Annotated in this window: 62 protein-coding genes, 1 tRNA gene and 3 pseudogenes (1 of these 66 running past the window's edge); 43 read left to right on the forward strand and 23 right to left on the reverse strand. The window is 54.2% G+C overall.

The features are described 5' to 3' along the window. From CRO08_RS17330 to CRO08_RS07590, 3 genes and pseudogenes are all read right to left on the reverse strand, one after another. Positions 1-204: pseudogene (locus CRO08_RS17330) on the reverse strand (hypothetical protein); the annotation flags it as partial. 89 nt (positions 205-293) lie between these two features. After that, positions 294-497: pseudogene (locus tag CRO08_RS17605) on the reverse strand (DUF2190 domain-containing protein); the annotation flags it as partial. 10 nt (positions 498-507) lie between these two features. After that, positions 508-1,809, reverse strand: a complete 1,302-nt coding sequence (locus CRO08_RS07590; protein WP_097035757.1) for a hypothetical protein — start codon at positions 1,807-1,809, stop codon at positions 508-510. A 96-nt stretch (positions 1,810-1,905) separates the two neighbouring features. Here CRO08_RS07590 and CRO08_RS07595 point away from each other — a divergent pair, with 96 nt between their 5' ends. From CRO08_RS07595 to CRO08_RS07620, 6 genes are all read left to right on the forward strand, one after another. After that, positions 1,906-2,139, forward strand: a complete 234-nt coding sequence (locus CRO08_RS07595; protein ID WP_097035758.1) for a hypothetical protein — start codon at positions 1,906-1,908, stop codon at positions 2,137-2,139. Beyond that, on the forward strand, positions 2,136-2,543 hold the full coding sequence (locus tag CRO08_RS07600; protein WP_073323780.1) for a phage terminase small subunit-related protein: 408 nt from the start codon (positions 2,136-2,138) through the stop codon (positions 2,541-2,543). Before CRO08_RS07595 ends, CRO08_RS07600 begins: the two co-directional genes overlap by 4 nt. Further along, a complete protein-coding gene (locus CRO08_RS07605; RefSeq protein WP_097035759.1) occupies positions 2,543-3,949 on the forward strand; it encodes a terminase family protein in 1,407 nt (468 codons plus the stop codon). The genes CRO08_RS07600 and CRO08_RS07605 overlap by 1 nt, the downstream gene beginning before the upstream one ends. A 131-nt stretch (positions 3,950-4,080) precedes the next feature. After that, positions 4,081-5,562, forward strand: coding sequence for a DUF935 domain-containing protein (locus CRO08_RS07610; RefSeq protein WP_097035760.1), 1,482 nt, complete (start codon positions 4,081-4,083; stop codon positions 5,560-5,562). Then, positions 5,555-6,898, forward strand: coding sequence for a phage minor head protein (locus CRO08_RS07615; protein ID WP_097035761.1), 1,344 nt, complete (start codon positions 5,555-5,557; stop codon positions 6,896-6,898). Before CRO08_RS07610 ends, CRO08_RS07615 begins: the two co-directional genes overlap by 8 nt. A 141-nt stretch (positions 6,899-7,039) precedes the next feature. Continuing rightward, on the forward strand, positions 7,040-7,558 hold the full coding sequence (locus tag CRO08_RS07620) for a phage virion morphogenesis protein (RefSeq protein ID WP_097035762.1): 519 nt from the start codon (positions 7,040-7,042) through the stop codon (positions 7,556-7,558). 2 nt (positions 7,559-7,560) lie between these two features. Here CRO08_RS07620 and CRO08_RS07625 read toward each other — a convergent pair whose 3' ends face one another. Continuing rightward, a complete protein-coding gene (locus tag CRO08_RS07625; RefSeq protein WP_097035763.1) occupies positions 7,561-7,857 on the reverse strand; it encodes a Mor transcription activator family protein in 297 nt (98 codons plus the stop codon). Between the two features lie 216 nt (positions 7,858-8,073). Between CRO08_RS07625 and CRO08_RS07630 the strand changes: the two genes are divergently transcribed. Beyond that, positions 8,074-8,469, forward strand: a complete 396-nt coding sequence (locus CRO08_RS07630; protein ID WP_141398279.1) for a hypothetical protein — start codon at positions 8,074-8,076, stop codon at positions 8,467-8,469. A gap of 41 nt (positions 8,470-8,510) precedes the next feature. After that, positions 8,511-8,777: a hypothetical protein gene (locus CRO08_RS07635; RefSeq protein ID WP_097035765.1), complete on the forward strand. Its 267-nt coding sequence runs from the start codon at positions 8,511-8,513 to the stop codon at positions 8,775-8,777. Here the strand turns inward: CRO08_RS07635 and CRO08_RS07640 are convergent. After that, complete coding sequence (locus CRO08_RS07640) at positions 8,746-9,111, reverse strand: DUF2513 domain-containing protein (protein WP_097035766.1); 366 nt, start codon at positions 9,109-9,111, stop codon at positions 8,746-8,748. The two genes, CRO08_RS07635 and CRO08_RS07640, sit on opposite strands and share 32 nt — an antisense overlap. Positions 9,112-9,141: 30 nt before the next feature. Further along, the gene (locus tag CRO08_RS07645) at positions 9,142-9,663 is read right to left on the reverse strand and encodes a helix-turn-helix transcriptional regulator (RefSeq protein ID WP_176495094.1); all 522 of its coding nucleotides are present in this window, start codon (positions 9,661-9,663) and stop codon (positions 9,142-9,144) included. Positions 9,664-9,737: 74 nt separating this feature from the next. Here CRO08_RS07645 and CRO08_RS16980 point away from each other — a divergent pair, with 74 nt between their 5' ends. From CRO08_RS16980 to CRO08_RS07710, 17 genes are all read left to right on the forward strand, one after another. Beyond that, entirely contained in the window at positions 9,738-9,920 is a 183-nt protein-coding gene (locus CRO08_RS16980; protein WP_173345742.1) for a hypothetical protein, read from the forward strand. Next, on the forward strand, positions 9,920-10,726 hold the full coding sequence (locus CRO08_RS07650) for a BRO family protein (RefSeq protein WP_176495095.1): 807 nt from the start codon (positions 9,920-9,922) through the stop codon (positions 10,724-10,726). The genes CRO08_RS16980 and CRO08_RS07650 overlap by 1 nt, the downstream gene beginning before the upstream one ends. Positions 10,727-10,759: 33 nt before the next feature. Then, complete coding sequence (locus tag CRO08_RS16985) at positions 10,760-10,933, forward strand: hypothetical protein (RefSeq protein WP_175549894.1); 174 nt, start codon at positions 10,760-10,762, stop codon at positions 10,931-10,933. After that, positions 10,933-12,882, forward strand: coding sequence for a Mu transposase C-terminal domain-containing protein (locus CRO08_RS07655; protein WP_097035769.1), 1,950 nt, complete (start codon positions 10,933-10,935; stop codon positions 12,880-12,882). The genes CRO08_RS16985 and CRO08_RS07655 overlap by 1 nt, the downstream gene beginning before the upstream one ends. After that, entirely contained in the window at positions 12,882-13,064 is a 183-nt protein-coding gene (locus CRO08_RS07660; RefSeq protein ID WP_097035770.1) for a hypothetical protein, read from the forward strand. Before CRO08_RS07655 ends, CRO08_RS07660 begins: the two co-directional genes overlap by 1 nt. Positions 13,065-13,172: 108 nt before the next feature. Further along, on the forward strand, positions 13,173-14,069 hold the full coding sequence (locus tag CRO08_RS07665) for an AAA family ATPase (protein WP_097035771.1): 897 nt from the start codon (positions 13,173-13,175) through the stop codon (positions 14,067-14,069). Between the two features lie 6 nt (positions 14,070-14,075). Then, positions 14,076-14,543, forward strand: a complete 468-nt coding sequence (locus tag CRO08_RS07670) for a regulatory protein GemA (protein WP_097035772.1) — start codon at positions 14,076-14,078, stop codon at positions 14,541-14,543. A 4-nt stretch (positions 14,544-14,547) separates the two neighbouring features. After that, positions 14,548-15,213 carry a DUF3164 family protein gene (locus CRO08_RS07675; RefSeq protein ID WP_097035773.1) on the forward strand — a complete coding sequence of 222 codons (666 nt, stop codon included), beginning with the start codon at positions 14,548-14,550 and terminating at the stop codon, positions 15,211-15,213. Next, positions 15,203-15,388, forward strand: coding sequence for a hypothetical protein (locus CRO08_RS07680; protein ID WP_097035774.1), 186 nt, complete (start codon positions 15,203-15,205; stop codon positions 15,386-15,388). The genes CRO08_RS07675 and CRO08_RS07680 overlap by 11 nt, the downstream gene beginning before the upstream one ends. Further along, positions 15,388-15,531 carry a hypothetical protein gene (locus CRO08_RS16990; protein WP_176495096.1) on the forward strand — a complete coding sequence of 48 codons (144 nt, stop codon included), beginning with the start codon at positions 15,388-15,390 and terminating at the stop codon, positions 15,529-15,531. Before CRO08_RS07680 ends, CRO08_RS16990 begins: the two co-directional genes overlap by 1 nt. A 127-nt stretch (positions 15,532-15,658) precedes the next feature. Beyond that, positions 15,659-15,964 (forward strand): hypothetical protein, encoded by a 306-nt coding sequence (locus tag CRO08_RS07685; RefSeq protein ID WP_097035775.1) that lies wholly within the window; start codon positions 15,659-15,661, stop codon positions 15,962-15,964. Positions 15,965-15,968: 4 nt separating this feature from the next. Beyond that, a complete protein-coding gene (locus tag CRO08_RS07690) occupies positions 15,969-16,397 on the forward strand; it encodes a hypothetical protein (RefSeq protein ID WP_097035776.1) in 429 nt (142 codons plus the stop codon). Between the two features lie 9 nt (positions 16,398-16,406). Beyond that, positions 16,407-16,538, forward strand: a complete 132-nt coding sequence (locus CRO08_RS17340; protein ID WP_255252292.1) for a hypothetical protein — start codon at positions 16,407-16,409, stop codon at positions 16,536-16,538. Continuing rightward, complete coding sequence (locus tag CRO08_RS07695; protein ID WP_097035777.1) at positions 16,522-17,031, forward strand: DUF1353 domain-containing protein; 510 nt, start codon at positions 16,522-16,524, stop codon at positions 17,029-17,031. Before CRO08_RS17340 ends, CRO08_RS07695 begins: the two co-directional genes overlap by 17 nt. A 121-nt stretch (positions 17,032-17,152) precedes the next feature. Then, on the forward strand, positions 17,153-17,686 hold the full coding sequence (locus CRO08_RS07700) for a peptidoglycan recognition family protein (RefSeq protein ID WP_097035778.1): 534 nt from the start codon (positions 17,153-17,155) through the stop codon (positions 17,684-17,686). 12 nt (positions 17,687-17,698) lie between these two features. Further along, positions 17,699-18,082, forward strand: a complete 384-nt coding sequence (locus CRO08_RS07705) for an ASCH domain-containing protein (protein ID WP_097035779.1) — start codon at positions 17,699-17,701, stop codon at positions 18,080-18,082. A 17-nt stretch (positions 18,083-18,099) separates the two neighbouring features. Beyond that, entirely contained in the window at positions 18,100-18,879 is a 780-nt protein-coding gene (locus CRO08_RS07710; RefSeq protein WP_176495097.1) for a DUF3850 domain-containing protein, read from the forward strand. A gap of 52 nt (positions 18,880-18,931) precedes the next feature. On the opposite strand, the gene CRO08_RS07715 is transcribed toward CRO08_RS07710, so the two are convergent. From CRO08_RS07715 to CRO08_RS17505, 3 genes are all read right to left on the reverse strand, one after another. Continuing rightward, a complete protein-coding gene (locus CRO08_RS07715; RefSeq protein WP_097035781.1) occupies positions 18,932-19,330 on the reverse strand; it encodes a hypothetical protein in 399 nt (132 codons plus the stop codon). 229 nt (positions 19,331-19,559) lie between these two features. Next, a complete protein-coding gene (locus CRO08_RS17610; RefSeq protein WP_097035782.1) occupies positions 19,560-19,814 on the reverse strand; it encodes a phage integrase SAM-like domain-containing protein in 255 nt (84 codons plus the stop codon). A gap of 137 nt (positions 19,815-19,951) precedes the next feature. Next, positions 19,952-20,431, reverse strand: coding sequence for a type IV pilin protein (locus tag CRO08_RS17505; RefSeq protein WP_097035783.1), 480 nt, complete (start codon positions 20,429-20,431; stop codon positions 19,952-19,954). Positions 20,432-20,848: 417 nt separating this feature from the next. On the opposite strand from CRO08_RS17505, the gene CRO08_RS07730 reads away from it, so the two are divergent. Continuing rightward, the gene (locus CRO08_RS07730; RefSeq protein ID WP_141398280.1) at positions 20,849-22,072 is read left to right on the forward strand and encodes an ATP-binding protein; all 1,224 of its coding nucleotides are present in this window, start codon (positions 20,849-20,851) and stop codon (positions 22,070-22,072) included. A gap of 398 nt (positions 22,073-22,470) precedes the next feature. On the opposite strand, the gene CRO08_RS07735 is transcribed toward CRO08_RS07730, so the two are convergent. The 5 genes and pseudogenes from CRO08_RS07735 to CRO08_RS07755 all read right to left on the reverse strand — a co-directional run bounded on the left by CRO08_RS07735 (position 22,471) and on the right by CRO08_RS07755 (position 25,588). Continuing rightward, positions 22,471-22,704, reverse strand: a complete 234-nt coding sequence (locus tag CRO08_RS07735) for a hypothetical protein (RefSeq protein ID WP_141398281.1) — start codon at positions 22,702-22,704, stop codon at positions 22,471-22,473. Positions 22,705-22,904: 200 nt separating this feature from the next. Then, complete coding sequence (locus CRO08_RS07740; protein WP_072809402.1) at positions 22,905-23,120, reverse strand: antitoxin; 216 nt, start codon at positions 23,118-23,120, stop codon at positions 22,905-22,907. Then, positions 23,117-23,432, reverse strand: a pseudogene (locus tag CRO08_RS17615) (BrnT family toxin). The gene CRO08_RS07740 and the pseudogene CRO08_RS17615 overlap by 4 nt, the downstream one beginning before the upstream one ends. Positions 23,433-23,773: 341 nt before the next feature. Further along, positions 23,774-24,190 (reverse strand): hypothetical protein, encoded by a 417-nt coding sequence (locus CRO08_RS07750; protein ID WP_097035786.1) that lies wholly within the window; start codon positions 24,188-24,190, stop codon positions 23,774-23,776. 444 nt (positions 24,191-24,634) lie between these two features. After that, entirely contained in the window at positions 24,635-25,588 is a 954-nt protein-coding gene (locus CRO08_RS07755) for an Rpn family recombination-promoting nuclease/putative transposase (RefSeq protein WP_097035787.1), read from the reverse strand. A gap of 157 nt (positions 25,589-25,745) precedes the next feature. Between CRO08_RS07755 and CRO08_RS07760 the strand changes: the two genes are divergently transcribed. From CRO08_RS07760 to CRO08_RS07790, 7 genes are all read left to right on the forward strand, one after another. Continuing rightward, complete coding sequence (locus CRO08_RS07760) at positions 25,746-26,510, forward strand: type I 3-dehydroquinate dehydratase (protein WP_097035788.1); 765 nt, start codon at positions 25,746-25,748, stop codon at positions 26,508-26,510. A gap of 116 nt (positions 26,511-26,626) precedes the next feature. Further along, the gene (locus CRO08_RS07765; protein WP_072809413.1) at positions 26,627-27,091 is read left to right on the forward strand and encodes a PTS sugar transporter subunit IIA; all 465 of its coding nucleotides are present in this window, start codon (positions 26,627-26,629) and stop codon (positions 27,089-27,091) included. Positions 27,092-27,283: 192 nt separating this feature from the next. Then, positions 27,284-27,358: transfer RNA gene (locus tag CRO08_RS07770), tRNA-Val, on the forward strand. 92 nt (positions 27,359-27,450) lie between these two features. Continuing rightward, complete coding sequence (locus CRO08_RS07775; RefSeq protein ID WP_072809415.1) at positions 27,451-28,743, forward strand: TolC family protein; 1,293 nt, start codon at positions 27,451-27,453, stop codon at positions 28,741-28,743. 171 nt (positions 28,744-28,914) lie between these two features. After that, complete coding sequence (locus tag CRO08_RS07780; RefSeq protein WP_097036308.1) at positions 28,915-30,450, forward strand: carboxypeptidase regulatory-like domain-containing protein; 1,536 nt, start codon at positions 28,915-28,917, stop codon at positions 30,448-30,450. A 369-nt stretch (positions 30,451-30,819) separates the two neighbouring features. After that, positions 30,820-31,200 (forward strand): Hsp20/alpha crystallin family protein, encoded by a 381-nt coding sequence (locus CRO08_RS07785; RefSeq protein ID WP_088636484.1) that lies wholly within the window; start codon positions 30,820-30,822, stop codon positions 31,198-31,200. Positions 31,201-31,621: 421 nt separating this feature from the next. Then, entirely contained in the window at positions 31,622-32,512 is an 891-nt protein-coding gene (locus CRO08_RS07790; protein ID WP_097035789.1) for a DUF58 domain-containing protein, read from the forward strand. A 526-nt stretch (positions 32,513-33,038) separates the two neighbouring features. Here CRO08_RS07790 and CRO08_RS07795 read toward each other — a convergent pair. Then, the gene (locus CRO08_RS07795) at positions 33,039-35,426 is read right to left on the reverse strand and encodes an AAA family ATPase (RefSeq protein WP_097035790.1); all 2,388 of its coding nucleotides are present in this window, start codon (positions 35,424-35,426) and stop codon (positions 33,039-33,041) included. Between the two features lie 159 nt (positions 35,427-35,585). Here CRO08_RS07795 and CRO08_RS07800 point away from each other — a divergent pair, with 159 nt between their 5' ends. Further along, complete coding sequence (locus tag CRO08_RS07800; RefSeq protein ID WP_097035791.1) at positions 35,586-36,224, forward strand: bifunctional 4-hydroxy-2-oxoglutarate aldolase/2-dehydro-3-deoxy-phosphogluconate aldolase; 639 nt, start codon at positions 35,586-35,588, stop codon at positions 36,222-36,224. A gap of 35 nt (positions 36,225-36,259) precedes the next feature. On the opposite strand, the gene CRO08_RS07805 is transcribed toward CRO08_RS07800, so the two are convergent. Both CRO08_RS07805 and CRO08_RS07810 read right to left on the reverse strand, forming a co-directional pair. Next, positions 36,260-37,129: a diguanylate cyclase gene (locus CRO08_RS07805; protein ID WP_097035792.1), complete on the reverse strand. Its 870-nt coding sequence runs from the start codon at positions 37,127-37,129 to the stop codon at positions 36,260-36,262. 90 nt (positions 37,130-37,219) lie between these two features. Beyond that, the gene (locus CRO08_RS07810; protein WP_097035793.1) at positions 37,220-38,038 is read right to left on the reverse strand and encodes a menaquinone biosynthetic enzyme MqnA/MqnD family protein; all 819 of its coding nucleotides are present in this window, start codon (positions 38,036-38,038) and stop codon (positions 37,220-37,222) included. A gap of 86 nt (positions 38,039-38,124) precedes the next feature. Between CRO08_RS07810 and CRO08_RS07815 the strand changes: the two genes are divergently transcribed. From CRO08_RS07815 to CRO08_RS07825, 3 genes are read left to right on the forward strand one after another with little or no spacing between them, the layout of a single operon-like run. Next, the gene (locus CRO08_RS07815) at positions 38,125-38,415 is read left to right on the forward strand and encodes a hypothetical protein (protein WP_097035794.1); all 291 of its coding nucleotides are present in this window, start codon (positions 38,125-38,127) and stop codon (positions 38,413-38,415) included. 56 nt (positions 38,416-38,471) lie between these two features. Next, positions 38,472-39,548, forward strand: coding sequence for a glycoside hydrolase family 5 protein (locus CRO08_RS07820; protein ID WP_097035795.1), 1,077 nt, complete (start codon positions 38,472-38,474; stop codon positions 39,546-39,548). Between the two features lie 29 nt (positions 39,549-39,577). Then, entirely contained in the window at positions 39,578-40,414 is an 837-nt protein-coding gene (locus tag CRO08_RS07825) for a radical SAM protein (RefSeq protein WP_097035796.1), read from the forward strand. A 404-nt stretch (positions 40,415-40,818) separates the two neighbouring features. Here CRO08_RS07825 and CRO08_RS07835 read toward each other — a convergent pair whose 3' ends face one another. Continuing rightward, on the reverse strand, positions 40,819-42,021 hold the full coding sequence (locus tag CRO08_RS07835; RefSeq protein WP_097035798.1) for a type II secretion system F family protein: 1,203 nt from the start codon (positions 42,019-42,021) through the stop codon (positions 40,819-40,821). Positions 42,022-42,024: 3 nt separating this feature from the next. Beyond that, the gene (locus CRO08_RS07840; protein ID WP_097035799.1) at positions 42,025-43,092 is read right to left on the reverse strand and encodes a type IV pilus twitching motility protein PilT; all 1,068 of its coding nucleotides are present in this window, start codon (positions 43,090-43,092) and stop codon (positions 42,025-42,027) included. 53 nt (positions 43,093-43,145) lie between these two features. On the opposite strand from CRO08_RS07840, the gene CRO08_RS07845 reads away from it, so the two are divergent. After that, positions 43,146-43,661: a TlpA disulfide reductase family protein gene (locus tag CRO08_RS07845; protein ID WP_097035800.1), complete on the forward strand. Its 516-nt coding sequence runs from the start codon at positions 43,146-43,148 to the stop codon at positions 43,659-43,661. On the opposite strand, the gene epmA is transcribed toward CRO08_RS07845, so the two are convergent. After that, on the reverse strand, positions 43,658-44,605 hold the full coding sequence (gene epmA, locus CRO08_RS07850; RefSeq protein ID WP_255252293.1) for an EF-P lysine aminoacylase EpmA: 948 nt from the start codon (positions 44,603-44,605) through the stop codon (positions 43,658-43,660). The genes CRO08_RS07845 and epmA overlap by 4 nt on opposite strands. 23 nt (positions 44,606-44,628) lie before the next feature. Next, positions 44,629-46,020: an FISUMP domain-containing protein gene (locus CRO08_RS07855; RefSeq protein WP_097035801.1), complete on the reverse strand. Its 1,392-nt coding sequence runs from the start codon at positions 46,018-46,020 to the stop codon at positions 44,629-44,631. A 55-nt stretch (positions 46,021-46,075) separates the two neighbouring features. Between CRO08_RS07855 and CRO08_RS07860 the strand changes: the two genes are divergently transcribed. From CRO08_RS07860 to dtd, 3 genes are read left to right on the forward strand one after another with little or no spacing between them, the layout of a single operon-like run. Further along, the gene (locus tag CRO08_RS07860) at positions 46,076-47,302 is read left to right on the forward strand and encodes an aminotransferase class V-fold PLP-dependent enzyme (RefSeq protein ID WP_176495098.1); all 1,227 of its coding nucleotides are present in this window, start codon (positions 46,076-46,078) and stop codon (positions 47,300-47,302) included. An 11-nt stretch (positions 47,303-47,313) separates the two neighbouring features. After that, positions 47,314-48,147 (forward strand): ThiF family adenylyltransferase, encoded by an 834-nt coding sequence (locus tag CRO08_RS07865; protein WP_072809449.1) that lies wholly within the window; start codon positions 47,314-47,316, stop codon positions 48,145-48,147. 1 nt (position 48,148) lies between these two features. After that, positions 48,149-48,583, forward strand: coding sequence for a D-aminoacyl-tRNA deacylase (dtd, locus tag CRO08_RS07870; RefSeq protein WP_097035802.1), 435 nt, complete (start codon positions 48,149-48,151; stop codon positions 48,581-48,583). 11 nt (positions 48,584-48,594) lie between these two features. Here the strand turns inward: dtd and CRO08_RS07875 are convergent, their stop codons facing one another. Next, positions 48,595-49,530, reverse strand: coding sequence for a hypothetical protein (locus tag CRO08_RS07875; RefSeq protein ID WP_176495099.1), 936 nt, complete (start codon positions 49,528-49,530; stop codon positions 48,595-48,597). A 224-nt stretch (positions 49,531-49,754) separates the two neighbouring features. After that, complete coding sequence (locus CRO08_RS07880) at positions 49,755-51,872, reverse strand: glutamine synthetase III (RefSeq protein WP_097035804.1); 2,118 nt, start codon at positions 51,870-51,872, stop codon at positions 49,755-49,757. 187 nt (positions 51,873-52,059) lie between these two features. Here CRO08_RS07880 and CRO08_RS07885 point away from each other — a divergent pair, with 187 nt between their 5' ends. Together CRO08_RS07885 and CRO08_RS07890 are read left to right on the forward strand one after the other, a co-directional pair. Further along, positions 52,060-53,196 carry a sigma-54-dependent Fis family transcriptional regulator gene (locus tag CRO08_RS07885; RefSeq protein ID WP_097035805.1) on the forward strand — a complete coding sequence of 379 codons (1,137 nt, stop codon included), beginning with the start codon at positions 52,060-52,062 and terminating at the stop codon, positions 53,194-53,196. 117 nt (positions 53,197-53,313) lie between these two features. Next, on the forward strand, positions 53,314-54,125 hold the 5' portion of the coding sequence (locus CRO08_RS07890; RefSeq protein ID WP_097036311.1) for a TIGR02147 family protein. Its footprint extends 55 nt past the window's final position; only the first 812 of its 867 coding nucleotides appear in the window; its start codon is at positions 53,314-53,316; the stop codon falls past the right edge of the window.

Genomic DNA, 54,125 nt, shown 5'->3' on the forward strand with positions numbered 1-54,125 from the left:
AGATTCGTTTTCGTTGCCATTGGTGTCGCCACCTTCGGTTCCACTGGTTTCAGGTTCAGTGGGTTCGGTGGGCGTTTCGCCACCTTCGGTGTTTGCCGGGGCGTCGTTGTCGCCAGCGGGAGTGTCATCGCCAGTGGAAGGCGTTTCGTCGCCAGTGGATGCCGTCGCAGCAGAACCGGCGCAGTCCACCTTGATGCGGACCACATCGCCTTCGGTGCCGAATCAAGGGCCACGATGCCGGACGCACCTTCGGCAGGAATGCCACGGCCTTCGGCATCGGAGGAGAGTGCCTGGCCGTAGGTCACGTCGGCACCAAGTTCCACATGGCCGATACCGTCGTGCTGCACATCGACGCGGTTGCCTTCATTGACATCCACATCCATGGACACGCCAAGCACGGCATCGCCGGAACCTGCAAGTTTAACATTGCCTTGGGCTTCGCCAGCCTTGACGAAACGGAAAGCGGGGACGGCGGTTTCCGCCGTAAAGTTGAGGATATTGCCTTCATCAGGTACTCCTTATTGATTGTAACATTCTTCCGCAGCTTCGGCGAAAACTGAGCTTGCGCCCCTTTGCCAGCTGTTCATCGTGATACTTGCTGATGCGTACCGCCGCAGACTCCGAGTTAGGAGTCGCCGCGGGCGCAAATTCACCGAACTGGACAATCTTCGGTAAGGATTTTACCGTGTCGCCCAGAACCTGCATCGGGTTCATTCGTTCGTCGCCTTCGCCAAAGCAGCCTTCGCCATCGACAGGCAAGGCCTGCATAGCGCCAAAGACCTTCATGAAGCAATCCTTCATCGCCTGGTTGCAGCGGCCTTCAGCAATAGCATTGTCTAAAGTCTCAGAGAACGCCGCACCGGCTTTTTGGCGCTGCGCCGCAAGCTTGTCGGCCTTGAGTGCCTCGTTTTCAGCCTTGAGTGCGGCATTCTCTTCGCTCAACCGCGTCGCCTCGCTAGAATTACCTTCCGGGATAGATTCGGTCGGTTCGTTACGAGGGGGCGTTGTAGGCTGAGGATTCTGATTCCCGTTCTCCAGCGAATCAGAACCGTCGGTATTCGGTTCACCGAAAGAAGCTGTAGATTCCGCAGGCTTTTCCACAACAGGCTTCGGCTGTTGCGGGAAGTCCTTTGCGTCCTTCAAGACGCTTTCGATTTCTTCGATGTCCTTGATGGCGTATTCCGGGAAAACCTTGTCGGCAGCCTCAATGCCATCCTTCTCGATAAGCTGTTCGCGCTGGCTGCGGAACATACGTCCAATGCCGCTCAGCTTGTACACAAGCGTTTCAAAGACACTGCGAGGCACCAGGCGGTCCCATGCGAAAGGCTCTGCAAAGACGCACACGTCCTGCTCTGTAACGCCCTTGTCGGCTTCAGCAAACATTCCTTCACCGAAACACAGCGGGGCCATACCCTTCATAGCAGGGCCAACCGCACCGAGAGCGCCCAGATGCCGCAAGCCTTTTTTCAAGTTGCTGTAAATGGCTGCGGAAAGATACTTGAAGCCGCCCTTCTTCACTTCTTCGGCAAAGTCCGGGTTCACGTCGTCGAGCTTCACTTTCAGCACATTGTCTTCCACCTTGGAATCGACAATCGAGGCTACACGCGGATCGTCGAGTTTCGGGTGGCCCTTGACCATCGGCGGCTGGTAACCGGCTGCAAGCTGGTCATGGATTCCTTCGTTGAGGTCATTGAGGTCCGCTTCACTGAAGTCGTGTTCATTGCCAGCCATGTCAGTGACCTTGCCGACCTTGAACGCCTCGACCCATGGTTCCTTCAAATCTTCCGATTTCAGAATTTTGTCTTTCATGGCCTCAAAGATACCCGAATAAAAGCGAACGAGGACATGACATTGTCATGCCCTATGTCAGAGCCTATTGGGTAACTTTGCGAGGAGGTATATACCATGGATAAAACTTTCTGGCAAGAAGCATTGAAACAGTTCGGCATCGGCGTCATTTTCGCGCTGATGCTTGCCATCTTCTACACGAACGAAAACGCAAAGTGGGAAAAGAACGCCGCCAATGACCAGGTGCGCTGGGAAGCGGTTCTGAAACAGTATAGCGACGACCAGAAAAGGGCGCTTGACGCGATACGGGCCTGTTGCATGGAATCGCATACGACAGGGAGGCAACCGTGAGCAAGTCCGAACTCAAGCCCAAGGCGAAAGAATTTTACACCATTCACCAGATGAGCCTAGCTGACATTAGCCGCCGGCTCAACATCTCCACGCGCACCCTTCAGAACTGGAAATCTGAAGAACACTGGGACGAAGCACGTGCCGAAATCAGCGGCAGCGAAAAGAACTTTCACGCGCAGCTGTTCGAGCTGGGCGAAGTAATGGCCCGCAAGATCAAGCAGGATGAACTTGACGGCGTAAAGGTTGCAGCCGAACGCTACACCGCACTCCAGCGAATCATAGACACCGCCGAACACGCCCGCAAGTATGAGGCCGTGGCACCCAAGAAAAACAAGTCCGAGCTTTCCCCGGAAGAACGTGCCAAGAAGGCGCTCGAAGAAATCAAGAAACACCTGGGCGTATAATGGCAGCACTTGACGAATTCTTTTTTCCGTATCAAAAGCGGTGGCTAGCCGACAAGTCGAAAGTCAAGATTTTCGAGAAGTCCCGCCGTATCGGCGGCACGTGGGTGCAAAGCTTCGAAGACGTGCAGGACTGTATCGAGCAGCCCGGACTCAAGGTCTTTTTCAGCTCTGCCGACATGACCGCCGCAGCCGAATACATCGACTATTGCGAATCGTGGATTCAGAAACTCAACGCCATCGCAAAGGCCCTCGCCGAAATCAACTCCGAAGACATCGAGGACTGCGAATTTGCCGACGAGGACAAGGGAATCAAGAGCAAGATTATCGAGTTCAACAACGGTTCGAAAATCTACGTGCTCTCCAGCAACCCCAAGGCATTCCGCTCCAAAGGCGGTAAAATCGTGTGGGACGAAGCCGCCCACCACGAAAACGACCAGAAGATGTGGGCAGCCGCCAAGCCCGCCGCCATGTGGGGCTATCCCATCCGCATCTTGTCAACGCACAACGGCGTAAACTCGCTATTTTACAAGCTCATCGAGAAGTGCAAAAAAGGTGAACTTGACTACAGCGTTCACACCGTGCCAATCCAGCTCGCAGTAGAGGAAGGCGTTGCCGACCGCATCTGCGGCAAAAAGCTCTCCAGGAAAGAACGCGAGGAATGGCTGGAGCAGGAACACAAAGGCTGCTTGACCGAGGCGATATGGCAAGAGGAATACTGCTGCAACCCGCAGGACGAATCCAAGGCCATGATCAGCTACGACCTGATTCACAGCTGCGAGCGCCTGGGAGTGCTCGGGCTCGAAAAGGCCAAAGGCCCGCTCTACCTGGGTTGCGACGTGGCACGCCACCGCCACCTCTATGTCATCTACGTGTTCGAAGACATCGGCGACCGCCTAATTTGCCGTGCAGTAGAAGCCTATCAGAACAAGAAGTGGAGCTACCTTGAACAGAAACTCTACAAGTTCCTGAAACTCCCGAACCTTATCCGTGGCTGTATCGACCGCACGGGATGTGGCGACCAGTTCACCGAACGGGCCCAGGAAAAATTCGGCACTGTCAAGGTGGAAGGCGTTCTTTTCTCGAACACGGTAAAGGCCGACCTTGCCATCAACCTTTTGCAGGCGTTTGAAGACCAGAAGCTCATCATCGAGAAGTGCCCGAAGTTCCCGGGCATCGACACCAAAATCGAGGACGAACAGGCCGAAAGCATCCACGCCGTTCGAAAGATTGTCACGAGTGCGGGGAACGTGCGCTACGATGCCGCAAGCACCGAGCAGGGCCACGGCGACTTCTTCTGGGGAGCCGCACTTGCATACCATGCGAAAAACGCAAGTGACGCTGGTCCGGTATTCATCCAGACCGCAAATCCGTTCAAAGGGGAAAGCATGAATTTTAACGGTTTCTGACAATCGCACAGAAAGGCCCTTTTTAGCCCGTTTTTGTTTTGGACTAGTAAACGGTCATCCAATTTTAGAAAATCAAAATTCAACGAATTTGAACGGCCATTCAACGAGATTAGAAATACACCGAGGACTGCATGAGCAAAAAAAGGAAAAAACAGACCGAAAACACCCAGAACGGTGGTGAAAAACTCCGCTTGGCGACCGAAGTGGCCACCCGGGCGGCAGCGACTTTTGTCACGGGCGAAGATTACCTGCCCAACCCCGACCCTATCCTCAAGGCGCAGGGTGGGAACATCAAGGTTTACCGGAACTTTGTGGACGGGCACCTCGATGCCGTCAAGAGCAAGCGTTTCGCATCCATCACCAGCCGCACCTGGACCATCGACGGTAGCAAGGGCGACCCCAAGAAAGCGAAGATGCTTGAAGAATACTTCTGGAACTTGGAACTGCGCAACACCATTTCGCAGATGCTCCAGGCCATCGGCTTCGGTTTCGCCGTCCACGAAGTCGTATGGGATTCAGTGCCCACGGCCTACGGAACACTCATTCTGCCCGTTGCCATCAAGGACCGCCCGCAGGAATGGTTCCGCTTCGATGACGAAGGCAGGCTGCTATTCCAGAACAAGTTCAACGCGAAGGTTCCCGTACCCGACCGCAAGTTCATCGTGACCCGCAACCGCCCCACGGCCACCAATCCCTACGGCGAGCCAGTCTATGCCCGTTGCTTCTGGCCCATGGCCTTCAAGAAGGGCGGACTCAAGTTCTGGATGATATTCGTCGAGAAGTACGGCATGCCCAAGGCCGTCGGGAAGATTCCTCCGGGAGCGACCGACAAGGAACAGAGCACCTTCCTCAGGATGCTTTCTGGGCTTGTGCGTGACGCCGTGGCGGTCATCCCGCAGACAGGCTCCGTGGAACTCCTGGAAACCAAGATGAGCGGCACCAATCCCCACAGCGAAATCGTTGCCTGGGCGGATTCCGAAATCAGCAAGGCGTGGCTTGGCGAGACCCTCACCACCGAGCAGACAAATTCCGGCGGCACCCAGGCCATGGCCACCGTCCACAACGATGTGCGCCTGGACTTGGCCCTTGACGATGCCGCCATGATTGAATCCAGCTTCAATCAGCTTATCAGGTGGATTTACGAAATCAACTGGCCTGGCGAAAAGGTCATACCGTGGATGAACATCATTCTCCTGGAAGACATGCAGCAGGCTCGCCTCGAACGTGACGCAAAGCTCTCGCAGCTGGGAGTCAAGTTCAACGCCCAGTACATCAGCGACATCTACGGAATCGACGAGAAGTATTTCGAGATGACCGAAGTTCAGCAAGGCAGCATGTTCGCCGAACATGATGATGATTGTCATTGTTTCGCAGAAGGAAGCGTCAAGAACAAAATCGAGAAGATGATTCAGGACCTCTCCGCAGAGGATTTGCAGGAACAGATTGAAGAACTTGCAAAGCCGATTATCGACCTTGCGGAACATTGCGGCAACTACGAACAGTTCGAAGAAGAGCTCTACAAGATTCTCCCGAACCTGAGCAGCAAGAAAATGGACGAAGCCGTGACAAAGTGCCTGGTCCTTTCAGAAATGCAGGGCCGAGCCGATGCCTGATGAAAAGTTACAGAAAGAGCTCTCGATGCTGTTCAATCTCCCTCATAAAAAGGCGATTGAATACTTCGAAAAGAAGGTTGCTCTAGGTCCAAAGAAACATTGGGACTGGACGGACACGATGCGCCATGCTCACGACAGGGTTTTTGTCGTGGCAAAGGCGACGAGCATAGACTTGGTCAAGGACATCCACGCAAGCCTTCTAAAGGCCATTAAGGAAGGGAAGCCTTACCAAGACTTTGCGAACGACATCATCCCGACGCTCAAGGAAAAAGGCTGGTGGGGCAATATCGATGCCGTAAACAAAGACCAGAAATTGGTCAAGCCGATAAAGGTAGACCACAGAAGACTGCGAAACATTTTTAACACGAATGTAAAGACGGCATACGCAGCAGGTCGATACGAGCGGATGATGGAAGATGCCGATGTAGCACCGTATTGGCGTTATGTCGCCGTTCCGAAAGGTGCTGGAAACAAGAACCCGAGGGTGGAACACGCCGCGTTGCACAACCTTGTTTTCCGTTATGACGACCCGTTCTGGCAAACGCATTATGCCCCTAATGGTTGGGGCTGCCATTGCACCGTGTCCAGGATGACGAAACGGACTCTGGAAAAGAAGTTCGGCAAGCCTGCAAACGAGGTTGTGCGAGAAAGCAAGCCCGAAGATTTCGTGAGCAAGACAGAAGAAATCGAACGAACGCATGAAAAACTTGACGGAACGGTAGAAACTCAAAAGGTCAAAGTGACGACTACCGGCTACAAGGTGGGCAATACCGTCATTTACCCAAGTCAGGGTTGGGACTATGCGCCGGGTTCGTATTCGTTTGACTTCAATCGAATGCTTGAAGAAAAAATTACAAGTGACGCAGGAAAAGCCAACTTGAAGATGTTGGAACAGCTTTCCGATTCCATTAAAAAATCTTTTGCAAACGTCATTGAACAAGAGTCTGCAATTAAAATTCCTATCGGCAACACATTTGCTGCCGGTATGATTCCTCAAGATGTGTTCACAAAGCTTGCGGAAAAGGCTCCAGGACTAAATTTGCAAACCAGAATTTTGACCGTATCTGACAAGAGAATCTTCCATGCGCTGCGTTCAAATCATGATGCCATTCCAAAGGACATTTTAAAGCAACTGCCTGAAATTATTTCTTCGTGGGAGTGTACTTATGACGGAAGTAAAGGACTTCGTTTTTGGTCGCCATTTACAATCGACAATGGTGAAAAAAGATACATCGTTGTGTTTAAGCCAGATATAAGACATGCGAACCATCTATCCTTGCAAACAGGATACTCAATTAACAAAGATGATTTTAGGGAGAGAAACAAACTTAAATAAAAAAGAACGCGAGGCAGGGCGACAAACTCCTGCATACGGTTCAAGGCTCACGAAGTCCAAGGTAACCCAAGTGGCCAATCTCGTTCCACTAACTCAGCGCGTTCTTTATTCATAATATACCTCTTTTTTCGGAGAAAAGCAATGATCAAGGCTAAAATTGATGACAAAAATTGCAAAATTCTGCTAAAAGGCATCGAAAACAACGGAAAAAACATGTCCAGAGCGATGAGAACCATCGCCGTCGAGCTGGAGGAGTCCGTCCGGGAAAACTTCGAGGTAGGTGGTCGATACAGCAAGGCGGGTTCCCTGATAGGCGGACCCAAGAAATGGACCAAAAGCCAGCACGGCGGTTCCTTGATAAGAACTGGCAACCTTCGCGACTCCATCACAAGCGAAAGTGACAAAAATTCAGCGCAAGTCGGAACAAATATTGCCTACGCAAAAATCCACAATTTCGGCGGAACAATAGCAGGGCGCACCATTATCCCCAGAGAAAAGAAAGCACTCTCGTTCATATGGAATGGAATGCGGCGTATATACGCAAGAGTGACAACCAAAACCCGCGAAATTCCTGCCCGCCCCTTCATGGTCGTTCAGCCCGAAGACCTTGAAGGATTCAAAGAAACACTTATGGAACACTTGACGGAGGGGACCAAATGACCCTAGAACAGGCTCAGTTGCCCTTTGTTTTCAGGCTTCTTTTCAACCACGTTCATGTACCTGTAGATCGTGCGCTCGCTGACTCCGGTTTCAAACGCAAGCTGGTGAACAGGCTTGTCGAAGTTGTCGCGCATATAGCGGCGCACTGCTGTTGGGTTCATCCTGGCTGGGCAGGCTACATGGTTGCCCGCGAACTTCTTCCAGATACGTTTGGCAATATCGAGCCCGAGGGTGCTTGCCACCCACTTCAGGTCGTCATTCGGAAGGTCGTCGATTGTCAGGGAATCCCAGAAGCTCATTCTGTATTGCAAATATAATCAAAAAACGCGAAAAAAACAACAATGTAAAAAAGGAAATGAAAAAATGAAAACCCAAAGTAGAATTTTCAAGATGAAATCTTGGATAAAAGAATTGTTTGAAAATGAATTTTTCGTCGAAGACCTAATATGGTTTGTCGTGTTTGCAGGGGCTGCAATAGTGCTATTGGCCAAGTTCAGCTAGTAAGGAGAGCTCCCATGAATCCGTTTACAGACATTCGAAAATCATCCGTCGGGTTTATACCAAAGACCGGAATCCAGGAAGACCCGAACTACAGACTTCTGCTTCAGAAACTGTCAGACCTCATGTGTCAAAACATACGCAAGGACAAGAGCACATGGAGTTACGATTTCGTCACGCTCGCATTCTTGAGAGTCGAGCTGCAAAAGTTCAGCAAGCGAAAACAGGCATACAAGTTTGCCCGGAAAATGTTCAAGAAGGCAAGGAACATATTCCTCGGAAAATCGCTTGCGCACCTCAACGCATTCACCCTACTCATCATCAGCAAGGACCTGGTGCAGATACTTTCGGACGAACGCAACGAACGCCTAGCCGAAGGCGAGGGCGACACCTACCTGCGCCGCAACTTTTAGCGCTTGCAAAAGAACCAACCACCACAAACAAAGGAACCAAGATGAAACTCAAGAACAAAGTCTCTCTCATCGGCAAGCTGTCAACGCTCGCCACGCTGCAATTCACATGGCCCGCGTTCGTCAACGAATACTTCCGTGCCGAATTTCAAAAGGACGGCAACTTTACCGACAAGGACAAGAACGACCTGAACAAAATCATCCTGGCATCGTTGCTGCTCAATATCGCGGTCTTGGGACTGGCGATCGTGCAGGCCTACGACATCGTAGAATACGCCGTCAACCAAGCAATCCTTCGCCTGCCATTTTAAACAAAAGTTCTACGGCGAGCTTCAGCGTGAAAGCAGGCGTTTCGTTCTTTATTTTGTCCTTGAATTTCTGCCACAAGGTATTGTTACGGCTTGCATCAAGAAAGTCGTATCCGGTCGGCAGGATGTCAACGCGGCAGCCCCTAAAGTCGATACCGTTGAACGTATCGTCCGTGCATTCGCTTATAAAGCCGTGCTGTTCCAGGAGCCTTACGGTATATACGACATCGGCACGGTTACGCGACGCCGCAAACTTTTCGCCGTCCCATATTTCGCCCGCAGGAGTTCTTTCGATATCCTGCATGATTTCGCGAATAAGGTCCATGTCTCTTTTCATGTCAAAACTCCACGAAGATAATATTCCCTCTTACGCGGTAGCTTGGGCGGGGGGTGTTTCGGGTTCGGCGGTGGCTTGGGTGGTGGCGGCGTGGCGGGAGCTCAGGGCGAGGGCTACGACCTGGTTGAAGAGGCGGGAGAGTTCCTCGACGGTAGGCGTGGCGGTGCCGTTCTGCCAGGCGGCAAGCGTGGCGGGGCTTACCCCCACGAGCTGGGCGAGGCGGCTTGTGGGCGTGTTCGAAAGCTCGATGGCTCCCGAAAGGTCGATGTTTACCGAATTTGATAAACTTTGTTTATTTTCTGCAATTTGTTGGCTTTCTTCATTGATTTCTTGGCAAAAGTCGTCAAAAAAGCCGATTTCTGCCAATTTTTCTCTAAAAGAAGCCCCAAAATTGCGTTTTCCGCTTAGATACGCATGTAATTGAGGAGGACTAATGCCCATAGCATCAGCCATATTTTTGATTGTCGAGAACCTTTTTTTTGCAAAATTTCGTAAATCTTCTGCAGAAAAATCAACTTTGTTTATTTTTACTATTGACATTTGACTAAACATTGTTTATCTTTGAAGATGTAGCAGTGATTAACCACTACCACAAACAATTTACTAAAAACGAGGAAACCTTCCAAATGGACAATAATCTTACCGTGACGAAATTCTCATGGCGCAAGGCCGCCGAAAGGGTTTCCGAAATAGCCGGAAAGCCCTACAGCGCCCAGTATATAAGGGAAGTAGCCACCGGCTACCGCACCAACAAACAACTCGCTCCCATCCTCAAGGACCTGGGACTCACCACCAAAGGAGTAGCATAATGATCAAGAAAATTTTCGACGAAGAACCCGAAACCACCGCCGAAGGGTCTAACGAATCGTTATACCCTTTGGACGAAAAAGAACCCGAAATCCAGGGCGAGGGCGATACCGACTTCGACCGCGATGTCAGGGGCGAAACCCTGCCCGCCGTCAAGGAAGAACGACCCAAGGCCGAAGAACTCGACCCGACCACCGCGACCGCGCTCAAGCTGCGCTACCGTCTCTTCAACGGCGAAGACGGCATCCGTATGGTGCAGGACGAGAACAAGCAAGTGTGGTTCGTCGCCGACGACGTGTGCAAGGTCCTGGGCTACAAGAACACGGCTAAGGCTGTTGCCGACCACTGCGGCAAGGTTGCCGACTCGAAGGACCTGGTGGAAGGCGAAACCGAACTCTGCAAGAAGATTACGGTGGACACCAAGGGCGGCAAGCAGGCGATGATCGCCATCAACGAACCCGACCTCTACCGCCTCATCATGCGTAGCCGCATGCCCGACGCCCGCAAGTTCGAGAAGTGGGTTGTCGAAGACGTGCTCCCGACCATCCGCAAGACGGGCAAGTACACCGTGCGCCGCAAGATTGACTACGCGGCGGCCACCGACGCCACGACGGTCGCCCCTGCCGAAGAGAGCGTCCAATGCGAACTGTTCCCCAACATGATGCCCTCGATGACGTTCCCGAAGCCCTTGACCGAAAAAATCAACGCCGCGAAGCAGAGCCTTTTCGAACACGGCACGACCTTCCCTTCCAACAAGGACTTCCTGAAGTTCCTTGTCAAGAAGGGTATCGACAGCCTGATGAACTAAACAACACCGCCACACACCACCAAGGAGTTTTCCATGATTACCGCAACCGCAACTATCCCCGCCCGTCCCGCTTTCGTCGCCCCAGTCCGCCACTGCGACATCTGCGGTGCAGAAGCCCGCATCACCATCAACCGTGACCATTTCTGCGGCGACTGCATGAAGTCCCGCCGTGTCCGCGCTTTTCTCCTCGGTAAGGCCAGCCGCTAATGCAACCGATCTGGATTAGTTCAACGCAGGCTTCCGAGCTCCTGGGGATTTCCGAGAGGCAGGTGCGCCGCAACGCTTCCATGTGGGAATACCGCTGGGACGACGAAGGCGGCAGGAAGGTGCTCAAGATTAACGTGCGGAGTCTCCCCAAGGATGCCTCCGACCGCTACGTCATGGCGACACTCCCCGAAAGCACGGAAGTCCAGGTCCAGGCCGAGGACGTGGAAACGGTCATCAGGAGCTACGACCGCGCCACCGACCGCGCGAAGAAGAACTTCGACAAGTGGACGCTCATCCTGCTCAAGTGCGAAGGCATCACGGGCACCAAGGAACTCGGGCGTTTCGTGGACGACTGGAACCGCGCACACCCCGAAATGAAGACGAGCATCAAGAGCATCTACCGTCAGCGTTCGCAGGTCGGCGAGTGCGGGAAGATTGCGCTCATCAACCACCGCGAAGTGATGCACTCCACCGTACGTGACGCCTGGTTCGAGGACTTCAAGAACGCCTACTTGACCGCGAACAAGATAAGCGTGTTCTCCAGCTGGATGATTGCGCTCGGCAAGGCCATTGAACGCGGCGACGTGAAGGACCAGAGCGAGTTCCCGAGCAAGTCGGCTTTCAATCGCAGGCTCAAGAGCGAGTTCGCGCCCGACGTCATCTACTTCGCCCGCGAAGGCAAGAAGAAGTTCTACGACAACAAGGGCTTCCACCTGGACCGCGACTACTCCGACCTGAAGGCGGGGCAGGTGTGGGTGGGCGATACCCGCACGTGGGACGTGTTCGTGAAGGTGCAGGGGCAGGAAAAGCCCGCCACCTGCTACATCACGCTCTTCATGGACTTCAAGACCTACATGCCCATGGGCTGGTGCCTGCATCACGACGCCCCGGGTACCGAGAACACGCTCCGCGCCATGCGTCACGGCATCGAACGCTACGGTCTTCCGGAAGAAATCTACGTGGACAACGGTCGCGAATACCGCAACCGCGACTTCTCCGGCCAAAGCCGTGGCCACCAGATCGTGGAAGACGAGCAGTATGCCGAAAGCATGGCAAGCCGTCTCGGTATCAAGATGCACTTCGCCATCGTGCGTAACGCCCGCGCGAAGATCATTGAACGCAATTTCTTGATTATTAAAAACGGCTTTGACAGGCTGTTCAACAGCTTCAAGGGCGGCACCGTGGTCGAAAAACCCGAACCGCTGAAGGGCGTGCTCAAGAGCGGGAACTTCCTTACCTGGGAAGAGTTCTACGGCCTTGCGCAGGAATACATGACGATTGTTTTCCCAGGGCTCCCTTGCCAGGGAAAGCACCACAACGGCATGACCCGCCGCGAGCTCTGGAACGCAGAAATCGTGAAGCGAGAACCGATGCGCAGGGTGAGCCGCGAGACTCTCTCCATGCTGGTAAGCCGCACGGTGAAGGGCCGCATCATGCACATGGGTTTCCACCTGGCACAGCTCGATTCCTGGTACTGGGCCGAATGGATGCCCGTGTGGAAGGGCCGCGAGGTCACCTTCCGCTACGACCCCGACGACATGCGAACCGCCTGGTGCTACGACCAGAACAAGAAGCTCATCGGCGAATGCACACTGCAGAGCGCCGTGGGTGCTATGGTCAAGGACGACGATGCAGTGGGCAAGCAGCTGATTGCCGAAGGGGTCGCCCGCAAGCGCCACGAAGAAAAGATGCTCAAGGAAATCTGCCCCGACATGTCGAAGGAACAGGCCGAAGAGTACATCAGCGCGATGCGCACCGCCGTGGGCCCGCAGGACATCTTTGTGCCGCAAGGCCCGACGCACCTCACGCGCCACGACCGCGACTCCGAACAGCTCAGGGCAGAAAAGAAGGTGGGCAACGCCGACTTCTACAACATCGTCGATGGCGAAGTGGAAGAAAAGCCGAGCACCGACCTATGGGATGAACTCTTGACAGGCGAGGCGATGTAATGGACAACGAACAGCTCTTGAAAATCTACCGTGCGGTCGCCGGACCCGTTGCCGAAAACAACGTGGACAAGGCGCAGATGATCATCAGACACGCCGGACGTTTCCCGGACGATGTGGACCGGCACGAGATACGCACCTGGTACCGCATCAAGGAACGCCTGGTAAAGGCGGGACTCCTCTAGAACTTAGCCGATGGGGGCAGGCACACTTTGCCGCAACACAACACAAGATCTCCCTGAAACCGCCCCCGGAGGCAACCCTTTTAACCCAGCAACCATAAAGGATAGAATATGGACGCAACAATCAAGCAACTCAAGGACTACATGTCCCGCACCGGGGCATCACAGACCAAGGTGGCGAACGCCATGGGCATAAGCCCCGCAACGCTCAGCTACTTCATCAAGGGCACCTATACCGGCGACATCGACGCCATCTGCGAAAAGGTGAAGGACTTCCTCGAAGTAGAAGCCCAGCGCGAGACTATCAAGCAGAACGAAGGAATCGTGCAGACCAAGTGCTTCAAGACCATCCACAAGTTCTGCTCGCTGGTGCTCAGCCACCAGATCTGCGGGATGCTCACGGGTGACGCGGGCTGCGGAAAGACAACCGCGCTGAAGGCCTTCGCGAAGGCCCACCCGAGCGTCATCCTTATCGAAGCGGACCACGGCTACACCGCCAAGGCTCTCTTCGACGAACTCTGCGCAGAACTCGGTCTCGACGAGCGCGGAAGCCTGCACGAAAAGCTCGTGCGCGTCGTGAACAAGCTGAACGACTCGGGCCGTCTGGTCATCATCGACGAGGCCGAGCACCTGCCCTACCGTGCGCTCGAACTCATCCGCCGCGTCCACGACAAGGCGGGCGTGGGAATCGCCCTTTGCGGCATGCCCAGGCTCGAAAAGAACGTCCAGGGCGACAAGAACCACTACGCCCAGCTGAACAGCCGCATCAGCGCACCGTGCAGGGCGAAGCTCCTGGACAACGCCGACGTAAAGGCGTTCATCGAGAGCCGTTTCCCCAAGTACGAAGGCAACTGCATCGAACGCGCCGCCCAGATCTGCCGCCGCAACTTCCGCCTGCTCTCGCACCTCGTGATGTGGAGCAAGGAACTCATGCGCAACAACGACCGCGAAACCCTCGACAACGAAATCCTCGAAAGCGCATCCCAGATGCTCGTAGTGGCAAGGTAGGGCAAGATGACTACTCCAGCCGACAAGAGGACCGAACAGTACAGGCAGATCCACGGCCTTGTGCGCCTGCTCGGAATGAACGACGAAGCCTACCGCGACATGCTGCACGACCGCTACCAGGTCGAAAGCTCCAAGCAGCTCTCGACACAGCAGCGCAGTTCGCTCATCAAGAGCCTGCGCGAACAGGTCCACGGAAAGGTCCAAAAGTTCAATGAGCTCTCCGGCAGGGCCAAGCACAAGGCAAGCCCCGCACAGCTCCGGGCAATCGAGGCGATGTGGGCGCAGGTCAGCCGTGCGGAGACTTCCGAAGACCGCCGCAAGGCCCTGAACGCCTTCTGCAAGCGTCTCACCGGCGTGGAAGTGGTCACCTGGATCTGCAAGGACGACGCGAAGGTGCTCATCAAGGCGATACACGCCATGGGGGCGCAGAGCCCCGAAGAATTTAACCGAAACAAGAACAACAACCAGAGGTAAACCTATGGCAACAAAAGACAAAGACGGGAACTGGCTCGACGAGAAGGGACGCCCCATCCCCGAGCAGTACATTCCCGCGACAGACAAGAAGCGCGACGCCCTTGTCGAGCGCACCTTCAAGAAGGTCGTGAAGCTCGCCGAGAAAATCGCGGAACACCGTATCGAAATCGAAGGCAGCATCGACAAGTACCTCGAAGAACTCGCGAAGGAGAACCGCACCCGCGAGAACTGGAAAGGGAACATCCTGCTCTACAACTTCGACAAGTCGCTTGTCATCGAGCGCCGCATCAACGACCACATCGGCTTCGACGAACGCCTCCAGATGGTGAAGACCCTGGTGGACAAGTGGATCGCAAGCCGCCTCGACGGCATCGACGACAACCTCGGCAAGGTCATCGCCCAGGCATTCAACGTGGACAAGCAGGGCCGCGTGAACACCGCCATGCTCATGAAGCTCCTGAACCTCGAAATCGAGGATTCCGAATGGAAGAAGGCCATGCGCATGCTGAAAGAGTCGATCATCGTCAAGTCCTCCAAGCAGTCCACCACCTTCAAGCGGAAGGTGAAGACCGAGGCTGGCGAGACCTGGGAAGTCATCGTGCTCAACTTCAACGACGTGCCGCGCCCCGCAGCACCCGCAAAGAAAAAGGAAAAGGACGATGCCAAATAGCGAAACCCTCAAGACGCTCGACCTCTTCCGCGACCAGCTCGTTCTCGAAGCCGACTTCCAGTTCGGCTACGCGGTCACTCTCCGCCAGAACGGCGGGAAGGCGCTTATCAGCGGCGTAGGCTCAAGCCCGCAGAAGGCCATGGAAGACCTTGCCGCGAAGTGGGAGAAGGGCTAGTGAACAAGCAGCAGATCTTCCCGCTGGTACTCATCATCCTCGACCTTTTGGCAGCCGTCGTCTACGGAGTGACAGACATGAACGTGCGCAAGGTCGTCTACTGGGTAGCGGCGGCAGTTCTCACGATTACCGTCACGTTTTGAGCCATTGTCGTGGCGGTAGTCTCTGGGCGGTTGCGGTTGGCCACGTGCCGGGAGTTGTGACCCGGACACGGCGGGGTTCGAGCCCCCGCACTGCCCCGAACAACATCAACAAAAAGGAAGGTAAAACATGTACATCAAAATCACTCTCAAGGATTGCCAGGATATTGTAAACGAAAATTTGCAGGGGGGGGGTAAGCATTCCGAACTCGAAGTAGCCATCGCCAAGCACGCCATCGCTATCCATGAAAAACTGGATTCCGTCAACAACAGTCGGAATACTCTCTTCGAGGCGCTTTACGGCATCTATGTCAAGGCGACGAATGCAGCCGGTGAAGACCTGAAAAACAAAAGGTTAAAGGATCTGCAAGGCGCTAGCAAGACGCTGTTTGCCGCAAGCGTAGCACTTGACCAAGAGGCACAGAAACTGGCATAGAACTATGGCTCTGGCAAAAATCAAGACAGAAGAAGAACGGGCACGCCTTGACGCCATCTTCGCCGAAATCGAGGCGGAGGAGCGTGGCGATGCCACGCCCTTCGCGGACACCCGCACGCAGGAGCAGATTGACGAGGATAACCGCAAGGCGAAAATCGACCGACTCGCGAACGCCGAGATGAAGGAGTTTCTCGGCAACGTGAAGGCTAACGCCGGACACGGAGCTTACAAGACACGGTGGGAGATGATTCTATCGAAATTTATACTCGACCGTATGGCCCCGATGAACGTGGAACTGAATATACTCCGCAATTTTGCCATTGCCGTCAGCAACAGACTTGAAAAAGCGGAACGCTCCGCGAAGGAACAGGACAATCATCATTACTACAAGATATTTGCGGAAGGAGTCAAGGAACTTCTGGACGCGCTATAAGGAGACTAAATGACCGTTATCGAACAGAATACCATGGAAATCATCTGCGAGTATCTGCCTCGCATTGCCCAGGCTCTCGAAAAGATTGCCAAACGAGCCGAAAAGGACAAGGAGAAACAAAAAAATGAACCTAGCGTATAAGCCGGAAGTCCCCACCTGGGACAAGTATTCCAGGTGCGAAGAAATGTACAGCATCCGAAACCCGCTCCGCATCGAAATCCAGTGCGACTGCATTCCGGGAACCCTGGTGTATGAAATCATGGCGGGCTACATGACCGACTTCAGGAGCGGCCCTTCCGTCGTGAACCCGTTCATCCCGAAAATAGGCGACATCCTTCTTGCACTCGCCTGGCTCATCCACGATGTCAACTACCACGGCTTTTTGAGCAAGAAATATGCCGACCTGCTCCTGCGCGAAATGCTGGAACACGCAGGCATGGGCACCGTCAAGCGTAACGCCGTCTATTACGCGGTCAAGTTCTTTGCCGGTTCCCACTACAACACGCTCGACGAAGACCAGGGCGACATCTACAACCACAACAAGACCCTCGTGAAGATGCAGTGGCTCGACAGCAAGGGCTTCACGCTCAAACGCTTCAACGGCAGGGCAATCACCGCAAACGCATTCAGATGATTACCCGAAACGACATACTCAAGGTCATACAGACCACGGCAAAGGCGGCCTACTGCGTCGCCTTTGTCGCACTCGCAATAACCGTACTCTACATGGTAGCCTCATCACTATAGGAGTCAAAATGAACAGTCCGCTAGTATCCCACACCGAGATAAGCCCGAACAGGACTACGCCCCGGAACCACAAGATCGACACCATCACCATCCACTGCACCGCAGGCCACATCAACGTGCGGGCACTCGGCAAGCTGTTCGCAGCCAAGGCCCGCATGGCGTCTGCCAACTACGGCATCGATGACCAGGGCCACATCGCACTCTATGTCGATGAATCCGACCGCAGCTGGTGCAGCAGCAACGCCGTTAATGACCACCGTGCAGTCACCATCGAGGTATCGAGCGACGACACCGCACCGTATGCCGTGACCGCCGAGGCCTTTTCAAGCCTCATCTACCTGGTCGCCGACATCTGCAAGCGTAACGGCATCCAGAAGCTCCGCTGGTTCCACGACAAGGCACTTGTCGGCAAGCTGGATGACAAGGGCGAACCCGTCCAGAACATGACGCTCCACAAGTGGTTCAAGAACAAGGCCTGCCCCGGCCAGTACCTGGAAGAACGCATGTTCGAAATCGCCGCCAAGGTCAACGCGCTACTGTAAAGGAGTCGAAAGATGAAAGAAATCCTGATGAGCATCCACCACAAGTGGGCAGAACTGATCTACAGCGGCGAAAAGACGCTGGAACTCCGCAAGACAGCCCCGAAAGCAGCCATGCCCCTGATTCCCGGTGTGAAGGTTTACCTCTACGACACCGACCTTAAAAGTATCACAGGCGTCATATACGTGAATTTTTGCCACGAAATCACCGAAATAACGCCCAAGATTGTCGAAAATTCGTGCGTTTCTCTCGATAAAATCGAGAAATACAAGGCAAAAGGCAGGGGTAAGCTCTACGGTTGGGAGATTTGCGGCGTCGATGAATACGGCCCCGACTGGCTCCATCCCGAAGACTTTCACATCAAAAGGGCTCCGCAATCCTGGCAATTCGTGAGGTAAACACCATGGAATACGTCATGAAAGTCAAAAAAAGGAACTTTGAAGCGCTCATGAACGGCGACTTGACCTTTGTCATCCACAAGGTTGACAGGCTCTACAGCGCAGGCGACCGTCTGGTGCTCTTCGAGACCGACGGCGGCAACGAAACAGGCCGCAGCCTTACCGTGCGCATCACCTACATCATGCACGCCGAAGACTCCCTGGGCATCAAGGACGACTACTGCGTCGTGTCCGTCAAGCGCTCCGGGAAGAACACCCGCACAAACGTGGGCAACCGCCCGGCAAGCGAAGACGAAGCCGTAGAGTACGCCGCGAAGCTCGGCAAGTCTGCAGACTGCGCAAGGCGCTTCTACAACTACTATTCGATGACCGGCTGGAAGATGAAATCCGGGCTCCCGCTCTCTGACTGGCATGCCGCGCTCAGGAACTGGAAGGACTTCCAGGGCTCACAGAAGACCTCTGAACAGGCTGAAACCGACAGCCAGCTGGAGCTTTTGCTTCCCATGCTGCTCAAGAAAACGGCATCGCTCGCCAAGCAGAAAGAAAAGCTCGTATTCCACGATCCGTTCATCGGCACCGTGCTCCAGTTCTACGGCTTCGACCGCTTCGATTATAACTTCAACGTTTTCGAAGTCCACGAAATGGTCAAGAAATACGCCACCAGCAGGAAACTCGGCACGGGATGCCCGCAGATGCGCTCCCCGAACCCCTACGGCAAAGGAACACTCCAGGTGCCCACCATCGAAGAGTTCGCCGCCATACTCCAGAAGAAAAAAACGGAAAAAGCCGAAGGCTGATTTTCTACACCGCGAAAAATTTAACGGCAGGATGCAAAATCCTGCCTCTTTTTTATAGTTTCAATTCAATACTTACATTCAATTTGTCAATTCTGCGATTGGTGCTCTCAATAAATTGTTTCGGAGTCATACCAGCATATTTCTTGAAAAACTTGAATCCTTCTTCTGTTAAAATCACCTTATCACCAAATGTAGATGCAATAATTAAACCGATGAATTTTTCCGAGTATTCCTTCAATTCTTCTTTAGATAGATTACTAGCTATATCCTGACCATAAATCATTTGTCGAAATTTATTTTTCATTACATCTTCTGAATACGACATAAGATCTGGAGAATAAGCCTTTCCAGCTGCTACTCCATTGAATGTATTTCCAAGAATTTCAATAATGCTTAAATCATCAGATTCAGCCTTTTCGGCAAATTTACATTCTACGAATTCATCTATCATATTTTAAATATACTTTATCTCACGAAATGCGTCAAGCCTCAAAAACATGTCCGCACCAAATGTCCGCACCCCAATTTTCAATAAAAATTAAAAACGCCTTTAACGGCTTAAAAACGCCAATTCACAAAAAAAAATGTCTCACGAAAAGTGAAACATCTTTTTCCGCAAAATGAAGAAACCGCGAAAATAGCGAAAAAACGGCAAAATCAAAAAACACACTTTAATCGGGTTAAATGAGACAAGCAAACCCAATAAAATCAAGGCTTCCAGCTATATTCACTGATTTATTGCTTGTCTCATTACTTCCGCTTTGGCATAGCCGTCTAAAATCACGGACCATCTGCTCGTTAATGTCGGTGCACTCCAAGTCCGGACGAAAGTACTGTATTTTCTTAAGATTCCAATAATATGTGCGTACTGTAAGTGGTGCAAGATTTTCTTTATCTTGTTCCAAATAGTTTAATGCAACATCGTGAAAAAGCATTATGACTCCTTAAAAATGAAAGCCCTCGCAGAATTGCGAGGGCGCGCAAATTTACAAAATCTTATTTTCAAGGTTAAACAAAACAAAAAAGGGCGAGCGATAAAGCTCGTCCTTTTATAAACTTCCACGAAACTGGACTAGTTCCTGGTCAAGTTGTCCCAAGATGCCGTGAGCAGCTTGCAATTCGGCGTAGTGCCGTTATCCTCAATTGTGAATCCAGTATAGGGAGCGGCATCGCCAACATTTTCTGCCCTAAGAGTCCATTGACCCGTGGTTGCCGGGCAATCATTCAATTTTGTTTTTGCCTTGGCATACCAATTAGTGGCATCTGCACTACCAGCTCCATCCGGGGAGTAATCGAACACTTTAGACGCATAGGAATAAGACTCTCCCTGACCCGGCGCGCTGTATCCGATTTCCATCCATTTACCAACTTCCTGCTTTTCCTGGAAGTAAGCATCCTGCATATTGATCCAGGTTCCTGCGGCGGTCGGAACTTCAGAGGCCTTGGACTTGGCGATCATGCCGAACAGCTTAGGCACTGCGACGGCGGCGAGGATGCCCATGATCACGATCACGACCATCAATTCGATAAGGGTAAAACCTTGTTTCTTCATAGTGTACTCCTTGTTGTTTGTGACACACTTTTTTGAGTCCTGGCCCGGAATTGAGCGTCCGACTCGTTTACTTCCCTAATATACACAATTTTTTTCGGAAAAGCAATAGTTTTGTCAAACTTTTGTCATTTTTGTGTCATAACAACCTGGAGCAGACGCAAAAATTGCTTTTTTCGACCAAAATCGCCGTTTTAGGGGTGTTTCGGATGCTTACAATTATAGATTTTTTTCGCAAAAAAGGGGACTTCCGCCGAAATTTTATATTCCAATGTGGAATAAATCACACCCCTTTTGTCACGGTTTTGTCATTTGGAGGGGCGACTTGGCAAATTTTACCAACTAGTTGGCTAATTTAGCCAAATAGTTGGTTAATTTCGCAAAACAGTTGGCAAAATCAAACAACAACTTGGCAAACTATTGCTTTTTGTTGGCAAACTTTGCATTAACGAACAAAGTAAAGAGATGGAGCCATGCGTGCGCCCCCTTTTTACAATTTGTTCAATCGGCCAAAAAAAGATCGTATCTGCAGAAATCCCTGGCGTAGAGGTTTTCCACCGGCCTGTCTTCTACAAAGGCATGGGACGGACAAAAGGCTCCTTTGTCCGTGTCGGCGATTCGGATGAGCCAATGAGCGAATACGAAGTGTACAGCTACGAGGCGTTTCGCAGACACATCCGCGACGATGCCCGAGCCATTACCGAAGCGCCTCTTGACACCCTAAACAAGGCCGATGTCGAAAACTATGTTCGGCTATGCAAGAGGGAGCGCAAGAATCTTTCCGAAAATGTCAGCAGCGAGGAGATCTTGGAACTAATGGGAGTAATTCATTCCGGTGCGCCCACGGTAGCAGGAATTCTTTCGTTCTCAAAATACCCGCAAGGTTTTTTGCCCCAGCTCTGCATCACCGCAGTGCGGGTTCCCGGCAACGAAATGGGCGACCTCGGTGCGACCGGCGAAAGGTTTATCGACAACGCCAGGCTGACCGGGACCATCCCGCAAATGCTAGAAGATGCTATTTCGTTCGTCCAAAAGAACAGCCGTCACAAGACGGTCATTGACAAAAACGGGAAACGCACAGACACAGAAGAATATCCGTCTATCGCAGTACGCGAGGTTGTCCTGAACGCGCTGGTTCATCGCGATTATAGCGTCTATTCCGAAAGCACCCCTGTCCGTATCGAGATGTACGACAACCGCTTGCAAGTCATAAACAGCGGAGGATTGTACGGGAAAACCACGCTAAGTAATCTTGGCAAAATCAGGCCGGACACAAGAAACGCAGTATTAGCAAACATCCTCGAGATTCTAAAAATTACCGAGAACCGCTACTCAGGCATCCCGACCATACAAAAGGAAATGCAAGAGGCGGGATTGCCTCCAGCCGAGTTTTCCGTTCGTCATGGAGAGTTCTACGCAACACTATATAACTCGGCGAACCAGCCCGAATATTCCGGCAAGCCCGCCGACATTCTGGCCTTCTGTTCTGTGCCAAGAAGCCGGGCAGAGTTGCAGGGCTTTACAGGGATGTCACAATTCTATACCATGAGCCACATTGTCCAGCCGCTGTTGGAAAGCGGCGCGCTGAAGCTGACCCTCCCCGAAAAACCAAAGAGCAGCAAGCAGCGGTATGTAAAGGGCTGAATCACAGGATTCCCCTTGCGCCAAGACCCGCAGTTACGGCCCAAGTTTTCTCGACTAATATGATATTAGATATTAAATTAGTCAAGAAATTTTGAAAAAATGGAACGTTTTTGTGCAGCAAACAAACCGCGGTTTCACTGATTTTTCAAAAATTGGGGATTAAACGGGGCAATTTTGCGGGTTTCAATCCCCAATTTTAAGAACAAAGTAACAGAAAAATCAAAAATTCGAACCGCAAGTCCGGCGGAAAAGTTCATTTTGGGGATTGATTTGCAATTTTTCGCGTTTTCCATCCCCACCTAGTAGCCAAAACGGCGCCCTAGATTACATACAAATTATAAAATTGGGGATTAAACCCAATGTTTTCCGGGCGTTCAATCCCCAATTTCACGGTTTTGTCATTTGATGGCGAGAGCTGCGTCCACTTTTTCGGCGGGAACGCCAATGGAACGGAGATATTCCGCAATCCTAGCCTCACGGGCGGCGTTCTTTTCGCGTTCCTTCTGGGCTCCAAGTTCCATGCCGATTTTCTTGCCACGGCGAAGGCCCGCGCGGCGCCCGTTGCGCTCTGCAGCACGGCGGCGGTCGCCGGCAGTAACAATACCCAGTGCCTGTCCTATACTCATGCGCATACGCAACTCCTCTACGACGTCTTCGTCGATGTACTCATGTAAATATAGTTCAATTTTTTCGACAAGGGTAGTCCTAGCGTCATTTTCCATTTTCGAGAGCATCCGAACAATTCATACAAATTATAAAATTGGGGATTAAACCCAATGTCTTCCGGGCGTTCAATCCCCAATTTCACGGTTTTGTCATTTGAAAGGCGCCTTTATTGCCACTTCAGGTTCAACCGACGCTTCGAAACAGCACAATCCGTCAAATATGAGTCTATCAGAACCTGGTACGGGATTCCCAATTCCTTTGCCATATTCTTGAAGTATTCGATTGCAGACAAGTTAAGTCTAATCGTAATCTGCTTCTTGAGAATCTTGGCATAAGGGTTCTTCACAGCCCTCATCTTCGCGAAGTCATATTCCTTTTTCATAATTCGTCTCCTTTCCGTTCATTCCAATAGTACTGAAATTCCTTTTTCGTAGCCCTGCGGGCACTTATTATACGATGAATTATATGTTCAGCGTCAATGCCTGTGCGCTCCGTAAAAACAACAACTAACGTCCTCAAATTTGCCGACAAGCCAATAAGGATCGACCGTTCTTCCTGCGCAGAATGCTCCGCGTCAAAAAAACACTCTGGCATGTTCATCTTCAAAACACGTCTTGGCTTCTTCAAACGAAATGTCATGTTTCCTTTGGTTCGCTGCATTTTTTCTTTCGTCCCAGATGAATTCTATCTGCATATAGAACTCCTGGATATAATTACAATATAATTATATTTATCTATACTATAAAACGGTTTCGCGGCGAAAATGAGCCAAAAGAGGCTAAAAAAAAATTTCTTTACGCAAAAAGACCCTCGCCTTGCTTCGGCAAAGCTCACTTCGACATAGCTCAGTGCAGGCAGCACAAGTCGCGAGGGTGACGAGAAAAGTCGCGGGGATGACGAGAAGAGACGGTTCGCACACCATACTTCACAAAACAGTTGGCAAAAGCAAGCAACAACTTGGCAAACTATTGCTTTTTGTTGGCAACCTTCTTGCGCAACAAAAGCACTGTCAAACCAGGTAATTATTCTGATATTCTAGTCATCGTTATAAATTACCTCGCCGGTAGCCAATAAGGCAATACGTTCCAGGTCAAATACCTTGCCGGCCCTGCCGTCCGGCCGGTCTACCGGCTTTATGACGCAGAACGAGCCTATGCCGTAGACTATATTCACTTCCGAATACAGGTCACGATATTTCAGGGTAAAGTTGTAATTTTCCCACTCGTCATCGTCGTCGTGCCATATGAAGTCGCCGAAGGCCTGGTTATACAGGTTCTGGTAAAAGAACTCCATGCACGTCCAGATTTCTTCCTTGTCCGCGCCTTCATAGCCGTACATCAGGGATTCCTCCTCAAACGACTTTCGTTCTTTTACGAACTCGACAAGCTTTACCAGCCAGATCCCGCCTTCGAGGCTTCCCATATCCTTTTCGACAAGGGTTTTCCGTGTCATCTAATCGCAGTCCTTGCTGATAATATGCTTTTCCTTGTTTAACTTTTAGGGCTTCGCCCAGCCTATTCTAAATATATCCGATTATTGCATTATGCGCAATAGCAACACTTTGGGTGTCTGAGCCGTCCCATCTAAATTATTGTTCGCTTTCCCATTTTTTGCAGCAAACAAACCGCGATTTCACTGATTTTTCAAAAATTGGGGATTAAACGGGGCAATGTTGCGGGTTTCAATCCCCAATTTTAAGAACAAAGTAACAGAAAAATCAAAAAATTGAACCGCAAGTCCGGCGGAAAAGTTCATTTTGGGGATTGATTTGCAATTTTTCGCGTTTTCCATCCCCACCTAGTAGCCAAAACGGCGCCCTAGATTACATACAAATTATAAAATTGGGGATTAAACCCAATGTTTTCCGGGCGTTCAATCCCCAATTTCACGGTTTTGTCATTTGATGGCGAGAGCCGCGTCCACTTTTTCGGCAGGAACCCCAATAGAACGGAGGTATTCCGCAATCCTCGCCTCACGGGCGGCGTTCTTTTCGCGCTCTTTCTGAGCTCCAAGCTTCTTGCCGCGACGAAGGCCGTTGCGCTCCGCAGCACGGCGGCGGTCGCCGGCAGTAACAATACCCAGTGCCTGTCCTATACTCATGCGCATACGCAACTCCTCTACGACGTCTTCGTCGATGTACTCATGTAAATATAATTCAATTTTTTCGACAAGGGTAGTCCTAGCGTCATTTTCTATCTTCGATAGCATCCGAACAATTTGTTTTACGACACCTTTCAACTTTTCACCATCGAACGCGTACTTCATCACCAACGCGCCAACGGCTGCTTCAATGTTCCTTTCGGCAAAACACTTGCTGTCGGGAATGTCGGCAAGATTTACGAGTACGCATTCAAAAGGCAATTCATGGCCATTGAACTCGCCCCTATACTTCGCGCGGAATTCCGCCATAGGGTCCCAATCCTTCTGACCGTTGTAGATGATGATGGCCTTCGTCGGGTACCAGCCAAAATCGGACGAGCCCTTGTTCACCATGATCTCGAATACATAGCGATAGATTTGCGAGAGCACATCCTTCCTACGATAGGACTTGTGTTCGAGAAGGATACCCACGAAAATTTCAGGACCATGCTTGAGACTCGCCTTGAAGGCGAGATCGGCCTCGCCCCACTCCTTCACATTGCTGTAGTTGCCGGGAATGGGCTCGAGGGTCTGCATATCAACCGACGCAAGCATCCTACGGAGTTCTGCATTCTTGTATTGCGCGAGCCGCAGGAGGGCGCGGGCATTCTCGGGAATTGCGTAGATGTAGCGGAAGAAGGGGTCGTGCTTACGGCGCACAGGCGCCTTCGTTTCATTTTTCGTTTTAGGTTTGGCTTTGTTCCTTGCCATTTTATAGTCCTTTTGCGCGGCAATGCGACCGCTTCGCGGACAGGGACTCCCCTATCTATACTATAAAACGGTTTCGCAGCGAAAATGAGCCAAATGGGGCGTGAAAATTTTGTTTACACGAAAGATTCCCAATATCCCAAATTCCTATATTTACCGCATGCCCGCGAGCAACGAAAAAATCCTGGTCGGCCTTGTCGGCCCCGAAGTCCTCTCCGCAATAGAGGCGGACGCGACACACCCCGTGTCCATCGACATCGGGGCATGCAACGCGCTCGAAATCCGCTACGACTTTTTCCCCGAAAAGGAATGGCCCGCGCTTTCGAAGCGAGTGAGGAAAATCGCCCCGCACGCCATGCAGGTAGGCACCATCCGCCTGGAACGGGACGGCGGCAGGTTTCCCGACCGTGACGCGTACTCGCGCATCCCGCTCTGGTCGAAGATTCTCGCCGAGGGCGACGTGCCGGAGTGGCTCGACCTGGAGCAGGACTGCCTGTACGACTTCAAGAACCTGAAGAATCTCGCCGACCTGCGCAAGACAAAGGTTCTCGTGTCGCAGCACAATTTTTTGCGCATCCCGAGCCAGCAGGAACTGGACGACTTCGCCCGCGACTGCCTGCGCGTGAAGGCCGACGGCCTCAAGATCGCCGCCATGAGCAACGGCGAAACCGACTGCGAGCGCCTGTACAAGTTCGCGCGCATCCACTCGCAGAACTTCGAGCTGTTCGCCGCCTTCGGGATGGGCGAAACGGGCAAGGCGAGCCGCGTGTGGTCGCTCAAGGAAGGGGCGAACCTCACCTACGGGTCTATCGGGCAGGCGCAGGCCCCCGGCCAGGTGGACGTGCTGAAAATGGCCCGCGCCCTCCGCGAGCTCCCCGGCCTCACCACCCCCGCCGACGTGCTGAATTCCTTCGCGAAATTGTAGTTTTTCTTAAAAAAACGCACTTTTTGCAGTCAAAATCTTATTTTAACTATACATCTATACAAAACCCGGCCTTATTTTGCTAAAATATTGATGGAATAGAATAGAGGACTAGAAACATGCGACTTTCTGAAAGATTCGTCGACAACTGCATCTTGATCAACTCCGCGAGCACGACCAAGGAAGCTGTCCTGAACGAACTGGTTGACACCCTGTGCAACGCGTACAAGCTCGAGCACCGGGACGAGATTTTCGAAGCCGTATGGAACCGCGAGCAGAGCCGTTCCACCGGTATCGGTTGCGGACTTGCCGTACCCCACGCAAAGATTGACTACGTGGACCGCATGTGCATGGTGGCCGCCACCATCGAAAAGGGCCTCGACTTCCAGTCGTTCGACGGGGAGCCGGTCTACCTGCTTATCCTCATCGTGAGCCCGGGCAACACCGTGGGCCCGCACCTCAAGGCGCTCTCTTCCGTGAGCCGCCTCCTGGCCGACGGCAACGTGCGCAAGGACCTCATCGCCGCCAAGACCCCGGCAGAGTTCCTGACCATCCTCCGCGCCGCCGAAGACAAGTACCTGTAGTTAGACGAAAGAACGGCTCTTCGAGCCTACAGACGAAAGACGATAGATTTTTCATCACCCTCCCGGACTCCGTTCCGGGATTGTTTTTTTTTTTAAAACACCCTCTTTCGTCTTTCGTCTTCCAGCGCAGCGGTCTTTCGTCTAAAAACCCTTGACACCCGAAACAAACTTTTATATATTTGCACCCACCTCGGACGGTTAGCTCAGTTGGTTTAGAGCGCTGCTTTCACACGGCAGAGGTCACTGGTTCAAATCCAGTACCGTCCACTCAAGGAAGGTCCGCACTGGCGGGCCTTTTTTGTTATCTTATACGCTCAAGAAAACTGCAACCTGCGCACGAGGTCGGGCATCTAAAAGGCATGAACAACAGAAAGGCTATAATTCTCGCAGCCCTCATGACGGCAGCCCTCGCCCAGGCAGACACCTGGACTCTCGAGGCGTGCCTCAAGCAGGCCAAGGAAAAGAGCCTCTCGCTCGAATCCGCGAAACTGCGCGAACAGCAGGCCGAAATCAACATCAAGCAGGCGAGCGTCAGCAACCGCCCCACCGTTTCGGCGAGCATACAGAACACGCTCTACGACCACCCGTTCGTCCACGACGAGGACCACTACCGCCTGAACCTCGGCATTTCGGGCTCGTACACGCTATGGGACGGCGGGGTGAGCGGCGCCACCGTCGAAGTGAACCAGCTCAAGAAGCAGTCCGCCGCACTCGCCACAAAGCAGACCGAACGCAGTATCCAGGAAAGTGTGCTGAACGCCTACATGAGCCTGCTCGCCGCACAGGAAAACCTCCGCACGGCAGACGCCTCCGTAGAACTCTCGCAGGCGGAATTCGAGCACTACGGCAAGCTTTTCGAGGCGGGCTCCATCACCAAGAAGGACCTCACGCAGAGCCAGTCCAACGTGCTGCAGAAGCAGGTGGCGCAACTCTCGGCGCAGCTTGCGGTAAGTACCGCGAAGACAACGCTCCGGCAGCTGCTGGAACTAAGCGACGACGCCGAGTTCGATATCTCCGCGCCAGAATCTGCAATCGCCTCCCCCGATTCTCTCGAACCGCTACCCGCGCTCGCCGACCTCAAGAAGGCGGTCAGGGAACAGCACCCGGGCCTCAAGTCCGACAGCGTCTCGGTCCGCGCGGCGAAGAAGAACACCGAGGTCGCGGGCAAGGGCAGTTCTATTACCGTAACGCTCGGCGCGAACTCCAGCACGGGCCTCCAGGCGTGGGAGTCGGGCGCATACGGCGACCAGCTCAAGTACGGCTGGCAGAACTCCGTATCGCTGGGCATCAACATTCCCATATACGATGGCGGTTCCACGAACAACAAGGTGCTTCTCGCGCAGGTAAGCGAGAGCGAGGCCGGCCTCAGCATGCAGGAGACCGCCAAGAACCTCGAGAACAACATCGAGAAGCTCTACCTGAACGCGGTGAGCGCCGACATGCAGTGGAAGGCGGCAATACTCCAGGTGGAAGCCGAGAACGAGGCGCTCCTGGTGGCCGAGGAACAGCGGAACGCTGGCGCCCTCACCTACACCGACTACCTCACCCAGAAGAACAACCTCGAGAAGGCGCAGGTGACGCTCGTGAACGCGAAGTACACGAGCCTGCTCGCCCGGAAGGTGCTCGACCTCTACCAGGGCAAGCTGGACTAAGGCGCGGGCGACCGCCAAGGCTCGCGGACAACCGCCGCGTTCCGTTTGTAAAACTTTACATTACGTGGATAAATTGTCCATGAACTTCTCGTTTACGCGAAGCGAAAAACGCCCCTATTAGAATAGATTTCTTAGTGGCGTAATGGGATAACCAAAAAAGGAGTGTTGAAGATGAAAAATCTTCTGGTTATTGGAGCGTCCCTCGCGGTATCGACCGCATTCGCATATACCGTAAGCGGCAAGGTCACCGACGAAAGCAGCATGCCCATCAAGGGGGCCCAGGTCACGCTGGTCAAGGAAAACAAGACCGCGACAACGGACAACAAGGGCGAATTCACCATTCACGAGGACGAAGAAACTATCGGGCTGAAGGGAGCCGCGGTGCACAACCCGGGTTTCATCAGCATCAATTCGGGCATTCTCTCGTATTCGCAGAACGGAAGCAGCCCCGTGCAGGTCAAGATTTTTGACCCGCTGGGCAACAAGGTTTTCAGCCAGACTCTCTACGGTTCGGGCCAGGTGGACCTCTCCTCCGGCGTGAAGGCCAAGGGCACGTACTTTGCGCAGGTCTCCATGGGTAGCGCGAAGGAAACCATCCGCTTCAATGCAAGCGGCACCTACACCAACTCTTTCGATAGCGAAGGGCACGCACTTCTCAGGGAAGTCCAGCAGGGCGAAGCGCTCCAGTTCGTCGCCGAAGGGTACGACACTCTCTCCGTCCCGCTCGGCACGCTCGACACCACGGTAGACGTGAAGCTCACGAAGACCACCCCGGCCGAAGAACAGTTTGCATTCGGCTATGCGCTCGGGAACGCACCGCGCCCGAGTAAGGGTTGCGGCAAAACAGCCTCGCTCCAGCAGACCGGACAAAACAGCAACGCCAAGAAATTCAAGATGCGAAGTGCCGGTCTTGACCGTGAATTCTGGCTGACTCTTCCGAAGAACTACGACAACACCAAGCCGCACAAGATTCTTTTCGCCATGGCCTGCATGGGTAGTTCCGGCGAAGACTTCTCGAACCACGCCCCAGACGCCGACCATCCGTCCCCGTACTACGGTCAACAAAATCTGGACAAAGAGGGGAACTACATCTTTGTTTCCCCGGAACCCAACAGCAACAGCTTTGGACCATGGCGCAACGACGACAAGGACCATGTGTTCTTTGGCGACATGCTAACCCTGCTCGAAGATAATTACTGCATCGATACCACCCGCGTTTTCGTGACAGGCTTCAGTTTCGGTGCCATGTTCACAAACTCTCTCTCCTGGGATTACCAAGACCGCATCCGCGCCGTGGCAGTCTACGCCACCGCCGCCTACAACATCTACCTGCCGCAAAACAAGGGCAAGCCCATCGCATGGATGGCCGTCCACGGAAAGAACGACGGCACCTGCGAATACGGCACCGACCGAGGCGCCAAGAACTTGGCACTCAAGACTATTCTCAAGAACAACGGAAAGGCTGATGCGAGCGGAAACTTCACCGATGCAAGTGGCGAAAAGCTGGAAGAAATCCAGGATAACATCGCCGGGCACCTCTGCTACGACTTTAAGACTGTCGATCCCCGTTTCCCGGTAAAGTTCTGCAGCTGGAACGGAACACACCAGTGGACAGCCCACGATGGCCCCCAGTACCGTCAGCAATATGCCAACTGGGAAGAAACCTGGGTTCCTGACATGGTCCACGAATGGTTTGAACAGTTCTAAAGAGTTACCTCCATAACCAACCCAGAACGGCTCCCGCAAGGGGGCCGTTCACTTTTTACATGCCAATTCTAGATTATCGCGGGAAGGGGATGCCATTTCTAGATTATCGCGGGAAGGGGATGCCGCGAGCATTTTAAAATGAAATGTAGAGTGTTTCGGGTGCGAAACGGTGCGTGCGGCTTTTTGAAACGGCGGGCCGCGATTTTGGCATGGATTCTGGGTAAAAATGGCGATTTTCGTTCAAAAACGGCAGTTTTGTGTTGCAAGATGCGCCGGGAGCATGTTTTGGCACGAAGTTCGCTTATAGGGGAGTGAACAAGAAACAAAGGGCTCCCGCAAAAAGGGCCCGCAACCAAAAGAGGTAAAATTATGATCAACGCACAGATTCTCCCGACCGCATTCTATGGCATCCAGAACTTCCTTGACAACTTCAACGCCGAAGCCGCCAAGGGAGAATGCACCTACACGCCGAAGGCCGACTACTACGAGACCGAAAACGGCTTCGCACTTGAAGTCGAGCTCCCGGGCGTCAAGAAGGAAGACATGGACATCCAGGTCGAAAAGAACATCATCACCGTCAAGGCGACGCGTGTCCGCAGCAAGGACGAGAAGTTCACCTTTGAGCGCAGCTTCAGGTTGGCAGACGACATCGACACAGAGAACATCAAGGTATCGCTCGAAAACGGCATCTTGAAATTCGACTTGTCGAAGAAGGCCCAGGCCGCCGCACGCAAGTTGACGATCGGCTAACCTGCAAGACTTAAGTGTTACTCCTTTCATCGTTCCTCCTTAGAGGGCTCCCGGTTTACGCCGGGAGTTCTTTTTTTCGGGTCGCGACGGTGCCATTTTTCCGACAAAAGCAGACCAAATGCAGACTTTTCGCCCTTTGGGTCTGCTCAATTCTAGACAAATTCACAAAATCCATGTCAAAAAGTGTCTTTTTAGTGCATTTTCAAGGAAATTGCAGAAAATTTTCAGTGCAAAAGGTCTTTTGGGCACACTTTTATTACATACAAATTAAAATTAAGCAGACCAAATGCTCATCCGGAGACCGTTTGGTCTGTCTTTTTCGCAAAACTGCTCTCTGAAACACCCGAAAATTGCATTTTTGCACCCGTTTTTTGTATATTGAAAGCCGTAAGGCCCGCAGGGGGCCGCAGAGATTTGCAAAATGCTAGATAAAGAAGTTCTAAAGACCGTCAGCCGCATCGAACTCAGCGTTCGCGGCACGCTCGACACCGTGATGACCGGCGCCTACCACAGTTCGTTCAAGGGGAACGGCATGGAGTTCAGCGAGGTCCGCGAGTACATGCCGGGCGACGACGTGCGCACCATCGACTGGAACGTGACGGCGCGTACCGGCACGCCTTACGTGAAGAAGTTTATCGAAGAGCGCGAGATGACCATGCTTTTGATGGTCGACGCCTCCAGCAGTTCGGAGTTCGGTTCCGGCAAGCAGATGAAGGGAGAGGTCATGGCGACCCTCACGGCGTTGCTTGCCTTTGCCGCCATCAAGAACAACGACAAGGTGGGGCTTTTAATTTATACGGACCAGGTCGAATTGTTTATCCCGCCGGAGAAGGGCCGCAAGCACGTGCTGCGGCTGATTCGTGAAATCCTTTATTTTAAGCCGCAGCACCACGGCACGAACACGCAGGTGGCGCTGGAGTATGCCGGCAAGATTCTGAACCGCCGTGCCGTGGTCGTGGTGATGAGCGACTTCCTGGACGAAGGTTTCGAGAACGCGTTCAAGATTTTGCGCAAGCGCCACGACGTGCTTGCGGTCTCTGTCGTTGACCCGCGTGAAATGGAACTGCCGCCCGCAGGCCTCGTAGAGCTCGAGGATCCTGAAACCGGCGAGACGCTTCTGATTGACACCGGCGATGCGGCATTCCGCGAGGCGTTCGCCCGCGAGGCAAAGCGTCAGGGCAAGGCGACCAAGGAACTGTTCCAGCGCATGTCCATCGACTTCGTGCGCATTGAGACGCACGACGACTTCAAGGAAACCGTGGCCCCGCTTATCGAACACTTCAGGCGTCGCGCCAAATCCGCGAGAATGTAAAGACTAGGGAGGCCCAAGCCCTCCCCTTTTTTGCAGTTTAAAGGAAACCCGCAGGGACTAACAGTCACAAGGGTTTCCTCCCGCAATAAACATTTCATACCGGCGGCAAGGAAATAAACTCTTGCCTTCCGGAGCACTCGCTTGTTCTTGGCGGAGGAGCATATCGGCTTGTGAGCAACAAGCGCCCAGTATTGCGGTTACATCGCATAAACCGGCGCCTCAACAATAGAAACAAGTAAACTTGTTTCTGCTGCACTCGGCTTAGGTTTATTTAACTGGGCGTGGTTGCGAAAGTGAGCGCAAACCATAAAGTTTATTCAACGTCTAGCGCGAACGGGTCGCAACGGAGCACTGGAACGAAGTGATCGTGTGAGCCAAAAGCGACACGTATTAACGGGTCGCGATGGCGAGAGCGAGTGAGAAGCCGGAGAGAATTCACCGGAGATAACGAACGAGCGGTCGCATTGGAGCGTGCCCGACATGCACGTAGCCAACAAATCTACGAAGCCTTCCAAGCCGGTATATCTTAAAACCCCATGATACGGCCGGCGTGCGAATCCTTCGCACTCAACTCCTTGCGGAGTTCCGCCTCAATGCGGTCTGCCGTACGCGCGCTTTCGGGCAGGTAGCGCAGGCGTCCGTTCACCGCATTGAAATCGCCCGGAGTGAGCATCGGCATCCGCATAACCGACGCAGGGCATTCCACCTTCGGGAAGAACACGTTCCAGATGTGGCTCACGCCCTCGGGCTTCAGGTAGCCAAACCCAAGCTTGAGCGCAAACCTGCGGCGGCTCGCCGTATCGAGAGACCCCTCGAAGTTTGTCGCCGCAATGAAAAGCCCCTTGAAGTTCTCCATGCGGGTAAGAATCTCGTTCACCTTCGATACCTCGTGCCCCTGCATGGCGCCGGAACGGTCGCGCAGGAAACTGTCCGCCTCGTCGAAGAACAGGATGGACTTCGTGCGCTCCGCCTCCTCGAACGCGGCGGCAATGTTCGCCTCCGTCTGGCCCACGAACATCCCGAGCAAATCGCTGGCACGGCGCACCACCAGGTTGCGCCCGAGGGTACGCGCGATATGGCGCACGAACTCCGTCTTGCCCGTACCCGGAGGGCCGTAAAGCAGGATGTTGAGGGAACTGGGCGCGGAACTCTCGTCGAGTCCCTTCCACACGGAATCGTAGTTCCGGACCACCTCGAGAATCTCGTCGGCGGAACCCTCCATATTGAGCCCCTCCAGGGAGTACGCCGGAGCGCGACAGTCCACGTCACGGAGAGAACCGTTCTCGATTTCAAGAAGGTGCGTATGCGCGTTCAGGAGCCGCGCCATCGTCGGGTAGGCCTTCACGTCGGCGCCATCCGCAAGGAGGTCGCGGGTAGAGCGCACCGCAAGCGTGTAGCCACCTGCCATCGCGGGGAACTCCACCACCAGGCGCATCTTCTCTTCGGGCGTGAGCAGGTCCTGCGCATCTTGTGCCTCGAGTACCGACTCGAGCATGTTGAGCCGCTCGTCCTTCGCAAGCCCCTTGAACGCAATCGAGAAGTCGAAACGGCGGCGCGAGCTCTTCTCGGTAAAGCTGATGGAGTTGGTAATCCAGATAATCGGCGCCTTCACGGATTCAAAGAAGCTGTTAAGGCTCCCCTTCTCGAAGCCGTTCAGTACCAGGTCCGCCTCGTCAATCATGATAATCCCGTGCTCCTTTTCGCACTGCCAGTCGGCAAGCATCGCGGCACGTATACGGTAGAGCATCAGGCTCTGCGAGCGGCTCTCGAAACGGCGCCCGACCTCGACAATGTTATCGGCGTCAATGCTCACTTCCCAAAGCGGCAGCCCCGATTCCTTCGCGAGCGCCTTCGCAAGTTCGGTCTTGCCCGCGCCTTCCACGCCGTAGAACAGGATATTCAGCGGACGGTTCCAGCTATGGTGCCTGATCAGGTCGAGCGCGAGGTTCGCGTCCGGGTTATGCTCCTGCAACTGGCGGAACGGAATAGTCCCTGGGGCAGCACGGCGAAACGCCTTCAGTCCCGTGGTATCGCCACAGCCGTTCAGGTACGTCCTGAGCTCATACGGGATGCTCAATTCCTCGTTACAGAGGCCCAACTTGCGCAACGAGCTCTCCTTCCCGAGAAGCCCCGAAACCTGGCTCTCGGAAAGCCCCGTCGCAATCGCGACCTCCTTTACGGTATTCGGGCTTATCTCCGGGGCGCCGAAACCGCGCTGGGACTCGAACATGCCGCAGTCACGGTCTACCTGCATGTCGTCGCTACAGCGGAGCCACATGTAGAGCACGAACTCAAGTTCCGCATCCGTCAGGCGGTAGACTTCCTTTACCTTCTGCGTGCGCTTGTAAACGCTATCGCTGTCATTCACGCCTTCGCGAAACTTCTGCAGCGCGAACTGCTTGAACCTCTTGCGGACAGCGCCCGTGAATGCACTGTAGAGATGCGGAGCCATCGAGCCGTCACCCACCTCCGCAAACGCATCCAGAAGGTTATCGACGGCACGTTCACGGCAACCGAGCTGAGATTCCTTCCTATAGCGGCAAATCTGGCGCAACAGCCTCGTATTGCAGTACTTGCCATTCAGCACAAAGTCCTCGTCGCGGAAGTCGTCCTCGAAATCGACCGGAATATCGTCGTCATCGGGGGCATTGCACAGCTTCTTGCGCTTCGGCTTCGGAGTAACAAAGGAGCCAAAGATGCTGAGGATGTCGTAGACCACGGAAAGGCGGGTATCCAGGTCCATCAGGCGGAAAAGGGTACTCTTGTTCATGCACTCGGGATGACGGTCCAGAATGCGGACCCAGTATTCGAGGATTTTGAGTCCCGCGAAATCGAAGCGGGACTTCTTCGGCCTGTCCGTGGCACTCTTCTTGAGGCTTGCGTAGACGTTTTTGAAATAATCGATCTTTGCCATAGGTTTCCTTTTACAAATTCCGAACAATATCTTCTATATCCCTATCGAGTTATGCCGGATAAATGTCAAATGTTTTTTTATAAAAAAAAACACCCGTGGCACGGGCCTCATTTTTGTTATGTTTTTTACCGGAAAAGTTCAAAACAGCGGAGGCCAGCCATGAATCTTATCGAATTTCTGAAAGACATGCCCGTTATAGGCATACTGCGCGACATTCCCCGCGGCGAAGAAGAAGCCTGCGTCAAGACGGCGGCAAGCTGCGGGCTCAAGGCCATTGAGGTCACCATGAACACTGATGGCGCCGAAGGCATCATCAAGGAACTGAAGGCAGCCGCCCGCCCGTACGGCATTTCCGTGGGCGCGGGTACGGTCCGTACCGGAGGCGACCTCGAACGGGCGCTCAATACCGGGGCGGAATTCATCGTCACGCCAAATACGAGAAACGACATCATCCGCCTCTCGTGCACTGCCGGGGTCCCGATTATCCCGGGGGCGCTCACCCCGACCGAAGTCCAGAAGGCGCACGACCTGGGTGCAACAGCCGTGAAGGTCTTCCCCGTAAACTGCGTGGGTGGCCCCGAATACATCAAGGCATTGCGCGGGCCCTTCCGTGACATAAAGCTCATGGCATGCGGCGGCGTGAACGCAGAAAACGTCGGAGACTACTTCCGCGCAGGGAGCAACATCGTCTCGTTCGGCGGGAGCATCTTCAACGCCACGCTGATGCGCGAAAAGAAATGGGACGAAATCGGGAAGAAACTCACCGTACTTCTCGATGCCGTCAAGGCCGTAATTTAAGGGAAAATTCTACCTGCGGGTGCAAGGCACGCTCGCTACCTGCGGGCGTCGCGCATTTTCTGCTTGTTCATGTACATCGTGGCGTCGGCGCTGTGGAGCATCTCGTCCGTGTCCTTGTAGCCTTCGCTCGAATGCGCGATACCGTAGGCGAACGATACCGTCCGCTCGATGATAGTCACCGCCTTCACCGCCTCGAGCATGCGTTCGGCACAGATGAACGCACCTCGCTTGTCGGTATCGGGGCAGATTACCATGAACTCGTCACCGCCCATGCGGAACAGCAGGTCGGATTCGCGCAACAGCTTCTTCACCGCGCTCACTACCGCACGCAGCAGCAGGTCGCCCGCCTGGTGGCCGTAACTGTCGTTAATTTGTTTTAAACCGTTCAGGTCAAAGTATATCAGCGCAAACTGCGTGCCGTACCTCGCACTGCGGGCAAACCACTCGCGCAGGGAATACATGGCATGGCGGCGGTTGTACGCGCCGGTCAGGTCGTCGGTCAGGGAAATGTCCCTCAGGTACCGGAGCGTGCGGGCCAGCCGTATATGCACGTTCACGCGGGCCAAAAGAATATCGGGTACCGCAGTCTTGCTCACGAAATCGGACGCTCCGGCATGGAACCCCTTCGTGATGCTGTCGTAATCTTCCCTGTTCGTGAGGAAAACTACCGGGAGGTCGTCGAGCGCGAACTTCTGGCGTATGCGCAGGCACACCTCGTAACCGTTCAGGTCCGGCATGTTTATGTCCAAGAGAACCAAGTCGACGCGTTCCGTATCGAGGAACTCCAGCGCCTCCTTGCCCGAACTGCACGTCACGACGCTGTAACCCACCTGCGACAGCATTTCGCTCACCTGCTGCTGCACCTCGGCGCTGTCATCGACCACGAGAATCTTTTCTTCGACCATAGACGGTACTCCTTTCGACCTAATCTATATTCTTAGATACCGCAGTGTCAATGCCCTGCAACATTCCAACATGGAACATATATGGGAACATTACAGGAATTCTAGGGCGGGGGCGCTTTCCACGAGGCCTATGCGGCAGGAAAGTTCCAGAAAAAGCGATAGCGACTGCTTGCGTTCGTCGGTAAAGCGGTAGTCGAGCGCGCGGTAGTAATCCTCGAGAACGTCCCGAGGCAAGTTCACCGGATAGCGAGAAAGCCAGCGGTCGAGCGAGCCCTTCACGTCGGCGCGGAAGGCGAGAATGCTCTGTTCCGTCTGCTGCAGGTAATCGTCGAGCACGGGGCGAAGCGGGGCCTGCAGGGCACCTTTCGAAATGATCCAGGCCCCGAACACGAACGGGAGCCCCTGCCATTCCTGCCAAAGCGCGCCCAGGTCGTAACTGTACGCGAAACGCCCGCGCTCGTTCTCCTCGAGGGCGAGGTCGCCAATGAGCAGGCAGGCATCGTCACTCTCTTCGGCGGCAAGGCCACCCACGTACTCGGGCCTAATCCCGTAGCGCATCTCGAACAGAATCCGGAGGAGCGCCACCGAGGTACGGCTCTGCGAGGTAACACGCACGCGACGGCCCGCAAGCGACTCTATCGGGTAGCGGGAAAACAACTTGACCGAGCGCACCTCGAACGAGCACGACGTGCAGAACACGGGCGAGAGCACGAACGCGCCGGGCTTGAGCGCAAACGTAATCGAGGATGCGGGAGAAAGGTGGATGAAACCGTCCATGAGGCCCGCACTCTGCACGCTCGGCGGGCTATCGACAAACTCCACATCGCACAATTCGCTTTCACGCCCCAGGAAGGCGTGAAAAAACGGCGCACACACCAAAAAAGGAATTCTCCCTACACGTAATGCCATGTAAAAAAATTAACTTTTGCCCGTAGCATTTGGTAGGCTACAAAAAGAAAACAACCGCAAATAAAAGATTATCGACTAAAACTACAATGGGCGTATTTCACGTTAAGAAAACATCTGTAGGCGAAGACCAGAAAAGCCTCGTATTCAAGGGCAAGATTCTCGAAGGCCCCATCAGCAAGGGCATGACCGTCGAAATCCCTATCACTCAGGGAACGGTTATCCCGGTGAAGATATACGACGTGGTCCAGTTCGACAAGCAGAAGGACGAAGACAAGAAAATCGGTCTCGTCATGGATTTTTACAACCTTCCAGACGATATGGAAGTCATCATGGGCCTCAATATCGCGAACGAAGACCTGAATATCGTTAACACGTAGAACTTGTACAAAGCAAGCGCGGCCAATCCAGGCCACGAACAAAATGGGATGACACAATGAAAAAGGAAAGACTGCGCGGAGTGAATTTGGGCGGCTGGTTCAGTCAGGTAGACTGCATCCAGGAAAAAGATCCCGTGGGTTTCCCTGGGGTCATTCAACACATCAGGACCTTCCTCGACACTAGCGACTTCAAGCGCATCCGCGAGGCGGGGTTCAACCACGTGCGCCTGCCCGTGGATTACTTTAACTTGTTCGAAACCGATGACGCGAGCAAGCCGAAGGCAGAGGAATTCTCGCTCCTGGACAAGGCCCTCAAGGAAATCCAGGCGGCAGACCTCGACGTGATTCTGGACCTGCACAAGTGCCCGGGTCACGATTTTCACCTGGGTTGCTCTACCGAACAGGCGTTCTTTGCAGACCCGGCCGCCCGCAAGAAGACTTGCGACATCTGGGCATACATGGCCGAGCGCTACAGCAACGAGCCCCGCGTGATGATGGAGCTCCTGAACGAGCCCGCCGGTAGCGATTCCCGCATTTGGGATAAAGTAAAGGACGAAATTTTCTGGGCTATCCGCAAGCACGCCCCCAAGAATACAATTGTGGTGGGCAGCAACAAGTGGAACAGCGCGAAGGAATTCGAGTTCCTCACCCCGATGGACGACGACAACGCCATCTACAGTTTCCACACCTACACCCCGGTGACGTTCACGCACCAGGGCGCCGCATGGATTCAGGACCCGTTCTTCCACATGGAACGCCCGTGGCCCGGCGATTACGCCGCCCCGACAGGCGATGCGGAAACGCGCCTGAACGTGGAATTCGGCAAGTGGGACAAGGCACGCCTGCAAGCGAGCATCCAGAACGCGCTCGACTTCCGCGCGAAATATGACCTGCCGGTAAGCTGCAACGAGTTCGGCGTGTACGTGCAGGTTCCGCGCCAGTACCAGATTGCATGGATGCGCGACTTCCTCGACATTTTGCGCGAAGCCGACGTGGGATTCAGCTACTGGAACTATAAGAACCTCGACTTCGGGCTTGTATCGAAGGGCGAATCGCTGCACGAGAGCCTCCCGCAGTACAACAACCCCGAAAGGCTCGACCGCGAACTGATGGACATGCTCGCGAAGGGCTAGTCTACAAGGCGCACAACCCCCGCACCCCTATGGCACTCGGCAGGATAAACAAGTTCGAAACCTTCGGGTCGGTCGACGGACCGGGAATCCGGTTCGTCGTCTTTACGCAGGGGTGCCCCATGCGCTGCAAGTTTTGCCACAATCCCGAGACGTGGAGTTTCGGGAATGCAGCCGACTCGCTTGGGATTTCGGGCAATGGAAGCGCGGATGCCGGAATTGACGGTCAAGGAAGTGCGGGCAGTAACTGCGCGGGCTACGAGATTTCGGCCGGCGACCTGCTTGCAAAGGCCCTGCGGTACAAGACGTACTGGGGCAAAGACGGCGGGATTACCGTCAGCGGGGGCGAACCGCTTGCACAACTCGACTTCATGCTGGAATTCTTCACGCTTGCGAAAGCGGCAGGAGTCCACACGTGTATCGACACGAGCGGGGTCACGTTCAGGCGCTCCGGCGAAGCATTCGCAAAAATCGAGCGCCTGATGCAGGTGACCGACCTGCTCCTCGTGGACATCAAGCACATAGACAACGTTGTCCACAAGGAACTTACCGGACACGGGAACGAGAACATCATCGAATTCTTCCGCTACCTGGACGAAATCCACAAGCCTATCTGGATAAGGCACGTGCTTGTACCCGGGATAAGCGACGACGACGCGGCGCTCGTAAGGACCCGCGACTTCATCCGCACGCTAAGCAACGTAGAGCGCGTGGAGGTACTTCCCTATCACGCGTTTGCCCTCGGCAAGTATGCCGAGCTCGGTATCGAGTACGCGCTCAAGGACACGCAGTCCCCCACCGCAGAGCGCGTCGCAAACGCCAACGAGATTCTCGAAACCGCGAAGTACACGGGCTGGAAAAAACAGTAATCTAGCGCCAGTGAAGCCATTTTGTCAGCGGAATGGCAATAATAAAATTTATAATAAAGTTCTCTACGAAAATGAAAAGCAGAGGAAGTTCAATTTCTGGAGCAAGATTTATCGAAATAGACCTCACTCCGCGATTCTCTGGATCAAGTATCAACATAACCACACTCATGACAAGTGCGAACACAAAACACTTGATAAAATTCTTTATAAAGTCTTTTGATTTCTGTGTCATCGTGGTGTACTTTATGAGTAAAGGCTAAAAGGCTTTTTGTAAAAAGTCAATACTTAACTAAAACGAAATTTTGCAGAAAAACGAGTGAGGCGAGGCGGCCTTACCGGCCGTAGCGTACTATAGTACGTGAGGCCGGGGGCAACGAAGCATCGCGAAGTTTTTATGCGAAATTTTAGCCCTTGATTGCGTCGCCCATCGAGAACATCGGCATATACATAGCAATGAGCAACCCGCCGACCGCGCCACCGAGGAACACGATAATGAGCGGTTCAATCATGCTCACGACGGCATCCACTGCGGCGTCCACTTCTTCGTCATAGAAGTCGGCAAGCTTCAAAAGCATACCGCCCAAGTTACCTGTTTTCTCACCCACGCCGGTCATCTGGATAACCATGGGCGGGAAAATACCGACTTCAGTCATGGGGTCCGCAATACTCTTACCACCGGCAATACCGACAGATATCCTGCCAATCGCCTTCTCCACGACCTTGTTACCTGCGGTCGAGGCCACGACCTTCAAGGCATCCATCACGCTCACACCGGCGTTCAAGAGCGTTCCAAGCGTGCGCGAAAAACTTGCCGTAGATGACTTTATCTGCAAGTCACCGATTTTCGGGACCTTCAGCAGGAACTTGTCGAACGCGAACTGCGCCTGCGGAATCTTCATCACGACCTTCCAGGCGATAATCAACGCAATCAAGGCAAGGAACAAAAAGCCACCGTTATTCAACAGGAAGTCGGAGATGTTCATCACCACCTGCGTCGGGGCAGGGAGTTCCGCATCCAGCGCCGCGAACTGTTCGGCGAATGTCGGCACCACGAACGTCATAAGTGCAATCACCACCACGATACCCACGATGATAACCATCACCGGGTACGTAAGGGCCTTCTTCACCTTGCGCTTGAGGCGCATACTGTTTTCCATCGTCTCGGCAAGGCGCTGCAGGATCCCTTCCAAGATACCGCCCGCTTCGCCGGCCGCCACCATGTTGCAGTAAAGGGAGTCGAACACCTTCGGGTGCTGCGCAAGTGCATCCGCCAGAGACGAACCGCCGTTGATGGACTGGGTCACCTTGTGAATAACATCCTTCAATGCGGGGTTTTCGCACTGCTCTTCCAGGATGGTCAAGCACTGCAGCATCGGAAGGCCGGCAGAACACATCGAGGAGAACATACGCGTAAAGCGGGTCAGGTCCTCGTGCTTGATGCCGTTACCGATGTTAATCTTGATTTCCATCGGTTTTTTCTTCAGCTTCACAATCGTGAGCCTACGGCGCATGAGGAGCGCTTCGGCCTCGGCCTTGTCCTTCGCTTCGAGAGTACCTTCGAAGTTGTTACCCTGCGCGTTCTGCGCCTTGTACAAAAACTCTGCCATCGGTTAAACTCCTTCCTTCACGAACAACTGTTCCAGCTGGTCCGGGCTCGGGGAACGAGCGAGCGCCTCGAAGCGGTCCACCTTGCGGTTCTTCACCAGTTCGCAGAGGCACATGTTCATCGTGTTCATGCCGAACTTCTGGCCGATTTCAATCATGGATTCAATCTGGTGAACCTTGTCGTCGCGGATAAGCGCACGGATACCGGGAGTCACGTTCATGATTTCGTAGGCCATCACGCGGCCACCGCCAATCTTCGGGACCAGCGTCTGGCATATAACGCCCTGGAGCACGAACGAGAGCTGCGTACGCACCGTCTGCTGCTCGCCCTTCGGGAACGCGTCGATGATACGGTTGATGGTCTGCACGCAGGAGTTGGTATGCAAAGTCGCAAAGGCCAAGTGACCGGTTTCGGCAATCGTCAGGGCGCAACGCATGGTCTCGTTGTCACGCATTTCGCCGATGAGCACCACGTCCGGGTCCTGGCGCAAGGCCATTTTCAGGGCCATCGCGAAGCTGTTCGTATCGCTACCGACTTCACGCTGGTTAATCATGCAGCCCTGGTGCTTGTGCAAGAATTCAATCGGGTCTTCCACGGTCAAGATATGGTCGTGACGTTCCTTGTTGATCTTGTCGATCATGGCGGCCAAGGTCGTAGACTTACCCGAACCCGTAGCACCCGTCACCAGCACGAGGCCGGAGGGGCGGGTCGTGAACTCGGCCAGAATCTTGGGAAGCCCGAGTTCCTTGAAGGTCTTGATTTCAAGCGGAATAATACGGAGCGCAAGCGCCACGCAGCCACGCTGCAGGTAGGCGTTCGCACGGAAACGCGCGAGGTTCGCGATACCGAAAGAAAAGTCGCATTCCTTATTCTGTTCGAACGACTTCTTCTGCAGTTCGTTCATCAAACTGTACGTCATGCGCATGGTTTCATCGGGCTTGAGCTTGTCGTCGCCGAGGGGGGTAAGCTTACCGGACAAGCGCACCAGCGGGGGCGAACCTGCGGTAATATGCAAGTCAGACGCGCCACGCTTAACCATTTCAGAGAGAAGATCTTGAATATTGTATGCCATATTGCAGAATATAATTTAAAAGTGCCCGAAAAAAACATAAATTCTTGTCATAAATGCGGAATAAGTCCTTTAAAATCGCAGGTTTTATCGTTTTGGCGGCACTTTTGCTTGTCGCCTACAAGGCCATTACCGCAAACGTGGAACCGTTCCGCGAAATCCCGAGCCGCATCGCGAACTTCAGCGCCATCGAGATAGACGGCGGCAGGACGACCTTCGACGAACACAAGGGCAAGGCAACGCTCGTGGTGCTTAGCGCTAGCTGGTGCCCCGCATGCATCGCGGAACTCAACACGCTCAAGAACCTGCACAAGGAATTTTCCGCGAAGGGGCTAAGCATCCTGATGGTGAGCGAAGACGACAACGTGAAAATCGCATCCCGGTTCAAGAAAAAATACGCGATGCCCTGGACCATGGTTCACTGGAACTACGACCTCATGAACGCTCTCGGAAACCCGCGGGTGATTCCCGTGAGCTATCTTGTAGATAGCGACGGCAAGTTCGACTACATCGAGGCGGGCATCATCGACGAGAACCGCATGAGGCGAGCGATCAAGGCACTCGTGGACTAAGCAATCGGGCTCGGGAAAAGAATCACGTCCTTGATTTCTTTTTTGCCGAGTGCAAGCATGAATAGGCGGTCTAGCCCGAGCGCCACGCCGGAGCAGGCGGGCATACCGGATTCAAGCGCCGCGAGGAAGTTCTCGTCCTTGCGCGGGAGCGGCTTACCCATCTGGCGACGGATTTCAAGGTCGGCGTCAAAACGCCTGCGCTGTTCCGCCGCATCGGTCAGCTCCGTATAGCCGTTGCAGAGTTCCACCTGGTCCACGAAAAGTTCAAAGCGACGCGCCCACGTGTGGCCGTCCTCGCCCACGTAGGTCTGCGCGAGAGCCGCCTGCGACTGCGGGTAATCCAGAATGAACTCCGGGCCGTTTTTCGCGAGGGCAGGTTCCACCGCAAAAACCATCAGGTAATCCCACCAGTCCTCGCGGCTCATGCGTTCCAGACCCTCGGGAACGGGGATTGCGCGCTCATTGCAGGCACAGACAAAGTTGTCCATACTCTCGCAGAACGGGTCAACGCCCGCATACTCCCTAAAGGCATCTATCCAGCGGGTGCGACGCGCGTGAATCGGCTGCCCGATAATTTCGGACACGAGCGCTTCCACCTCGTCCATCAACTTTTCCTGCGGCATGCCCACGCGGTACCATTCCACCATGCTGAACTCGCAGTTGTGATGGCTGCCGGATTCATCTTTTCGGAAGGATTTCGTTATCTGGAAGATATCCCCGAATCCCGACGCCAGGAGGCGCTTCATGTGGAATTCCGGGCTCGTCATCATGTAATGGCCGCCTTCCACCTCGAAGTAATCCAGCTGGGGGTCGGTCCCTCCCGCATTGGAAAGCACGGGCGTTTCCACCTCAAGCACTCCGCGGGCTTCAAAGAACGCGCGCACCTTGTTCATCAAGGCTTGGCGCTTTACCCAGGAATCACGATTGCAAGTAGGAGCGAACATAGTGCGAACTAAATCATCAATCATCAATTATTCACCACGCAGCGAACAGAGAGCCAGAAGCCCTTATCGACCGGAATCGTGGAGACTTCCTTGTCGGTACTGAACATGGACCTCGCCACACCGCGACCGTCACCTACGTCATTGCCGGTCCAGAAATAGGCACCCTCGCCCTGGATTACGGAAATGCCGTTCTTGTTCGCATAACCGCCGAACATCGCCGTAAACGCATAATCGTCGGAACCGTTGCTGCGGAGTTTCTCGGCGGCAGTATTCGCCCCGCCCGCATAAATCTCGAGCATCTTCCAGTCGTCATCGGTCGCAAGGTGCGTACCTTCGGGGCAAGCGGCGAGTGCGGCCTCGTGCGTGTACAGGCGGCCGTAGGTCTTGCAGTTGTCATCTTCGCGATCATAGCACATGGACTTTTCTTCCACGGCAAAATTCAGGTTCTGTACAAACCAGCGGGTGCCATTGATTTCCTTGACCTTGTACTTCTGGCCATCACGACCATCCTCAAAAATTTCAAACACCGGGCAGCGCGTCGCAAATTCCTTCTCGGCCAGGATTGAATCCACCGCAGGCTGCCACGACGTGCAGAACCGGAAAAGTTCCCCGCCCGGAAGCGCCGTAGAATCCGCCTTGTGCTTATCTGCCCAGCGGGTCACGTATGCGATATCCACGATTTCGGAATCCGGGATGGAGAGCGCCTTGGCGTTCAACTTCATGAGCTTCGAGTATTTTTCGGCGGTCGTCTTCTGCGTTTTCCAGTAGCCTTCCAACAAGCCCGTGCGGAGTTTTTCGTACAAGGGGGACGGAACGGTAACACCGATTGTCGTATCAATAAAATGTTCTGGTTCGGATTCGCAAGTCGCCTCGCGAACGGAATCCTTCGTGTTGAGTGCATACTGGAGGCAATCCTCGATGCAGGCCTCGCGAGCCTTGCCCTTTTTCTTGGGGCACGCGACCCACAAACTGGTATCGACCGGCACCTTGACGGGTTTCGCGAAAGCCTTCGTCTTCAGCGCAGTCTTCGAGACGCCTTCAAGAGCATCGAGTGCTTTGGCGTTGCCGTTCTCGCCTTCCATAAGCAGGTAAGTAATCACTTCCGTGCAGGCATTCATCGCCTTCGCGTTCGAGCACACCTTGGTACCGTAGCCATACGAGAACTGGGCCGGGCACAGGTTAAAGGACTGGTCCGGCATCGCCTTGAAGATTTTCTCGTAGACCTTGACCGCATCTTCGGGAGAAAGCTTACCGCAGTAGATTTCTTCGGCGGCACCCTTCTTCACGATTTTCTTTGCAGTCGCGATATCGCCCGCATCGATTGCCTCGCGGAGTTCCGGCTGTGCAAACGCCGTTGTCGCCAAGCCAAACGAAATCGCGCCAATTACGGCAAAAAACTTTCTTGAAATTCTCATAGTAACCCTTCTTTGTTTTTTCGCGACAAATATAGAAATTTCTAAATTTGCACGCATGATTGATGCAGAAAAAATCCGTAGCGAATTTCCGATGCTTGTCGCAGGCGATAAGGATGCAAAGCCGCTCGCCTTCTTGGACAGCACCGCCACCACGCAAAAGCCCGCGTGCGTCATCGACGCGATGGACGACTTTTACCGCGAGCACTACAGTTCCGTGAAGCGCGGCGTTTACCGCCTAAGCGCCCGCACCACCGAAGCGTTCGAAGCCACCCGCAAGAATGTCGCAAAATTTATTAACGCGAAGACCGAAGACGAAATCGTGTTCACCCGCGGCACCACCGAAAGCATCAATCTGGTGGCGTGGAGTTTCGGCCGCAAGTTCTTCGAAGCGGGCGACGAGATTCTGATTAGCGGACTCGAGCACCATGCAAACATCGTGAGCTGGCAGCTGGTTGCCGAAATGAAGGGCGCCAAGATCAAGGTGATTCCCGTTTTGGACAACGGCGATCTGGATTTGGCAGCACTTCCCGGGCTACTCACACCGCGAACCAAGATGGTGGCCGTCACCCACGTGAGCAATTCCGTGGGCACAGTGAACCCGATTGCAGAAATTATCAAGACCGTTCGCGCCGCCGCACCCCAAGCGAAAGTTTTAATTGACGCTGCCCAGAGTTCCAGCCACATCAAGATTGACGTGCAAAAGCTGGACTGCGATTTTCTCGCCTTCAGCGGACACAAGATGTACGGCCCGACAGGCGTGGGCGTACTCTACGGCAAGTATGAAGTTCTCGACAGCATGCCCCCTTGGCACGGCGGCGGCGAAATGATCAAGAACGTGACTTTTGAAAAAACGACTTACGCCGATGTTCCCGCACGTTTTGAGGCAGGCACGCCCATGATTGCCGAAGTCATCGGACTCGGCAAGGCCATCGAATGGATTAATGAAGTTGGCATCGAAAACATCCGCAAGCACGAAGAAGAAATTACGAACTACGCGCTGGAACAGCTTGCGCAGATTCCGCAGGTGAAAATTTTCGGGAGCCCGAAGGAACGCGGAGCCCTCATCAGCGTTACGCTGGACGGCATCGCCGTAAGCGACGCCGCCATGATTCTCGACGAAGAGAACGTTGCAGTGCGTAGCGGGCACCACTGCGCCCAACCCGTGATGGACCGCTTCGGCGTCGACGCCACGCTTCGACTCAGTTTCGGCGCGTACACCCTGAAGCGCGACATCGACCGCTTTATCGCAGGCATCAAGCGCGTTCTCCGACTCTTCGGCTAACCGGGACTCGTATGGGAATCGAGAAAGGCATCTTTAACCGCACATCGCTCCTGCTCGGAGACGACGTGATGGGCGACATCTACCAGAAGCGCGTCATCATCTTCGGTCTCGGCGGAGTCGGCAGCTGGTGCGCCGAAAGCCTGGTGCGTTCCGGCATCAAGGAACTCGTGCTCGTCGATTCTGACCGCGTGTGCGTCACCAACGTGAACCGTCAACTGATGGCCACTACGAAAACCGTGGGGCAAGTCAAGGTGGACGTGCTGAAAAATCGCCTACTCGAAATCAACCCGCACGCCAACATTGTCGCATTGCAGGACATCTACGAAGAAGCGAATACGGACAAATTCCAACTGGACACATTCGACTACATCATCGATGCCATCGACAGCCTCGAAAACAAGATGCAGCTGTTGTGGCACGCCACGCGCACCAAGGCCACAGTCTTCTCTTCGATGGGCGCAGCCCTCAAGATGGACCCCACGCGAATCAAGGTCGCCGAATTCTGGAAAGTCGCCGGTTGCCCGCTCGCCCGCGCGCTGCGCGACAAGTTCAAGAAAAAGAAAATGGCCCTCAAGAAAAAAGTGCTGTGCGTCTACAGCGACGAACTCCTGAAAAACCGCGGCAAGAATTCTTCTTGCGGAACGGACGCCTGCATGTGCCCCAAGGTGCGCCACGAAAGAAGCGAAGCCGAACTCCAGAATGCAAACCTGGTCGATCACGAATGGTGCAGCAGTAAGGCGCAAATCAACGGCACCATGGCGCACTCCACCGCCATTTTCGGGTTCATGATTGCGGGCCTCGTGATGCAGGACATTTACAAGAAGGCTTTAGCCAGCGCGGAGTAACATGAAATTCTTGATCCAGCGAGTACTGAACGCCCAGGTGGATATCGAAGGGCAGACTGTCGGCAAGATCGGCAAGGGCTACATGATTCTCATCGGCGTGGGCGAAGAAGACACCAAGGAAATTGCAGACAGGCTCATCCGCAAGATGCTTGCGCTGCGCATCTTTGCCGACGAAAACGGCAAGACGAACCTTTCCATCAAGGACGTCGGCGGTGAACTCCTGCTCGTCTCGCAGTTCACGCTGTACGCGAACTGCAACAAGGGCAACCGCCCCACGTTCAACGGCGCCGGCAACCCGGCACTTGCAAACGAGCTTTACGAATACATTATCGCTGAATGCAAAAAAGAAATCCCCGTCGTGCAGACCGGGAAATTCGGCGCCGACATGCAGGTGAGCCTCACTAACGACGGCCCCTTCACGATTATGCTGGAATAAAAATTCCGAAACTAGAACTCCGGCATACTGAAATCGCCGTAAAGTTCACGGCCGTCAAACACCCAGACCACCATCTTTTTGCCATCCAGGAATTCCGAACGGTCCTTGAACAAGGTCGGGCCCAAGTTTCCCCCGCCGATACGGCTGCGGGTAAAAGTCTTTATCCCCGTCGCCTGCGCAATGTATGCGCCGATATTGGAAGAACTGTTCCAGCCAAAATCTGCATTGCTGTCGCCGATTACCACAATGGGAGCGTCCTTGGAACCGTGATAGCGCTTCCCTTCCGCATCCACGGTCTTTAGCACGCGCACATCGTAATCAGGGTAAGAATTGTACTTCAGGTGATAAAGATTTCCGGTACCGGGAACGACCGTATCGCGCAGGAACCATTCTCCCCTCGGGACATCCAAATCCATCTCGTTGATGGTATCGGCAATCATCTGGGCAAGCAGTTGCCGACCCGCGCTGGTATAGTGGCTTTCGTACGCCTCGAACATGGGCGTTTCCGCGCTCTTTTCAAGAAACTCCTCTACCGCATCGACAACGACAACGCCTTCGTCTTGCAGAGCGTCCACCCATTCCTCATATTGCGGGGCGACAATCCCTCCCGACAATTCTTCCGAATAATGTTCCGCCTCGATCTGCAATTTATCTGGAACAGGCACCACAACCAGTTTGATACCACGCGCTTCCAGTGAATCATTGAAGGCGACAAAAGAATTCAAGTTTTCTTTCCAGTCCACCACCAGATTGACAAGACTTTCCTGCAAGAAAATCCAGCCGTCTTCGCCACTTACCGCACAGCGGGCCTCTTTCAGTTCACCGCCGCATTTTTCAAGATCGTCTTCAATCTGTTCCTGAACTTCCGGCGGGATTTCGGGGCGCAAAGACCACCAAGCCGTGACAAGCATCGCCGCCACCGTCGCAAGCCCCAAGAAAATTCCCAAACATTTCCTAATCAACATGGCAGTGCCAAATCTAGAAAAATCCCTGCCCGAGGGCAGGGCCACAACTTTTGTTACTAATCAAAAGCAAGCAAGACTAGGCGCCTTACCGGCCGAAGCGTATCAAGCATACGTGAGGCCGGGGCCAACATCGCATTGCGACGTTTTTCATTAGTAAATAAACTGGCATTTGGCCGCACACCTGCGACGTGCGGCCATGCTTTTCATCAATAGATGAAAAGCATTTCGCGGTATTTCGGCAGAGGCCACATCTCGTCGGGCACAACCTTCTCGAGGCCGTCCACCACCTTTCGGAGGCCAGCGACGGCAGCGATGATCCCCTCGTGTTCGCCTTCGAGAGATGCTTCAAGTGCAGCAATCGATTCGGTGAGCGAGCGGCAGCCTTCGCCAATGGACTTCACGTAGGTATCGAGCCCCGGAAATCCCTGGTTCAGTGCCATTTCGTTTGTACGTAACGACTTCTCGTAGGCTTCCACCACCTTCGGGAGAATCACGTTCTTCGCGAGGTCGCGGGCGACTTCACCTTCGATGTGGATTCTCTTGTGGAAGTCTTCCACGTTGATTTCGTAGCGCGAAAGCATCTCGCGGCGGTTCATCACGCCGTACTTTTCGAACAGTTCCACATTCTCGTCCTTCGTGAGTGCCTTGAGGGCCTCGAGAGACGTGCGGATGTTCGGGAGGCCGCGGCGTTCCGCTTCCTTCACCCATTCGTCGGTGTAGCCGTTGCCGTTGTAGAGCACGCGCTTGTGTTCCTTCACGATCTTCTGCAGAATCTTCTGCAGGCCCGTGTGGAAGTTCTTGTCATCGAGCTTTTCGAGCTGTTCGGCAATCATGTCGAACGCCTCGGCCACAATCGTGTTGAGCACCACGTTCGGTTCGGAGCAGCTCTGGCTACTACCCGGCGCGCGGAACTCGAACTTGTTGCCGGTGAACGCGAAAGGCGATGTACGGTTACGGTCGGTAGCGTCGCGCGGGAGCGGCGGCAGCATGTCGCTCCCGAGCTTCATCGCGCCCGCCTGCTTGCTAGACTTCGCGGAGCCCTGCTCGATCTGGTCGATAACGTCCATCAGCTGGTCGCCCAGGTAGATGGAGATAATTGCCGGAGGAGCCTCGTGCGCACCGAGACGGTGATCGTTGCCCGCACCCGCGCAGGTCATGCGGAGCAAATCGGCGTGCGTATCCACTGCGTAGATGATGGCGCAAATCGCGGTAAGGAACACGGCGTTCTGGTGCGGGTCCTTGCCCGGGTTCAGGAGGTTCCCCTTGCCGTAAGAAAGACTCCAGTTGTTGTGCTTGCCCGAACCGTTCACGCCGGCGAACGGCTTCTCGTGCAACAGACAAACTAACCCGTAGCGGTCGGCCACGTTGCGGAGCGTTTCCATGATGAGCATGTTGTGGTCGCACGCGAGGTTCACTTCCTCGAAAATCGGGGCAAGTTCAAACTGCGCGGGAGCGACTTCATTATGGCGAGTCTTCGCCGGAATGCCGAGCCTCCAGAGTTCCTTCTCCACGTCGTTCATGAAGTTGAGGATTCGGCTCGGGATGCTCCCGAAGTAGTGGTCGTTCATCTGCTGGTGCTTCGCGGGAGTGGCACCGAAGATAGTGCGGCCGGACTGGTAGAGGTCGGGGCGCTGCAGGTAGAAGCGCTTGTCGATGAGGAAGTATTCCTGTTCGGCGCCGAGCGTGACGGTCGTCTTCTTGGGGCCCGCCTTGAAGCAAGTCATGAGGCGGCGGGTGGACTTGGAAAGCGCCTGGAGGCTACGGAGAAGCGGGGTCTTCTTGTCGAGCGCCTCGCCGGTGTAGCTGCAGAACGCGGTCGGGATGCAGAGCGTGGCACCGTTACCGTGGCGCTTGATGAACGCGGGGCTGGTCGGGTCCCAGGCCGTGTAGCCGCGGGCCTCGAACGTAGAGCGAAGGCCGCCGCTCGGGAAACTCGACGCGTCCGGTTCGCCGACGATGAGGTTCTTGCCGCTCAGTACCATGATGGCCTTGCAGCCGCTCGGTTCCAGGAAGGAATCGTGCTTCTCGGCGGTGGAGCCGGTGAGCGGCTGGAACCAGTGCGTAAAGTGCGTGGCACCGCGGTCCATCGCCCACTTCTTCATGGCGTGCGCGACATCGCCCGCGATGTTCGGGTCGAGAGGGGCACCCTCGTCGATGGTCGCCAGGAGCTTTTCGCAGATATCCTTCGGGAGGTAGCTGCGCATGGCTTCGGCATTGAACACGTCCTCGCCGTAAAAATCGACATTGACGGGTTCGGCGGGTTTCACGGGGGCCGGGGTGGCGGTCGCGATATCGTAGATGGTTTTTGTACGCGTAGTGGACATTTTCACGTTCCTTTTCTTTATTACGCGGCAAAATTAGAAAGAGCGGGCACGCATTGCACGGAATTTTTCGCCTTTTTCAGCCCCGTTTTATTACACTTTTGTAAAATTAGACAATTTTATTACGTTTTTGTAAAGCCAACAAACCAAAATCGGCGACAAAATCACGAAAACAACGTATATTTTAGGCATGGAAATCGAACGCATCGAAAAGGAAGCCCTCGAAAAAATCAAGCGGGAACTACACGGACGCTCCGCGCGGGCCCTTTCCGCGCACATCCACGACGTTCTCGACAAGGCATTCGCCGACCTGCGCGCCGCACACGAGGCGGAATGCGAAAAAATCCGCGGCATCGTGGAAGGCCGCGCGGGCGACATCATCGGCAACACCCGCGAAATGCAGGAGGTCGCGCGGCAGGCAAGGCACATCGCCCCCACCGAAGGCGTCGTTCTCGTCCGCGGCGGCGCGGGCACCGGCAAGGAGCACGTGGCCCGCTACATCCACCAGCATTCCGAACGCGCAGCCAAGCCGTTCACCGTCCTCAACTGCGACACGCTCGAAGGCAACACCACCAGCGCGTTCGAGGCGGAACTGTTCGGCTACGAGCGCGGCGCGTTCACGGGCGCCACCAGCAGGCACATCGGCAAGGCAGAGCAGGCAAGCGGCGGCACGCTGTTCCTGGACGAAGTCGCGGAACTCTCCCCCGCAAGCCAGGCGCGGCTCCTGGAGTTCATGCAGGGGCGAACCTTCAAGAGGCTCGGGAGCAACATCGAGCAGCGTTCCGACATCCGCATCGTCGCAAGCACCGGCAAGAACCTCGAGGCCCTCGTGCAGCAGGGGCTTTTCCGCGAAGACCTCTACTACCGCCTCAACATATTCCAGATAAACTTGCCCGACCTCTCGCAGAGAAAGACCGACATCCTTTTGCTCGCCGACCACTTTATCGAGAAGATGAACCTCAAGTACGGCAAGAACATCGCGCGACTCAGCACGCCCGCCATCGACATGCTCATGAGCTACCACTGGCCGGGCAACGTGCGCGAACTCGAGAACTGCATCGAGCACGCCTGCCTCGCCACGACCGACGTCGCCATCAACGCCTACGACCTGCCGCCCACGCTCCAGACCGACATCACGAGCGGCACGGCGCTTATCCCCGAAGGCACCGCGTCGCTTACGGCACTCCTCGAAAGCTACGAGAAGGAAATCCTCACCGAGGCGCTCCGCCGCAACAACGGGAACCTGAGCGCCGCCGGCCGCGACCTTTCCGTAAGCCCCCGCATGATGCACTACAAGGTGAAGAAGTTCGGACTAGCGACGGATTAAACCCCAAAACCGCGATTTTTTGGTAAAAAAGGCATTGTTGAACATTATGCAACGGAAACTTTACCGGGCAGGCCCTCCCCCGGGACGCTCAGCCCTTTATTTAGGTAAATTATGGGCATGGTTGACGTACTCGAATACCTTGAATACCGCGATTTCTTGAAGGACTGGTTTGCCGAAAGCAAGAAGGACAACCCGTTCACCAGCTATCGCTACCTGAGCCAAAAGACCGGCGTGGACCCGGCCTGGCTTGTGCGCGTATTCCAGAAGGGCGGGCACCTGAACGAGGATTCCCTCCCGGTATTCATTCGCCTCTGCAAGCTCGATGACCGCAGGGCGGAGTACTTCAAGACGCTCTACCGCTTCAACAAGACGAAAGCGAAACAGGCGATGTCGGAGCTCTACTACAAGTTAATGGAACTGCGCGAGATGGAAACGCGCGTGCTCACCGAGCCCGAACTCGCCTATTTCGGGAGCTGGAGCTGTGCGGCACTCCGCGCGCTCATCGGCATCACGAAGGACACGAGCGACATTCCGGAACTTGCTAGCCACCTGAACCCGCCCATCTCGCACGACGAGGCACGCAGCGCACTCGAGATATTGAAGAAGCTCGGGCTTGTCGCACCGGACGGTAACGGCGGCTGGAACATCACCGACCAGATACTTTCTACCGGCGGCGAGGTCAAGAGCCGCGCGGTCCGCGACTTCCACAGGCACACGATTGAACTAGCCCAGGAATCCATCGACCGCCACCAGCCCGAGGAACGCGACATTTCGAGCGTCGTGTTTACCGCGGCTGAAGAGGACCTGCCCGAAATCAAGCACCGCATCGAGGAATTCCGCAGGGGACTTTTGCAGTTCGCCCGCAAGAGCGAGCGCGCCGACCGCGTTTACGCCCTGAATATTGCGATGTTCCCGCTCTCCGACAGGGT

The organism is Fibrobacter sp. UWT3, assembly GCF_900230125.1.
Classification (GTDB): domain Bacteria; phylum Fibrobacterota; class Fibrobacteria; order Fibrobacterales; family Fibrobacteraceae; genus Fibrobacter.

Excerpts from the sequence above, each read along its gene's own strand:
- CRO08_RS07775 (WP_072809415.1), top strand. The coding sequence starts at position 27,451 with ATGAACAACAGAAAGGCTATAATTCTCGCAGCCCTCATGACGGCAGCC.
- CRO08_RS07645 (WP_176495094.1), bottom strand. The coding sequence starts at position 9,663 with ATGTTTAGTCAAATGTCAATAGTAAAAATAAACAAAGTTGATTTTTCT.
- CRO08_RS16980 (WP_173345742.1), top strand. The coding sequence starts at position 9,738 with ATGGACAATAATCTTACCGTGACGAAATTCTCATGGCGCAAGGCCGCC.
- CRO08_RS07675 (WP_097035773.1), top strand. The coding sequence starts at position 14,548 with ATGGCAACAAAAGACAAAGACGGGAACTGGCTCGACGAGAAGGGACGC.
- CRO08_RS07680 (WP_097035774.1), top strand. The coding sequence starts at position 15,203 with ATGCCAAATAGCGAAACCCTCAAGACGCTCGACCTCTTCCGCGACCAG.
- CRO08_RS07665 (WP_097035771.1), top strand. The coding sequence starts at position 13,173 with ATGGACGCAACAATCAAGCAACTCAAGGACTACATGTCCCGCACCGGG.
- CRO08_RS07805 (WP_097035792.1), bottom strand. The coding sequence starts at position 37,129 with ATGGTCGAAGAAAAGATTCTCGTGGTCGATGACAGCGCCGAGGTGCAG.
- CRO08_RS07610 (WP_097035760.1), top strand. The coding sequence starts at position 4,081 with ATGAGCAAAAAAAGGAAAAAACAGACCGAAAACACCCAGAACGGTGGT.
- CRO08_RS07815 (WP_097035794.1), top strand. The coding sequence starts at position 38,125 with ATGGGCGTATTTCACGTTAAGAAAACATCTGTAGGCGAAGACCAGAAA.
- CRO08_RS07620 (WP_097035762.1), top strand. The coding sequence starts at position 7,040 with ATGATCAAGGCTAAAATTGATGACAAAAATTGCAAAATTCTGCTAAAA.
- CRO08_RS07630 (WP_141398279.1), top strand. The coding sequence starts at position 8,074 with ATGAATCCGTTTACAGACATTCGAAAATCATCCGTCGGGTTTATACCA.
- CRO08_RS16985 (WP_175549894.1), top strand. The coding sequence starts at position 10,760 with ATGATTACCGCAACCGCAACTATCCCCGCCCGTCCCGCTTTCGTCGCC.
- CRO08_RS07860 (WP_176495098.1), top strand. The coding sequence starts at position 46,076 with ATGATTGATGCAGAAAAAATCCGTAGCGAATTTCCGATGCTTGTCGCA.
- CRO08_RS07740 (WP_072809402.1), bottom strand. The coding sequence starts at position 23,120 with ATGAAAAAGGAATATGACTTCGCGAAGATGAGGGCTGTGAAGAACCCT.
- CRO08_RS07670 (WP_097035772.1), top strand. The coding sequence starts at position 14,076 with ATGACTACTCCAGCCGACAAGAGGACCGAACAGTACAGGCAGATCCAC.
- epmA (WP_255252293.1), bottom strand. The coding sequence starts at position 44,605 with ATGTTCGCTCCTACTTGCAATCGTGATTCCTGGGTAAAGCGCCAAGCC.
- CRO08_RS07755 (WP_097035787.1), bottom strand. The coding sequence starts at position 25,588 with ATGGCAAGGAACAAAGCCAAACCTAAAACGAAAAATGAAACGAAGGCG.
- CRO08_RS07810 (WP_097035793.1), bottom strand. The coding sequence starts at position 38,038 with ATGGCATTACGTGTAGGGAGAATTCCTTTTTTGGTGTGTGCGCCGTTT.
- CRO08_RS07605 (WP_097035759.1), top strand. The coding sequence starts at position 2,543 with ATGGCAGCACTTGACGAATTCTTTTTTCCGTATCAAAAGCGGTGGCTA.
- CRO08_RS07685 (WP_097035775.1), top strand. The coding sequence starts at position 15,659 with ATGTACATCAAAATCACTCTCAAGGATTGCCAGGATATTGTAAACGAA.
- CRO08_RS07635 (WP_097035765.1), top strand. The coding sequence starts at position 8,511 with ATGAAACTCAAGAACAAAGTCTCTCTCATCGGCAAGCTGTCAACGCTC.
- CRO08_RS07735 (WP_141398281.1), bottom strand. The coding sequence starts at position 22,704 with ATGCGCATGAGTATAGGACAGGCACTGGGTATTGTTACTGCCGGCGAC.
- CRO08_RS07705 (WP_097035779.1), top strand. The coding sequence starts at position 17,699 with ATGAAAGAAATCCTGATGAGCATCCACCACAAGTGGGCAGAACTGATC.
- CRO08_RS07655 (WP_097035769.1), top strand. The coding sequence starts at position 10,933 with ATGCAACCGATCTGGATTAGTTCAACGCAGGCTTCCGAGCTCCTGGGG.
- CRO08_RS07885 (WP_097035805.1), top strand. The coding sequence starts at position 52,060 with ATGGAAATCGAACGCATCGAAAAGGAAGCCCTCGAAAAAATCAAGCGG.
- CRO08_RS07855 (WP_097035801.1), bottom strand. The coding sequence starts at position 46,020 with ATGAGAATTTCAAGAAAGTTTTTTGCCGTAATTGGCGCGATTTCGTTT.
- CRO08_RS17505 (WP_097035783.1), bottom strand. The coding sequence starts at position 20,431 with ATGAAGAAACAAGGTTTTACCCTTATCGAATTGATGGTCGTGATCGTG.
- CRO08_RS07700 (WP_097035778.1), top strand. The coding sequence starts at position 17,153 with ATGAACAGTCCGCTAGTATCCCACACCGAGATAAGCCCGAACAGGACT.
- CRO08_RS07880 (WP_097035804.1), bottom strand. The coding sequence starts at position 51,872 with ATGTCCACTACGCGTACAAAAACCATCTACGATATCGCGACCGCCACC.
- CRO08_RS07760 (WP_097035788.1), top strand. The coding sequence starts at position 25,746 with ATGCCCGCGAGCAACGAAAAAATCCTGGTCGGCCTTGTCGGCCCCGAA.
- CRO08_RS17610 (WP_097035782.1), bottom strand. The coding sequence starts at position 19,814 with ATGCTTTTTCACGATGTTGCATTAAACTATTTGGAACAAGATAAAGAA.
- CRO08_RS07625 (WP_097035763.1), bottom strand. The coding sequence starts at position 7,857 with ATGAGCTTCTGGGATTCCCTGACAATCGACGACCTTCCGAATGACGAC.
- CRO08_RS07710 (WP_176495097.1), top strand. The coding sequence starts at position 18,100 with ATGAAAGTCAAAAAAAGGAACTTTGAAGCGCTCATGAACGGCGACTTG.
- CRO08_RS07690 (WP_097035776.1), top strand. The coding sequence starts at position 15,969 with ATGGCTCTGGCAAAAATCAAGACAGAAGAAGAACGGGCACGCCTTGAC.
- CRO08_RS07765 (WP_072809413.1), top strand. The coding sequence starts at position 26,627 with ATGCGACTTTCTGAAAGATTCGTCGACAACTGCATCTTGATCAACTCC.
- CRO08_RS07750 (WP_097035786.1), bottom strand. The coding sequence starts at position 24,190 with ATGACACGGAAAACCCTTGTCGAAAAGGATATGGGAAGCCTCGAAGGC.
- CRO08_RS07865 (WP_072809449.1), top strand. The coding sequence starts at position 47,314 with ATGGGAATCGAGAAAGGCATCTTTAACCGCACATCGCTCCTGCTCGGA.
- dtd (WP_097035802.1), top strand. The coding sequence starts at position 48,149 with ATGAAATTCTTGATCCAGCGAGTACTGAACGCCCAGGTGGATATCGAA.
- CRO08_RS17340 (WP_255252292.1), top strand. The coding sequence starts at position 16,407 with ATGACCGTTATCGAACAGAATACCATGGAAATCATCTGCGAGTATCTG.
- CRO08_RS07695 (WP_097035777.1), top strand. The coding sequence starts at position 16,522 with ATGAACCTAGCGTATAAGCCGGAAGTCCCCACCTGGGACAAGTATTCC.
- CRO08_RS07800 (WP_097035791.1), top strand. The coding sequence starts at position 35,586 with ATGAATCTTATCGAATTTCTGAAAGACATGCCCGTTATAGGCATACTG.
- CRO08_RS07840 (WP_097035799.1), bottom strand. The coding sequence starts at position 43,092 with ATGGCATACAATATTCAAGATCTTCTCTCTGAAATGGTTAAGCGTGGC.
- CRO08_RS07820 (WP_097035795.1), top strand. The coding sequence starts at position 38,472 with ATGAAAAAGGAAAGACTGCGCGGAGTGAATTTGGGCGGCTGGTTCAGT.
- CRO08_RS07650 (WP_176495095.1), top strand. The coding sequence starts at position 9,920 with ATGATCAAGAAAATTTTCGACGAAGAACCCGAAACCACCGCCGAAGGG.
- CRO08_RS07640 (WP_097035766.1), bottom strand. The coding sequence starts at position 9,111 with ATGAAAAGAGACATGGACCTTATTCGCGAAATCATGCAGGATATCGAA.
- CRO08_RS07785 (WP_088636484.1), top strand. The coding sequence starts at position 30,820 with ATGATCAACGCACAGATTCTCCCGACCGCATTCTATGGCATCCAGAAC.
- CRO08_RS07615 (WP_097035761.1), top strand. The coding sequence starts at position 5,555 with ATGCCTGATGAAAAGTTACAGAAAGAGCTCTCGATGCTGTTCAATCTC.
- CRO08_RS07780 (WP_097036308.1), top strand. The coding sequence starts at position 28,915 with ATGAAAAATCTTCTGGTTATTGGAGCGTCCCTCGCGGTATCGACCGCA.
- CRO08_RS07590 (WP_097035757.1), bottom strand. The coding sequence starts at position 1,809 with ATGAAAGACAAAATTCTGAAATCGGAAGATTTGAAGGAACCATGGGTC.
- CRO08_RS07715 (WP_097035781.1), bottom strand. The coding sequence starts at position 19,330 with ATGATAGATGAATTCGTAGAATGTAAATTTGCCGAAAAGGCTGAATCT.
- CRO08_RS07595 (WP_097035758.1), top strand. The coding sequence starts at position 1,906 with ATGGATAAAACTTTCTGGCAAGAAGCATTGAAACAGTTCGGCATCGGC.
- CRO08_RS07835 (WP_097035798.1), bottom strand. The coding sequence starts at position 42,021 with ATGGCAGAGTTTTTGTACAAGGCGCAGAACGCGCAGGGTAACAACTTC.
- CRO08_RS07845 (WP_097035800.1), top strand. The coding sequence starts at position 43,146 with ATGCGGAATAAGTCCTTTAAAATCGCAGGTTTTATCGTTTTGGCGGCA.
- CRO08_RS07825 (WP_097035796.1), top strand. The coding sequence starts at position 39,578 with ATGGCACTCGGCAGGATAAACAAGTTCGAAACCTTCGGGTCGGTCGAC.
- CRO08_RS07795 (WP_097035790.1), bottom strand. The coding sequence starts at position 35,426 with ATGGCAAAGATCGATTATTTCAAAAACGTCTACGCAAGCCTCAAGAAG.
- CRO08_RS07790 (WP_097035789.1), top strand. The coding sequence starts at position 31,622 with ATGCTAGATAAAGAAGTTCTAAAGACCGTCAGCCGCATCGAACTCAGC.
- CRO08_RS07660 (WP_097035770.1), top strand. The coding sequence starts at position 12,882 with ATGGACAACGAACAGCTCTTGAAAATCTACCGTGCGGTCGCCGGACCC.